Genomic DNA, 57,671 nt, shown 5'->3' with positions numbered 1-57,671 from the left:
ATTCGTGAAGTTCACCCGAAAGTGCTGGAGATTACCGGCCCGCACAGTTATGAGCAGGTACTCAACCATGTTCACCATTACGTGCCGAAACCAGAACATAACCCGTTTACCAGCCTGATTCCGGCCCAAGGCGTTAAGCTCACGCCTCGCCATTACGCTTATCTCAAGATTTCTGAAGGGTGCGATCACCGCTGTACGTTCTGCATTATTCCTTCCATGCGTGGTGATTTAGACAGCCGCCCTATCGGTTCGGTGCTGGATGAAGCCAAACGGCTTGCCGATGCCGGCGTTAAAGAACTGCTGGTGATTTCTCAGGACACCTCTGCCTACGGTGCCGACGTCAAACACCGTACCGGCTTTTGGAACGGCCAGCCGGTAAAAACCAGCATGGCGAGCCTGTGTGAGCAGCTATCAACGCTAGGTTTATGGGTGCGTCTGCACTACGTTTACCCCTATCCGCATGTTGATGACGTCATTCCGCTGATGGCGCAAGGAAAAATCCTGCCGTACCTGGATATTCCGCTACAGCATGCCAGCCCGAAAATCCTGAAACTGATGAAACGCCCAGGCGCGGTTGAGCGCACGCTCGAGCGCATCAAACGCTGGCGAGAAATCTGCCCGGATCTCACGTTGCGCTCGACCTTTATTGTCGGCTTCCCCGGCGAAACGGAAGAAGACTTCCAAATGCTGCTGGATTTCCTGCAAGAGGCCCAATTAGATCGCGTAGGCTGTTTCCGCTATAGCCCGGTAGAAGGCGCGCGGGCGAATGAACTCCCGAATCAAGTGCCGGAAGAGATAAAAGAAGATCGCTACCATCGCTTTATGCAGGTACAGCAACAGATCTCAAGCCAACGCTTGCAGGCAAAAATAGGACGGACACTGACGGTGCTCATCGATGAAGTCGATGAAGAAGGCGCTATTGGCCGCAGCGTAGCCGATGCCCCTGAAATCGACGGCGCGGTTTACTTAAATGGCGAAACCGGTGTGAAAGTGGGCGATTGGGTAACAGTTAAAATCGAACACGCCGATGAATATGACCTGTGGGGAACGCGCGTCTAACCGGCCGCTGCCCGCATCGGAAAAACCGGTTGGACGCTGTCCGACCGGTTAGCAACCGACCATCACGGCAATGCCGATGATGAAAAAAACACCAACACTCCCCACTTCCAGACACTTCACCTTGCGTCACTTCCACAGCTCAAGTAGCCTTGCCTGATGACATGGCATTTTATGATGACTCTCATCTTCAGGTGGACGAAGGCAGCAGCATGTGGAAGCGCCTGACATTCGGTTTTTTCACCACCCTACTGGTGGTAGCCTGTAGTGCTTTTCTGCTTGATCGCTGCATCAGTTGGCGTACTGCCCCCTACATTTATGAAGAGGTACAGGATTTACCGCCCCGTCAGGTGGGTGTCGTGTTGGGCACCGCCAAGTATTATCGTACCGGCGTGATAAACCAATATTATCTGTTTCGTATCCAGGGCGCGTTGAATGCCTATAACAGCGGTAAGGTCAGCTACTTGCTGTTAAGCGGCGACAATGCCCAGCAAAGCTACAATGAGCCGATGACGATGCGCCGCGATTTGATAGCAGCAGGGGTGCCCCCCGCCAGTATCGTGCTGGACTACGCCGGTTTTCGCACGCTCGATTCCATCGTTCGCACCCGCAAGGTGTTTGATACCAATGATTTCACTATCATTACGCAGCGTTTTCACTGTGAGCGCGCGCTGTTTATCGCACTGCACAAAGGCATTCAGGCACAGTGCTTTGCCGTTCCATCGCCAAAGGATATTTGGTCAGTACGCCTGCGGGAATTTGCCGCACGGCTGGCTACGCTGTTTGATCTGTACATTTTAAAACGCGAGCCGCGTTTTCTTGGGCCGCAAGTCCAAATCCCGACCGAGTATAAAATCTCCGATGATGAGCCAAGCTATCCAGCCGTTCCTCCTGAGTTCATCAACGACATCGCAGTTCCCTCCGCCAAACCACGCCCCAATTAATGTAGTGATGGCGACGGGCCTGCGATATAAGAGGTTAATCGGTGCCACAACCACTCAAGCGGCCCCTGTTGGAAATACCGCAGCCATATTGCAGCACATACCAGATTACATCCCCAAACCAGCGGCACCACGGCCAGTAGCTGCCAGCGTTCCAGATGCATAAACAGCCCGAGCCGATTAAATAACGTGGTACACACCAGCGTTTGCAACAAATAGCTGCTTAACGCCATACGGCCAACGGAGGCTATCCAGCCCGTCACGCGCCACGCAACAAGCGTTGACCAATACCCGTAGCACAACGCCAGATAAGCTATCGCTTGCAAAAGCGCACCGAGATCACGAGGGATTTGCAACAACAAAGCACTCCAGCGGTAATCCCACTGCAACTGCCATTGGAAAACGACGCCGATACCATTAATCAGCAAAGCCGGTACCAGAAGTACCCAGGCCACCAACCGATAATGGGACAGGCTAAACTGCCCGCGCAGCCAGCCGCTACGCATCAACGCCGCCCCGATGAGCATCGCGCCGCACAGCAGCCAGCCATACTGAATACCGAGCGATAATAAACTTTCATTTAATAGCGAAACGCGATTCAGCCACGCCTCAGGCCCGCCTTGAGTCACCCACCAGGTTTCATACATGACATCGGCTGAATCGGGCTGCCAAAAATGGCCGCCGTCTGGACTAAGTATTTGGCTTAACGCCCCTAACATCACCAGACCTATCAGGTACAGAACGATACCGGTACGTAGCAACATACGAGTACTGTGCGCATAGCGCAGCAGGCCATAGCTCACCAGCCCGGTCAGACCATAATCCAGCAGAATGTCGCCTTCCCAGAGAAAAATGCTATGCAGTAAGCCAAACAGCATAAGCCAGAATAATCGGGCATGAATCCAGCGGGTGCCGCGTTTTAACAAAAGGTGTAAACCCGCGCCAAACAATAAAGCGAATAGCGTTAAAAACTTACCCTGCGCAACTATATCGGTCAGCGCCCAGCTCCAGGCATCGGCCCGGGACGGTATGCCCTGCCATGCAGGATTTAAATAGGCCGCGCGCGGCAAACCAAAAGACACGATATTCATCAGCAGAATGCCGAGCATGGCAAGACCACGGACAAAATCGAGCATGGGAATACGCGAGGGTGATGACGGTGATGACGGTGATGACGGTGATGACGGTGATGACGGTGATGACGGTGATGACGGTAAAGGTGACATAAGCAATCAGCAGTGGCAGCAGAGACAGTGTTCACAGTGCGCGACACCACATCCCTATGTCACGACATTCTGGCGGCGGCACCACCGCCAGAAACAGACCAACCTGTGGTTGGTCATCTCCATAATTCATCCGTGTGGATGATGACGCACCGCACGCAGAAATTCCTGCCGGGTATTTTGACTGGATTTAAATAACCCACCCAGCGAGGTTGTGGTGGTCGCGCTGGTTGCATCACGGATGCCACGCGCCTTCACACAATAATGCACCGCATCAATCGACACTGCTACATTGTTAGTGCCCAGCAGTGTTTGCAACGCCACCAGGATTTGCTGCGTCAATCGCTCTTGTACCTGTGGGCGTTGCGAGAAGAATTGTACGATGCGATTGATTTTTGACAACCCAATCACACCCTCTTTCGGAATATAGGCAACGGTGGCTTTACCATCGATTGTCACAAAATGGTGTTCACACGTGCTGGTCAACGTGATGTCTCGCACCGTCACCATTTCGTCCACCTTCATTTTGTTTTCAATGATGGTGATTTTGGGGAAATTGGCATAATCCAGACCCGAGAAGATCTCTTCTACATACATTTTGGCAATGCGGCTCGGTGTTTCCGCCAGGCTATCATCGTCAAGATCCAGATTGAGCAGGTTCATGATCTCCGTCATATGCTCTGCAATCAGGCGCTTTCGGGTCTCACTATCCAGCATTTCACCGCGCAATGGGGTTTCCAGCCCCCGAGCCAGTAGCGCCTCATGAACCAGCGCCGCCTCTTTGCTTAATACAGCCGACATGTATGTTATTCTCCAGCAGGTGTCACTCTATGCGGTGCAGCCAGACGGCTTGCACCGGCACAACTGTAAAGGAGTGGCTGCTGATTATCCAGTGATTGTATGCCGTGGTCGGTGAATTGTATGCCGTGGCCGGTGAAAAGCCTGCGGCTTGCCCTGGCCGACTGCGTTGGCACCAATAGTCATCCTCCCCTGCCGCAAGCAACGATGAGCGTACACGCCAGCTGCTGGTGGCGTGTACACAATAAGGCGTATAGCGGTCAGAATTTCTCCCAGTTCTCCTGTGATGTGGCTTTTCTCGCCGCAGGCAACGCTGCGGTAGCGTCATTACGCAGCGTCGGGCGTTTTAACGCCATTGTCGTGCCCGGTTTCCCGCCAGAAGAACGCTGCCCATGTTCATCGCCAAGGTGGAAAACCTCCACCGCCTGCGTCAGTTGGCGTGCCTGCTCTTCCAGCGAAGAAATCGCTGCCAGCGCCTGTTCAACCAAGGTTGCATTCTGCTGGGTCACGCCGTCCATTTCATTCACCGCCTGGCCGATTTGTGCAATACCTCGGCTCTGCTCATCCGAGGCCGAGGCAATCTCACCGATGAGATCGCTGACATGGGCAACAGAGCTAATGATAGATTGCATCGCATCACCCGCCTGTTTGACTTGCGATGAGCCGATATCTACGCGTGACACTGACTCCGCAATCAGCCCCTCTATCTCTTTGGCAGCCTGCGCGCTTCGCTGCGCCAGACTGCGCACCTCACCTGCTACCACCGCAAAGCCGCGTCCTTGCTCACCGGCTCGCGCAGCCTCTACCGCCGCGTTCAAGGCTAATATATTGGTCTGAAATGCAATACCGTTAATCACAGAGGTAATATCGGCAATCTTGCGTGAGCTGGCAGTAATACTATCCATGGTTGCTACCACATTGCTGGTAATTTTACCTCCCTCTGTAGCGGCCTGAGAGGCTTCCTGCGCCAGTAACGTTGCCTGATGTACGTTTTCTGCGTTGTGCTGCACGGTAGAGCTCAGTTGCTCCATGCTGGCGGCTGTTTCCTGCAATGCCGACGCCTGCTGCTCAGTGCGGCCAGACAAATCATTATTCCCCTGACGAATCTCGGTCGCGCCCTGATAGATAGTCTCTGCCGTATCGCGAATCAACGAGACGGTCTCTCTCAAACTACGTTGCAGATGGTTAATATCTGGGATAATACGCCCGGCACAGTTTCGCCCAAACTCGGCTAACTGGCTGTCCAGTCGGCCTGCAATCAGTTTGCCAAGGTGTTTTTGAATCGACGAAACCGGGTTCACCATATAACGGGTCAGATAACGTTCGCTGATAAGGAAAATGACGATGCTTATTACTAACGCCATCATCAACACATTCTGCGTCCAGCTGTTATGCTGATTAACCGTTTCAATAAAATCGGAATTGGTAACGACCGCCGTATATTTTTGTGCAGCATCACCAAACGCCCAACTGGCTGGCGGATAGACCTTGCGAAAAACATTACGAAAACCATCCAGATCATTTTTTTGCAATGCGGCGTACATCGGATCAATGGCCGTCGTCAACAGTTCAGACCAACTGGCTACCATATCGGTCGTAATCTTCTTATCCACCCCCACATGCTGCGCCGATTTAAATTTTTCAAGCGCGCCTTTGGTGTTGGTTATTGCCGTTAATGCCATATCCAGCGTCTTTTTGGCATTTTCGCTATCATTAAACTGTAAGTAGTCCATAACCCGCGCCATGCGCGTCACGGAACGAAAATACTGATCATTACCATACGTCAGGTAGCTATATGTTTTTCCTTGCACAGAATTATCATGTAACAAGTACGTTACTTGTTTCAAAGAATAAAGGCTGAACCCTGACACCCCTCCCCATAACACCACGAATAATCCCATAATAAGCAACATCATCACTCTTATACTGATATTTCTTAGAAAGGTCATAATCACTCCCGATCGTTATTAACAGATTTCCAGGATTCATAAAAATACAAACCACTGTTCACAGTTTTATTCGGTGATTGTTCATTTGGCGGCGATGGCGAATGCCTGAATCACCCGCACGCCCGGCAGGGTCATCGTCAGCGTAAGCGTAAGAGCGGGCTGCTCTTATGCCGACGGAACAAAACATCCCTGAACACCGGGTGCTATTACTCAACCTTTACCATTACAGAAAAGAATACGAATGATTATCTTGTTGAACGGCATCGAATATTGTTCACCTCGCGTTGCCGATCATTTGCAATTATAGGCTGGGATATAAAAAAAACCGGGTGATAAGCCGGGATTGTAAAAAAATGATGAAAAATAGAGGGGTTGAAATAAAAATGCACCGCATAAGCGGTGCATCCAGAACAATACTAAGCGTTAAACCACTGACTGCTCACCCTGTTGCCCTTGTGCGAATGCGTAGCAACGGGCGCGGGTTTAAAAGGTTTCCCAGTCACCTTGCGAAGACGCGCCCTGCGAGGAAGACCTTGGCACACCCAACACCGGGCGTTTCAGCGCAGGCGTTGCTGCCGCACGCGGCGAATCAATCATCGGCTGGTGCCCACCTAAATCAAACACCGAAACGGCGGCTGCCAGATTCTGCGTCTGCTCTTCCAGTGAAGCGGCAGCAGCGCTGGCTTCCTGCACCAATGCGGCGTTTTGCTGGGTCACGCCATCCATTTCAGTAACCGCTTGACCAATCTGGGAAATACCACGGCTTTGTTCATCAGAAGCCGCTGAAATTTCCCCCATCAGGTCATGTACACGGGACACCGAGGTAATAATGCCGCCCATTGCACGACCCGCTTCTTGTACCAGGTCCGAACCGGTGCTCACCCGACCGACCGACTCATTGATCAGCGTTTCTATCTCTTTGGCAGCCTGCGCACTGCGTTGGGCAAGATTACGTACCTCACCGGCCACCACCGCAAACCCACGCCCCTGTTCACCGGCACGCGCCGCTTCCACCGCCGCATTCAGCGCCAGAATATTGGTCTGGAATGCGATACCGTTAATCACACTGGTAATATCGGCAATCTTACGAGAACTCTCGGCAATGCTTTGCATCGTCCCGACAACATTTTCCGTCACTTCGCCACCCTGACGCGCCATCTGCTGGGCTTCTTCGGAAATCTGCCGAGCCTGACGCACATTGTCAGCATTGTTTTTCACCGTCGAGGTCAACTCTTCCATGCTGGCCGCCGTTTGCTGCAATGCCGCCGCCTGCTGATCGGTACGGCGTGACAGTTCATCATTCCCTTGGCGGATTTCACTCGTCCCCGTATGGATCACCGATGTACTGCTATAGATTGTCAGCACGGTATCACGCAAACTTTTTTGCATATCTTTGATATAGGGGATTAATTGCCCTGGGCAGTTACGACCGAACTCTTCAATCTCTACGGATAACTTGCCGCTGGTTAACAGCGCTAAGTGCTGTTTAATCTGGCCGATAGGTTTCACCAGATAATTGATGAGGTAGCGATCGCTCAAGAACAGCACGATAATTCCGGCTAACAACGCAGCAATCAAGATGCTCTTGTTAACAGCAATACTCTGCCCAAGTTGAATAATGGTATCGTCTGACTGGATAGCAGAAGAGTATTTCTCCGCGATATTGCCAAACTCTACGCTCAAAGGTGGGTACTGTTTACGGAAAAGCTGGCGAAAATCCTCCATACGATTGTTATTAATCGCCGCCATCATCGGTGTTATGCCCGTTTGCAACAATCGCCCCCACACCTCAGCCATTTGTTGCACGACTTCTTTATCCACACCGATGTGTTCGCTGGTTTTAAATTGCGCCAGCGCGTCTTCGCTATTCTTTAACGCTAAAGCGGCGGAACTCAGCGTTTTCTGCGCATTCTCCGTATCACCGCTCTGTAAGTAGTCAACGGCTCTTAACATACGGGTGACAGAGCGAAAATATTGATCATTACCTTTTACCAGGATGGAGTAACTTTTCTTTTGCGATAAATTATCATTGAGCAAATCCCCCATACCGTTCAAAGAGCGTAGTGTGAAAATTGAAGCCACCCCCCAGATGACGGTAAACAGTGTCAAAATGATTAACAGCATTTTCCTGACGGTAATATTTTTTAAAAATTGCATAACAGGCTCCGAGTAATGAATCGTGCATAATGCACATATGTAGTCATAGTCACCTGCGTCAGGTTAATTCCGCGCTCAGGACAGAATCAGCCTTTACTGCCATTCACCCTCCTCGCATCGTGACAGGAACAGTTCAACCTTAATCAAACTATTCTTGGGTACTCGCTGTGCTGTGTTTTTATCTGTCTAACACACCGTCCCATTTGCCACTCCGTCACCATTGAAGCGGCCTGGAATACCGGTTGAAACACGCAGCACCTTAATACGGGAGATTATCTGATGAAAATTAAGCAAGCCTTAACGAGATAACTGCGTAGTGATGTGGCGATCACACACAGAGCACATTCTTATTCAGAATATCGGCCTTTTTTTCGTTAAACGGCCAGGGCCACAACCAGGATAATCCTAATAACAACATCGGCAACATCAGGCTCACTCTACACTCCGCTGGCGATTGTCCATGTCAAAAAGCCAGGAAAAAAAGAGAGGGTCAGCACGATGTTAACAACGTCGATGACGGGAAAATCCGTTGTCATTCTTGCACTCTGATGCCAGAGACTGTCAAGTTAAACAAATAAGAAACTGTGTTTAAAAACAAATGGCTGGTGTAAAGAATCGGCTTTATCACAAATAGCCCTATACCATTCTGTCAATAATTGAAAATATCAATATTATTGAATATGAAAAATTACAACATGTAATTATCACCACAAATTATAAATAAATATACCGCACCGCCGCTTGATGGATATTTCATCAGCGAATTCGCGGTGTGGCGCGCCATCTGGATAGCCTGGCCAAGACCGTATTCATCACGCTCGCCGACTGTATGGTTGTCAATGACGCTCACTCCCGCTACACTCAATATAATTAATCAACTTCATAAAAGCTATTCACGAAAAGAGAACAAATGGATCTCACTCAACTGCGCATGTTTTGCCTGGTGGCAGAAACCGGCTCGCTGGTTCGCGCCGCAGCCCAGCTCGGTCGTGTACCGTCAAACCTCACCACTCGCCTGCGCCAGTTAGAGCAGGAGTTACGGGTTGATCTGTTTATTCGTGAACGCCAACGCCTGCGCCTCTCCCCTGCCGGCCACAATTTTTTATGCTATGCCCAACGCATTCTGGCCCTTAGCGATGAGGCGCTGATGATGGCGCAAACCAGCGAACCGGCCGGTGTCTTTACCTTGGGGGCGATAGAAAGCCTGCTGCTTACCGCGCTACCGCCCTTGCTGTCTGCCTTTCATCATCGTTATCCGCAGGTTCAGGTGTCGCTACGCAGTGAGAGCTGCCGTCCGCTGCTGCAAGCCGTTGCCGCAGGCGAGCTGGCGGCTGCACTCATCACCGGGCCGGTCACTCATGATGCCATTCATAGCTGCCAGACCTTCTCGCAGCAATTGGTGTTAGTCACCGCGACAGGAGTAGCCCCTATCTCTCAGGCGCAGCACATTCACCACCTGCCATTACTCTCATTGCCGGCTGGATGCGGCTACCACCAGCGGCTGGAGGGGTGGATGCGGGCGCAAGGCGTTACTCCCTCTGCGTGTATAACCATGCCGTCATACGGCGCATTACTGGCTGCCGTGGCAAGCGGTGCAGGCGTCACACTGGTGCCGCAGGATGTATTAGCGGCGTTTCCCGCCGGTCAACATCTGCAACAACATACGCTGCCGCCAGATATCGCCTCGCTCACGACCGCTCTCATCTGGCGGCGAGATGCGTTCGGCCCTAATGTCGAAGCGTTAAAAAAACTAATGATTGAGCGCGGAGCATAAATGTGTCATGCCATCTGCGTAACGGCTGTTTATGCCGGTTCTGGCCAGCATTCACCGCCAATATCCCTGATAACGATTCAAACAAAACAACACCATTAAAAACAATGCTATTAAAAACAACGCCATTAAAGGAGTTTCACCATGTCAATGATTAAAACCCGAGCTGCCGTCGCCTGGGGACCAAACCAGCCGCTATCAATCGAAGAAGTGGAGTTGATGCCGCCACAAAAAGGTGAGGTGCTGGTACGTATTATTGCCAGCGGTGTTTGCCATACCGATGCTTACACCTTATCCGGCAAAGACCCGGAAGGGGTTTTTCCAGCAATTCTGGGCCACGAAGGGGCAGGAATTGTCGAAGCGGTTGGTGAGGGCGTCACCAGCGTTGCCGTCGGCGACCATGTTATCCCGCTTTACACCCCCGAGTGCGGTGAATGTAAATTCTGTCGTTCGGGCAAAACCAATCTCTGTCAGGCGATTCGATCAACCCAGGGCAAAGGTCTGATGCCGGATGGCACCACGCGCTTCTTTAAAGACGGCAAACCGATTTTCCATTACATGGGAACGTCAACATTCGCGGAGCATACGGTGGTTGCTGAGATTTCACTGGCAAAAATCAGTAAAGACGCGCCGCTTGAAGAGGTATGTCTGCTCGGTTGTGGCGTGACGACCGGCATGGGCGCGGTGGTGAATACGGCCAAGGTACAGCCAGGTGATACCGTCGCTATTTTTGGACTGGGCGGCATTGGCTTGTCAGCGATTATCGGTGCCAAAATGGCCGGTGCAGGCCGCATCATTGGTATTGATCTCAATACCAGCAAATTTGATCTGGCCCGCAAGCTAGGCGCAACTGACCTGATTAACCCGAAAGACTATGACAAACCGATTCAGGAAGTGATTGTTGAATTAACCGACGGCGGGGTGGATTTTTCATTTGAGTGTATCGGTAATGTCAACGTGATGCGCGCCGCGCTGGAATGCTGCCATAAAGGATGGGGTGAATCCGTCATTATTGGCGTCGCAGGCGCAGGGGAAGAAATTGCGACCCGCCCATTCCAGTTAGTCACAGGACGTGTCTGGCGCGGCTCTGCCTTCGGCGGCGTGAAAGGCCGTTCGCAATTACCGGGGATTGTACAACGGTATCTGGACGGCGAATTCCAGTTGAATGATTTCATTACCCACACCCTGCCGCTTGAAAACATCAACGAAGCCTTCGAGCTCATGCACGAAGGGAAGTCCATTCGCTCGGTTGTGCATTTCAACAGATAACGAGGAACGTTCATACCATGACAACGCCTCTGGAATTGCTGGAAGAGCACTGTCTGTTCGGCGGCTGGCAACGGCGCTATCGCCACTATGCCGAGAGTCTGCACTGTGACATGACCTTCAGTGTCTTTTACCCCCCGGTAAAACAGCACACCGTACCCCCGGTGGTATATTGGCTTTCAGGCCTAACCTGTACCGATGAAAATTTTACCCTCAAGGCCGGTGCCCAACGCACCGCAGCCGAGCTGGGGTTGGTACTGGTTATGCCGGATACCAGCCCGCGCGGTGAGGGTGTGCCTGATGACTCGCACTACGATTTAGGTCAAGGCGCGGGGTTTTATCTCAACGCCACCCAGTCCCCCTGGCAGCAACACTATCGCATGTTTGATTACCTGAGTGAGGAGTTGCCGGCACTCGTTCGCCAGCACGTCAGCGCCAGCGATCGCCTTGCCATCAGCGGCCACTCAATGGGAGGGCATGGCGCATTGATGCTGGCGCTGCGCCACCCCGGGCGTTTTTGTTCCGTGTCGGCTTTTGCCCCGATTGTGAACCCAACGCAAGTCCCCTGGGGGCGCAAAGCCTTGCGCGCCTATTTGGGCGACGATGAACAACAATGGCGGCAGTACGACAGTTGCCATCTGCTGGCAAGCAGTGAGACGCCGCTTCCCATCCTGATCGATCAGGGCGAGAGCGATAGTTTCTTGCCCGAGCAGTTGCAACCCGAGCAATTGGCCAGCATCGCCAATGCACGGCAATGGCCGTTTACCCTACGCTTTCAGCCGGGTTACGACCACAGTTACTACTTTATCGCTTCGTTTATTGACGATCATCTGCGCTTTCACGCCGGGCACTTACGCGCCCTCTGAGCAGACGGCGGCATCACCGTGCATATCCCATCAGGTGAGTATATGCATACAGGATGATGCTGCGGTTTCTCTTCTTGTCTGGGTTATTTTGGCAGGGGCCTCTCTGCCAAAAAATGCAATCTTCATCACAAAATGCGGCGATGATCCCCATCGTCGCCGCACGATGCGCGAAATCAGACTGTAACAATCACGTGGCCTGCCGATATGTTTTATGAGGTATGAGCAGGAAATAACCGCCATTTTCCGTTCACCTCGCGTCGCATTCTCGTTAGGGCGACAGCATTGACCGAAAAATAGACTGCAAGTAACATTATCGTTACATCGCAGCCATCAATAGGGAGCTCTTTGTTTTGCAACGCAAGCGTGTATCCTCCACAGAGCTGTTTTCCGTCGGTTATGATGCGCAAAACAGCACTCTTGAGGTGGAGTTACTTAACGGTAGCCTGTATCGATATAAAAACGTGGCACGGATGATCTATGAGGAACTGATGGCTTCTAATGCCAAAGCGCGCTATTACGCACGTTACATCAGAAACTCCTTCCCCTATGACAAGGTGCAATAGCGCCAGGGTTGCAAGAATTGTAAGAGTTGCAACGCAAAACGGCGGAGCGGTATAACTAACCGGCCCGCCGTTTTATTATGCTCACGCCAGACCGAGAGGCGGGTGGCGACATGCGCAACAGTGCCGACAGCACTGCCGACGCAGAAGACAAAGAAAACAAAGAACGCGAAGAAGACGAAAAGAGTGTGTACCGGTAACGCCCTACTCGCCTGCCACCTGCTCAACCAACCGTAACGCGGCCAGTAGCTGCGCTACCCCTATCTCCCCCGGCAAATAATGTATTGATTCGCCCGCCTGTAGCGTGCGAGTCGCCACAGCCAGTAGCGCCGCCTCATCATGAATATCCACGTTCAGTTCGGCCAGTGAGACCGGCAACCCCAAGGGTTTGAATGCCGTTTTTAGCTGACGCAACGTAGACACATCGACTAACAACGCTGATTGCACCAAAATACCGTAAGCCACTTTGGTGCCATGCAAAAATGCCGCCGTTTGCGGCAATACCGTCAGGCCATTATGTACTGCATGTGCCGCTGCTACGCGGGTGTAACGTTCACCGAGCCCCCCAACCATACCGCCCCCGGCAATAATCGCGTCCACCACATCAAGAAAGTCTTGATTCAGCGCGCCGCTGCGCATGGCCTCAAGTGCTGCGGCACTCTGCTCTAACAGCACATCACGAATATCACGCGCCGTCTGTAGCCCAAGGCGCACCGTTAACGGCAAAGTGTGTGGCTGTGGGCTGAGTACCACCGCCTCATACCACTTCGCTAACGTATCGCCAATGCCTGCCAGCAGGTACGCTGGCGGCGCGGCCAGTATTATGCGCGGCTCAACCAACACTAAATGATTGGCATCATCAAACATCTCAAAGCGTAATGCCTGACCGTGGTCGTTATACCATACTGACAGCGGCGTCCAGGCGGCGCAGGTTGCCGCGATAGTCGCTATCGCAACCAGCGGTACGCCAAGGCGACGTGCCACAACCTTAGCGGTATCCAGCACCGCCCCTCCACCCACACCGATGACCACCGTGCGATCGCGGCCAGCCTGTGCCACCAGGCGCGCGACTTCACTGTCGCTACAATGGGCGGAAAAACAAGCATGACGCGCCGTTGGCGCAGAGAACGCCTGCGGCAAATAAGGCTGTGCCGCCGCCAGCGCCCGCTCGCCATGAATCCAGAATGCCTTCGCCAGCGCCTCAGAAGAGTAGTGGTCATGCAGCCGGTCTATCGCACCCGGGTGCGCATAATAATTCGCAGGCCCCACCTGGACGCGAATATCGGTGGTGCTCATGGTTGTACGCATGGTCGTGCTCATGTTCGTGTTACACCCTGTTAAATAAGATTTCATCTCGCCAGGCAGTGGGAAATCAGACACCTGTACGATAAAAACATTATCAGGTGCCACTTTTCACGGCTTTAATAACTTTTTGGCTTAAGTTATGCTTTTTCGTTTCTTTATCAGGCCGCCCACCGCGTGGCCATGGCATTCCATTCTGTGCTCAATGTGATATTTTTCAAGCGGGTATCCCAGTCATTCTCACTGTTAAGAGCCAGTTGCTGTTCATTATGTCGATAAATTCGCGTTCGCGTCTGGAAATGCGCAATATTTCCATCTCTTTTGGCGGCTTCCCCGCACTCAGACAGGTCAACTTCACACTGGAAGGCGGGTCTATTCATGCGCTCACCGGGGCGAATGGCGCAGGCAAATCCACCTTGATGGCCATTCTGTCCGGCTGCCATAGCGATTATCACGGTGATATTCTGCTGGATGGTCAGCCGATTACGGTACGTTCACCGCGCGACGCCAAACGTCAGGGCATTTATCTGGTTCAGCAGGAAGTCGATGCGGCGTTGGTGCCAACGCTGACCGTGGCGGAAAATATCCTGCTTGACCAACTGGCCGAGCGTGGTCATTGGGTGAACTGGGCCGCGCTGTACCAGCAAGCCGCATCACTGCTAGAGCAATTGGGTGTCAGCATCAATGTGCAACAGCGACTGGAACGGTGCACTCTGGCGGAAAAACAACAAATCCTGTTGGCGCGGGCACTCTCACATCGCTGCCGCTTTTTGATCCTCGACGAACCCACCGCACCGCTCGACCAGGAAGAAAGCGAGCGGCTGTTTGCCGTGGTACGCCGCCTGCAACAAGACGGTATCGGTATTGTGTTTATCTCTCACCGCATTCACGAACTCAACGCCATTTGCGACACATTAACCGTGCTGCGGGACGGTCAATTTGTCAGTTGTGGAGCGATGCACGACCTCAGCGGCGAAGATATTGTGGAGCGCATGCTGGGCCATCGTCTGGATGATATTTTTCCACCGCGCCGCCCTCAACATCAGGCTTCTCCTTTGTTGCAGGTTGAGGGATTACACGATGACACCCTGCTGCATAATATTTCGCTGACGCTGCACAAAGGGGAAATTCTCGGGATTGCCGGTTTAGCGGGCGCAGGAAAAACCGAGCTATGCAAAGCCCTGTTTGGCGCCACGCGCAGTCGAATACGCGATGGACGCTATCAGGGCGCGCCCTGGCAACCCCGCTCACCCGCCTATTCGGTACAACAAGGCATCGCGCTGGTGCCAGAGGAGCGCCGCAAAGAAGGGGTTTTTATTGACGAATCCGTCACCATGAACCTCAGCATCAGCGCCAGCGACAGTTTCTCCCGCTACGGTGTCTTTCGCCACGTCCAGGCGTTGGCATGGGCAAAGCAGCTTATTGCGCGTCTGGCGATTCGCGTCAGCGGGCCGCAGCAACACGTGCGGCGTTTGTCTGGCGGTAATCAGCAAAAAGTGGCGATTGGTAAATGGCTGCGAAACGACACCGAGGTCTTGATTCTTGACGAACCCACCAAAGGGGTTGATATCAAAGCCAAACAGGATTTATTCACGTTGATAGATACGCTGGCGCGCCAGGGTAAAGGCATTATTTATGCCTCCGGTGAATTTTCCGAGCTGGTCGGGCTGTGCGATCGCATCTGTGTGTTGTGGGATGGGCGCATCGTGGCCGAACTCGATGGTGCCCGCGCCGATGAAGAAACCTTATTACTTTACTCAACCGGAGGAACGCCCTCGTGAGTCAGCCACGTGTATCCGACCGCCCCGCTAATCGGGCAATCCCTTTTCACCATCGTCTGTTTGAGTTGTTCTACAAGTGGGGCATGCTTATTACCGTGGTGGCGCTGATAGCGCTGTTCGGGCTGGCGTCAGACAATTTTCTCGACCCGAATAACATCATTAACATTTTACGTTCAATCGCGATTGTCACCGTCATCGCTATCGCGGTTTCGCTGTCGTTGTCCGTGGGCGGATTTGATTTGTCGGTCGGCTCGACGGCATCGCTGGCAAACGCACTGGTGATTTCCCTGTTTGTCTGGCACGGTATGGGGCCGTTCGGCGCCATCTCCCTGACGCTGTTACTCTGTTTGCTTGTCGGGTTGTTCAACGCCTTTCTGATTGTTGTATTACGTATTCCCGATATGCTCGCCACCCTCGCCAGCTTGTTTGTGATTCAGGGTGTCGCCATGACTTACAGTTACGGCGGCTCTATCACCCAAAATATGTTACTACCCAGTGGTGAGATGGCTGAAGGCGTGATTCCCGAGGTGTTCGCCACCCTCGGCCAGGTGCCGGTTATTGTGGTGATTATGCTGGTTGTCACACTCGTTGTGCAGCTCGGTATGTCGCTGACCCAACACGGCAGACGGATGTACGCCATCGGCGGCAACCCGGAGGCGGCAAGGCTTGCGGGTATTCGTACGGCGCGTTATCGGGTACTGGCTTATCTGCTCTCGTCACTGTTGGCAGGGCTTGGCGGGATTTTACTGGCCTCCCGTATCGGCTCGTCACAAGTCAATGCTGGCAGCGGCTATCTGATGGACGCCGTCGCCGCTGCTTACATCGGCTTTTCACTTGCCGGTTCCGGTAAACCCAATGCCCTTGGCACACTGGTCGGCGCGGTTATCCTTGGCGTACTGCAAAATGGGCTGGTCATGCTCTCTGTGCCCTACTACGCCATGGATATCATCAAAGGAATGGTATTGGCATTAGCACTGGCGATGACCTATTTCCACAAGCGCGGCTAGTCCGCGCTGACAACCCCCATGTAATACGCGCACATAATAGTCACGCGTGTCATCATAGGTGTGCGGCCTGTGGCGAAACAAACAGAGGCCGCTGTGATAACCTCGCCACGCGGGTATTGCCATCACACATACCGGGTAAACATCATCCACCCGCGCACAAAAAAACCGCGCTGCAAATGTGATCCGAATCGCATTATGACTCGCCATTGTCTACAATAAGGCGTTCGTTATTTGTCATATCTGACTGGAATCTGACCATGACTTCCGCTTCTCCCTCACGTACAACGGCCTGGTTGCGCGTGGTAACGCTGGCCGTCGCCGCGTTTATTTTTAACACGACCGAGTTTATCCCGGTTGGCCTGCTTAGTGACATCGCCGCCACGTTTACCATGAAAACCGAAGATGTCGGGCTGATGATCACCATTTATGCCTGGATAGTGGCGGTGGCGTCGCTGATTTGCATGTTGCTAACCAGCGCAATTGAGCGGCGCAAACTGTTAATCGGCTTATTTTGCCTGTTCATCGCCAGCCATTTGCTCTCTGCCGTGGCCTGGAATTTTAGTGTGCTGGTGCTCTCGCGGGCCGGCGTCGCGCTGGCCCATTCTGTGTTCTGGTCTATCACGGCATCACTGGCCATTCGCCTTGCGCCTCCCGGCAAACGGGCGCAAGCGCTGGGATTAATTGCCACCGGATCGTCACTGGCGATGGTGCTGGGTTTACCGTTAGGCCGCATAATCGGCCAATATCTGGGCTGGCGTATTACCTTTTTGACGATTGCCGCAGGCGCAACCGTCGCCCTGGTGTTACTTGCCCGGCTGTTACCGCGCTTACCCAGTGAGCACTCCGGCTCGCTCGCCAGTGTGCCGAAATTATTTCGCCGCCCGGCGCTGGTTGGCGCTTATCTGCTTACGGTTGTGGTGGTCAGCGCCCATTTTACCGCCTACAGCTATATTGAACCGTTTATTCAAACCGTCGCCAGGCTACCGGAAAACTTTACCACTCTTATTCTGCTGCTATTTGGCTGTGCCGGTATTGCCGGTAGCATGCTCTATAGCCGTTATAGCGAGCGTTTCCCTGTCGGCTTTCTGCTCATCGCACTGCTGTTGCTGTTTCTGTGCCTGACGCTGCTGATGCCGCTTGCGGCCTATCCGTTTGGCTTAACGCTATTGTGCCTGGTATGGGGCCTCGCCATGATGGCATTTGGGCTCGCGATGCAAGCCAAAGTGCTGTCACTGGCTCCTGATGCCAGTGATATCGCCATGTCGATTTTCTCCGGCCTGTTTAATCTCGGTATTGGCGCGGGCGCGCTGATGGGCAGCCAGATCAGCTTGCACTTAGGCATGGCGAATATCGGTTATGTCGGCGCGCCATTGGTGCTGTTGGCTCTGCTGGCCATGATGCTCACCGTTTATCGCAGCGCACGTCTGGTACATTCACGTATCTAACATTCACGTGTCTAACATTCGTGTGTCTAACACGCCACGGCTGAGATAAATGAGATAACGGAACCCCCAGCCTAACTGGGGGTTTTCTATAGGCAAAAAAGCCAGCGGCATTGCGCTGGCTTTTTCTTAGGCGTTGAAGCAGTTATTTGTGTTCAGGGAATGTCATCTGCTCGTAGCGCACAACACGCGAGCCCCTTACCAGACGATAGCCAAACCAGATAACCAAAAATAGCGGAATACCAATATACGTCGCCGTCACCGCGTACCAGTCTATTTTATCTGCCAGAAAAGCCTGATAGTTCTGCCCAAGGGTGATGATAAGACATAACACAAAAGCAAATATCGGCCCCAGCGGGAAAAAGCCGGAACGGTACGGTAGCGCGTTCAAATCATGACCATGTAAAACATAGCCACGACGGAAACGATAGTGGCTAATCGCAATGCCAAGCCAGGCGATGAAGCCGGTCATGCCGGACGTATTCAGCAGCCACATGTATACGGTTTGGTTGCCAAACATTGAGGTCAAAAAGCACAACCCGGCCACCACGGTAGTGGCATAAAGCGCATTACGCGGCACGCCCCCTTTGGAGAGTTTGCCAAACCAGGCCGGCGCTTTGCCCTCCTGTGCCAGCGTAAACAGCATACGCGTTGAGGCATACATGCCGGAGTTCCCGGCTGACAGCACCGCCGTCAGGATAACCGCATTCATCAATGCCGCCGCAGAAAGTAACCCGGCATTCTGGAATACCAGCGTAAATGGGCTGACGCTGATATCTTTGACTTCATTACGCAACAGGTTCGGGTCGGTATAAGGAATCAGCAGACTGATAATCAAAATCGCGAATATATAGAACAGCAGAATACGCCAGAACACCTGACGCACCGCACGTGGAATGGTGGTTTGCGGATCTTTAGACTCGCCCGCCGCCACCCCGATAAGCTCGGTGCCCTGAAACGAGAAGCCGACAATCATTGCCACCCCAATCATGGCCGAGAAGCCGCCCGCAAACGGCGCATCGCCAATTTGCCAGTTATGCCAACCCGCATGCTCGCCGCCGCGCAGAATGCCGGCAATCATCAGAACGCCAATTGCAATAAACAAAATTACGGTCGTGACCTTGATGAGAGAGAACCAATACTCTGCCTCACCAAAGCCTTTTACCGAAATATAGTTGAGTAAAAACATCAGCGACAGGAACAGGGCGCTCCATATCCAGCCCGGCACATCCGGGAACCAATATCCCATGACCAACTGTGCCGCCACCAGATCCACGGCGATAGTGACCGCCCAGTTGTACCAGTAATTCCAGCCGAGCGCGAAGCCAAACCCCTCCTCGACATACCGTGCGCCATAGGTCGCAAACGAGCCGGATACTGGCATAAACGCCGCCAGCTCACCCAGACTGGTCATCAGGAAATACACCATCAGGCCAATCAGCGCATATGACAACATCGCACCGCCCGGGCCGGCCTGGGAGACCGTTGCACCAGAGGCGACAAACAGGCCGGTGCCGATAGAGCCGCCGATCGCTATCATTGTCAGATGCCGTGCTTTTAATTCACGGCGCAGTGTCGGTTCCCGCGTATCAGCGGGACGCATATCATGTTGAGCCATTACTATCCATGCCCTTAAAAATTTGAGGGCGGATTGTAGGCAATCCATCGGCGGCTGAATAGCGTACTGCGCAGATTATAAGAGAGCTTCATAACTCACCGGGTATCATAAGTAATACCTCTGCCCCATCGCTGCTTTCCCGTACATTTCCTGCGCATTTCCCGCGCAACATGTTGCCATCATGTTATTGGTACGCTGACCCGGCCAGCTCAGGAAAGCGCGGCGCTATGTCCAGCCTGACAATAGCCCAGAAAGCATTGCAAAACACCGGAGAGATGCTTTTGACGATGGTGTACCAGATATAGTGGCCGAGAGAGAGGGGTAAACGGCACGGGCAATTCCACCAACGTCCCCGCCGCCAGCTGTTCCGCTATCACATGCCGTGACAGGCAACTGATCCCCATGCCGTGGCGCACCGCATGCTTAATCGCCTCTGAATTCCCCAGCTCCATCACTAACTGAAAATGCGGCAGGCGCGCTAACAACAGATGATCCAGCACTTCACGGGTACCCGAGCCATGCTCACGTAAAATCCAGGGGGCTTCAGCCAGTGTCTGCACCGAAATGCGGCTCTTGAGCAACGGGTTTCCCGGCGCGCAAAACACCACTAGCTCATCTTCCAGCCAAGGCAGAGTTATCAACTCTGGATGATGACAAGGCCCTTCTATCAGGCCCAGATCAACGCGAAACTCAGACACCGCATTCACCACATCCAGCGTGTTGCCAACGTACAGCTCTAGCGGAATGGCGGGAAAATCCTGCCGATAGCGGGCTATCATCTCAGGCATCAAATAATTACCGATAGTGCTACTGGTATAAATACGCAAGGCGCCATTATCGCGGCGAAACAGTTGTTCAATCTCTGCGGATTGTTCCAGCAACGCCAGCGCTTTAGGGTACAGCAGCCGACCATGTTCATTGACAACCAGCCGCTTGCCAACCCGGTCAAACAGCTGCACGCCCAGTTGATTTTCCAGATCAGACAGCGCCGCGCTCACCGCTGACTGAGATAACGACAGCACCACCGAGGCCTGTGTGGTGGAGCCGCTCTTAAGAACTTCGGCAAAGACTTCCAGTTGACGTAACGTAATATGCATAGAGGGCTCTTACCGTAAATATCTATAGGTTATAAATATATAATCAATTTCTATTTTAAACACGTTGATCATAGGCTGTGCCCACACCTGTTATGACTTCACACGGGGATTATGATGATCGTGTTTACCACCAGACTTCGACGTTTTTCGCTACCAACGCTAAACCTGCCTACGCTCGGCGGCATCCTGCTTACCGGGTTACTGGCATGCCTGACGTTACTGCTGGCGGCGCATCCAGCCATCGCCAGCCTGCGGTTAGGTTCGCTGACGCTGGCGATTTTACTGGGCATGGCGCTTGGCAATTCGCTCTATCCACACCTGCACCGTTACTGCGACGCAGGCGTGCAATGGTCAAAACACTATTTACTGCGCTGGGGCATTATTCTTTACGGGTTTCGACTCAGTATTCAGCAAATTACCTCCGTCGGCGTGGCAGGTTTGGTCATTGATTTGCTGATGTTGAGCTCCACATTCTTACTGGCCTGCTGGCTGGGACAACGCTGGTTTAAGCTTGACAGGCAGACCACCATGTTAATTGGCGCGGGCAGTAGTATTTGCGGTGCGGCAGCCGTCCTCGCCACCGCGCCGGTATTAAAAAGCCAGGCCGACCAGATTGCCGTCGCTATCGCCACCGTCGTCCTCTTTGGCACTGTTGCGATGTTTTTATATCCGTGGATGTATCCGTATCTGATTGAGTATAGCGGCCAGACTATTACCGCGCAGACTTTCGGGCTTTATCTGGGGTCATCGATTCACGAAGTCGCGCAGGTCGTCGCCGCAGGCCATGCTATCAGCCCGGAAACGGAAAGCATGGCGGTGATTGGCAAAATGCTGCGCGTCATGATGCTGGCACCTTTTTTATTTCTGTTGGGCGGATGGCTAAAGCAACGTCACACAACCCCGTTAGCGCACGACGACAGCCACGCGAATACGGCGTTTCCCTGGTTTGCCCTGGGTTTTGTGATGATGTCCGGTGTCAATTCGCTGCATTGGCTACCGACACCCGTTGTTGAAAAGATTATTGAGCTGGACAACATATTGCTCACCATGGCGATGATAGCCCTTGGTATCGCAACCCGTATCAGTATGCTGCGTCAGGCAGGTATCAAACCACTGCTGCTGGCAGGGCTGCTATTCCTGTGGTTGGTCGGCGGCGGCGCGTTAATTAACCTTGCTGTCCAACACCTGCTGGGCTAGACGAGTACAGATGACGCCCTGCGTTATCACAGCTGCCAGACAAATGCCCGGCAACGAGCCATCGCACATTAACCTTGTCGTGCATTAACCTTGTCGCGCATTAACATTGCGGAAACAGCGCAATCATTACCGCAACACGGCAAACATTACGGCAACACAGCAATGCAATCCCTCAGCGCAGGTATGACATAATGCATGGGTATGACAAGGAGAAACCCATGAAATATGTTGGAGCCCACGTCAGCGCCTCGGGTGGCGTTGATCAGGCGGTGGTTCGCGCCCATGAAATCGGCGCGAGCGCATTGGCGCTATTTACTAAAAATCAGCGCCAGTGGCAGGCCCCGGCGCTGAGTGCCGAGGTCATCGCGCGTTTTCAGGACGCCTGCGCCCGCTATCAGTTTAGTCCGGCGCAAATATTGCCCCATGACAGTTACTTAATTAACCTCGGCCATCCGCAGGAAGAGGCGTTACAAAAATCCCGCGAGGCGTTTATTGATGAAATGCAGCGTTGTCAGCAATTAGGGCTGACATTACTGAATTTTCATCCCGGCAGTCACTTACGCCAAATCGATGAACAGACCTGCCTGCGCCGCATTGCTGACTCCATCAATCTGGCATTAGAGGCCACCGACAGCGTGACCGCCGTGCTTGAAAATACCGCAGGCCAAGGCAGTAATCTCGGCTTTCGTTTTGAGCATCTGGCTGAAATTATCGACCAGGTTGACGATAAAAGCCGTGTGGGCGTCTGTATCGACACCTGTCATGCCTTTGCCGCAGGTTACGATCTGCGCACGCTCAATGATTGCCAGCGCACCTTTGCCGAGTTCGATCGTATTGTCGGCTGGCGCTACCTGCGCGCCATGCATTTAAATGACGCCAAAAGCGAATTCAATAGCCGTGTTGACCGCCATCACAGCCTCGGCGAAGGAAACATCGGGAAAACCGTGTTCAGCTACATCATGCACGACCCGCATTTTGATGGCATCCCGTTGATTCTTGAAACCGTCAAACCGGAAATCTGGCCAGAAGAAATCGCCTGGCTGAAGTCACAGCAGGGTTAAGTCACCACACACGGCCATTACGCCCACTCCTGGCGTCGCAGCTCTGCGGCTCGCTGAAACAGGACATCAGACACCGTGCGCGGCTGATGTCCCTGCCCGCTCGGTTGGATCACGCACTGGAAAGCCTCTCTCAGTGACATCGGCTCACCTTTGCTGTCACAGCCAATCGCGTACTTGCCGTGAAATGCGGAAATCGCCAGCGCCAGATTGTCTATCAGGCTGTCACGGCTGCCAAAGGCGCGTTTCTTGAGCGACAGCATCTGGTTGATAATAGCGCAATCAATCAGCGTCGCCGTCAGCCATTCCGTTTGCGCCGCATAACCGGCGCACCAGCGCAACTGATTACCACGCGTGAACATCTCCATCAAATCGGTGTTTGCGCCGACAAAACAGGCCCCTAACAACAAACCGGTAATAGAAAAACGGTGCGACAATTCACCAACCGGCAGGAACACATCGCGCAAATGTGTGCCGCCGAGTTTCTTGCCCTGCCCGTGCGCAGCAACATAAACAATGATGTTGTTAAACGGAATTTTACACAAACAGTGTAATGCGGTGTGGAAGCTGGTCTTGTCATAAAAGTTGGCGTGATAGACTTCGGTATCCCCGGCGACCTTGGCGACCCCCTCGATAAAAGGCAGCACGGAAGAACGGTTAGCATCATGATCATCCAGTTCCCAGGGGGATTCCAGCACCAATATTCCACGGCTGGCATGATGTCGCGGCATGACAGGCTCCTTTTGTTGTCTCAAAGCGTCGTTGTCTCAAAGCATCGTTGTATAACAGCATCGTTGTATAACAGCGTTTCTTATCCCATGTGCGCGTGACGTAACACAACTAAAGTCACGTAACTAAAGCAACGTAACGAACAACAACACAACTGCCGCTATCATAGCCGCTGACGGTATCAGACGCATAAAAAAACGCCGGTCATTAGACCGGCGTTACCGATAACCCATCGCTTATTGTCAGCCACCCCATAACAGGCGAGATAGCCGGTGAATTATCAATCAGGCTTTAGCCGCTTGCTCTTCCGGGCGTTTCAGCACGGCATACAGCACGCCAGCGACAACGGTTCCGGCAATGATAGAGAGCAGATAACCGACGACAGGCGTAATCGCACCTGGAATCAACAGCACGAACAGACCACCGTGCGGTGCCATCAGTTTAGCACCCACTGCCATCGACATGGCGCCGGTCAGTGCACCGCCCAGAATACAGCACGGCAACACACGCATTGGATCACGCGCGGCATAAGGGATGGCGCCTTCAGAAATAAAGCACAGTCCCAGCACAACCGCCGCTTTACCCCCTTCACGCTCACCGGCGGTGAATTTTTTCGCCGCGATAAACGTAGCCAGACCCATGGCCAGCGGTGGCACCATACCTGCCGCCATAACCGCAGCCATCGGTGCATACACCTGGCTACTGAGCAGCGTAGTACCAAACACGTAGGCCACTTTGTTCACCGGGCCACCCATATCGGTACACATCATACCGCCCAGAATCGCCCCCAGAATCACGGCATTGGCGGTGCCCATCGATTGCAGCCAGTTGGTTAATCCGGTCAGGATTTTCGCGACAGGCGTACCCACGATGTAAATCATGATGAGGCCGGTAATCAGTGTGGCGAACAGCGGAATAATCAAGATAGGCTTCAACGCCGACATGCTCTGCGGCAAGCTGACATGATTACTGATGGCGCGCGCCAGATAACCGGCCAGAAAACCAGCGATGATACCGCCAAGGAAACCGGCCCCGGTGCTCACCGCCAGCATACCGCCCACTAAACCCGGCGTCAGGCCCGGACGATCCGCAATCGAGAACGCGATATAACCGGCCAACACCGGCACCATCAGCGCAAAGGCCGACCCACCGCCGATCTTCATCAGCGCGGCCGCCAGTGTGCCCTCTTCTTTAAACGCCGTAATACCAAACACAAATGACAGCGCGATACACAAACCACCGGCCACCACCATCGGCAGCATGTAAGACACGCCGGTCAGCAGGTGACGATAAGGCCCGGCACCGCCTTTCTGCGACGAAGAATCGCCCGCAGCGCTTGTATTGCCACTCTGTGCCGCCGGTTGATAAACCGTTGCCTCAGACACGGCCTTATCAAACTCTTGTGCCGTTTTCTTCAGCGCCAGTCCGGTTGAGGTACGGTACATCTTTTTACCGGCAAACTTGCTGAGATCCACTTCAATATCTGCCGCCACAATCACCAAATCAGCCTGGGTGACCTCTTCGGCACTGATAGGATTACCGGCACCAACGGAACCACGGGTTTCAACTTTTACCCACCAGCCGCGTTTTTTGGCTTCACTCTCGATAGCTTCTGCTGCCATGAAGGTGTGAGCCACACCGGTCGGGCATGCGGTCACTGCGACAATCCGTTTCGCCGCACCTGACGATGCGCCAGCCGCCTGAGTAGCAACCGGAGCCTGATAAACCTGAGCGCTCGCCAGCGCGTTAGCAAAAAAGTCGGCGGGTTGAGTGAGTGCCAGTTCAATATCACCCGCAAACACTTTCTTGCCATTGAGCGCGCTATCTGCCTGCACCGACGCACCCAGCACGATAGCCAGTTCAGCGTCAGCCAGTTGCTCAGTGAGGGTAACGCCTGCGTGAGTAGCCGCAGCACCGAGTGCATTTTTCACCAGACGGCTTTTGGCCAGACCCAGTGATTTATCAAGTATCAGCAGCGTTTTCATTGTTTATCTCCTGCTGTCATCAGTTAAAGGGTTGGAGAGAGACACGCGCCATCATCGCAGCCAGCTGCGGACGATCGCTAATGCCAACGTTGCTCTGGCTAACGGCTAACGCCGCCACCGCAGTGGCCAAACGCAACGTGTGTTCACTGGACTCACGCATCAACAAGCCATAGATCAATCCCCCTACCATGGAGTCACCCGCACCGACCGTGCTCACCACGTCACATGCTGGTGGTAACGCCCGCCAGGCACCGGATGCATTGACCCATAACGCACCTTCCGCACCCAGCGAAATCACGACATGGGCAATACCCTGTTCACGCAGCGCATGGGCTGCATCTACCACATCTTCCAGCGTCGGCAACTTGCGCCCTGCCCAGATTTCCAGCTCACGGCGATTGGGTTTAACCAACCAGGGTGAGGCTTTCAACCCAGCCACCAACGCTTCACGGCTACTGTCAAAAATAATGCAAGGACACTGGCTGCGCAGGCGCGACATCCAATCGGTAAACGCATCAGGGTCAACGCCGCTTGGCAAACTGCCACTGACCGCCACCATGTCAAATTGCCCAAGCCAGCTTAAAGAATCATTGACGAAGCGATGCCAGTCCTGCTGCGTCACCTCAAAGCCGGAGAAGTTAAGGTCGGTCACATCGCCGCTTTGCTCAGTCAACTTAACGTTGATGCGAGTACGCCCCGGCACCACCTGAAAACGGTTGGCGATCCCTAACTCGCTGAACAGTTGCTGAAAGCCATCCTGATTGTCTTTACCAAGGAAGCCACCGACCGTGACATCAATCCCGAGATCTTTGAGCACTTTGGCAACATTGATGCCCTTACCTGCGGCATGCAGGCCCGTGGTCTGCACCAGGTTAACCTCGCCCCGTTCAATTTCCGGGCAGTACCCTACCAGATCATAAGCAGGATTCAGGGTAATGGTGGCAACGCGTCTGCTCATGCTGCGCCCTCCCCAAGACCCGACTGGATAGCCTCACCAATAGCGGCCAACGCCGCTTCAGCATCATCCCCTTTCGCGGTAAAACGCAGGCGATGACCACTTTTCACCCCAAGCGCCACCACCTTCATCAGGCTGCGGCCATTGGCCGGTTTACCGGTGCCATCAAGGTTTGCCACCGTGATTTCACTGGAGAACTGTTTTACAACGTTGACCAGCATGGCACCCGGACGGGCATGCAGGCCGTGCTCATTGCGAACGGTAAACTCGCCCACCAAGGCTTCGCTTTCTTGCGGCTCTTCTTCTTCGCCACTCAGCAATGCCAGCAACGTCTCCTCATCAGCGGATAACAGACGCTCTGCTTTACCGGCAATCAACAGCGCGCTCAACGCATCCAGCGGGCCAAACACTTGTTCATCTGCAGCTGACGCCGTCAGCAACAATGCCACAGGGTTATTGTCAACGAGGAAAGACTGTGCCGGACGGCTAACGGCCAGTGCGCTCGACAGGTTGCCTTTGACACTGTCGCTCAACCAAATGCCCTGTCCCAAATGCAGCGGCTTGTTAGCCACCGCATGGCTGACAAAATCCGCATCTACCGCGCCAATCTGCTGTAGACGACCGGCGTTCAGCGCCTGTAACGTCACCAGATTATCGGTCGCCACATTGAGATTCAGCAACGACGTATCAAAGCGCAGCGCGCCGGAGAGTTGTTCCCCCATCAGCAAACCACGTAATTCGTCAGCAGAGGTGGTGCTGGCAAGACGCGCGGCAACGCGATCATCACTCAGTACGTGCGTCAGTTGACGCAACAACGCCAAATGTTCATCTGAACGGGCGGCAATGCCTAATACCACGTAGGCAGTCTGATCTTCGCCCCAGGCGATACCTTGCGGAAATTGAAATACCTGCACACCGGTTTTCTGCACCAGGCCACGGGTATCTGTCGTGCCATGCGGAATAGCAATGCCGCTGCCAAGGTACGTCGAGGTTTGCTGCTCGCGCTGAAGCATACCGTCAACATACCCCTCGCTTACGCAACCGGCTTTCGCCAGCGCTGCCGCTACCTGACGAATCGCCTCTTCTTTACTGCTGGCGGTAGCGCCTAAATGAATGTCGTGCTGTGACAACTGGAACATAACTCTCCTCTCCTGCTGAACTTGAATCGTTTCAGCTTTTACGAGAAACAATTCGCTGACTCTTTTCAGGGGCTTCAGCAAAACCTCGCTGAAACGTTTCAAAAATTCTGCGTTTTTCGCTATGACGATGCAAGCACCGCACGTCGATAAAATTACAGATATTAGAGGTCACGCACATTTTCATCGTTTGCCGCGCCCATTTCCTGGGGTTCAGCCTTAATTGCTGAACGCTTGCTGACGAAAAAAAACCGAAACACCCTGTTGTTTCGACAGCATCAGCGTAAGATAGCGCGCTCAGTTTCCTCCCCAGCTGCCATGACGTTAAATTCAGTATGACAACTTCTGCTTTTCGCGCCACCCGACGCCTGCCGGACATCACATCTTTGGCATTTTTATTTATCGCCTTTCTCAGCGGCATCGCAGGCGCTTTACAACTTCCGACTCTGAGCCTGTTTCTCTCCACCGAAGTGCATGCGCGGCCATTTATGGTGGGGCTGTATTACAGTGGTAGTGCCATCATTGGCATTGTCGTCAGCCAGCTACTGGCCAGCTATTCAGACCGACGGGGCGATCGTAAAACGCTGATTTTGCAATGCTGCCTGTTAGGTGCGCTGGCCTGTCTGCTGTATGCCTGGAACCGCGATTACTTCGTGCTGCTGTTCGTGGGGGTGCTGTTGTCAAGTTTTGGCTCAACCGCCAACCCGCAACTGTTTGCGCTGGCGCGGGAGTATGCCGACCAGCAAGGGCGAGCGATCGCGATGTTCAGTTCGGTGATGCGAGCGCAGATTTCGCTGTCATGGGTTATCGGGCCGCCAGTCGCCTTTGCACTGGCGCTCGGCTTCGGTTTCCCGGTGATGTACCTGACCGCCGCTGGCGTGTTTCTTTTTTGCGGCCTATTGGTATGGCGCTTTTTGCCTTCGATGCCAAAATCTCAGTTGCGCACTGCGAACAGCGCCGCATCACCAAGGCAACATCGCCGCGATACGCTACTGCTGTTTATTGCCTGTACTTTAATGTGGACGTGCAACGGAATTTATCTCATCAATATGCCGCTCTATCTGGTGCATGAACGCCATCTGCCGGAAAAGCTGGCAGGTATCATGATGGGCACCGCCGCCGGGCTGGAAATTCCGGTGATGCTACTGGCAGGCTGGCTGGCAAGCCGCCTGGGTAAGCGTTTATTAATGCGGATAGCGGTAGTGGCCGGGTTGCTCTTTTATGCCGGGCTGACGTGGCTGAACGCGCCAGTCGCCTTGCTGATGTTGCAACTGCTTAACGCTGTCTTCATCGGCATTCTCGCGGGTATGGGCATGTTGTATTTTCAGGATTTAATGCCCGGCCAGGCGGGGGCGGCAACAACATTATTCACCAACACAACCCGCGTTGGCTGGATAATTTCCGGCTCGTTAGCAGGCATGGTCGCTGAAATATGGAGCTATCACGCTGGGTTTATTATCGCAGTCGGCATGCTGGTTGGCGCCGTGCTCTGTATGTGGCGTATTCATGATGCCTAAGCCTTTAGGGTGCGGTGGCCGCCTCAAGGCGTAATAAATAGGTCATCGCGTCATCACGGTTCTGGCAACACATCTCAGCGTTAGGCTGAAGCCCGGCGCACACTGCGGGGCGCAGCGGCGAAGTAAACAGCTGACAACGCTGCTGCTCATCAAGCTGCACACAGGGCGTATTGGCCGGTTTGCCCTGCGGCATGCCAGGGATCGGGCTGGAAATAGACGGGGCGGTACAACAGGCACCACAGTCAGAACGGCACTGCATAGGTGTAGCTCTCAACATTGATGAAGGTTGCGCTAAAGCCTATCAGCCCTGTCAGGCGATAGCTATCTGTCCTTAACTATCTGTCCTGAACTATCTGCCTTTTTCTTTTCGTCGCTGCGTCTGCCACATCACCACACAACGCATAAGAACGCGCAGGCACAGAGAGACGCTAAATCCCGCTTGCCTGATGCCGCCCTGACGAGTAACGTGACGCCACAAAAATTTCTCTCCTTATATAAAGGTATGTTTTCATGGCAAGAGCGAATGAGATCAAACGCGGCATGGCCGTCAACTACAATGGCAAGTTGCTGCTGGTAAAAGATATCGATATTCAAAGCCCGAGCGCCCGTGGTGCCAGCACCCTGTATAAAATGCGCTTTTCCGATGTGCGCACCGGCCTGAAAGTCGAAGAGCGTTTCAAAGGCGATGACATCCTCGATACCATCACCCTCACCCGCCGTTCTGTCACTTTTTCGTACATCGATGGTGATGAGTACATTTTTATGGATGAAGAGGACTACACGCCCTATACCTTCAAAAAAGAACAAATCGAAGATGAACTGCTGTTCATCCCTGAAGGCGGCATGCCGGGTATTCAGGTGCTGACGATGGATGGACAGCTGTTGGCGCTGGAATTGCCGCAAACCGTCGATTTGGAGATTGTAGAAACCGCCCCCGGCATCAAAGGCGCCTCAGCCAGCGCACGCAACAAACCGGCGACCCTGAGCACCGGACTGGTAATCCAAGTTCCAGAGTACCTGAGCGCGGGTGAAAAAATCCGCATTCACATTGCTGAACGTCGTTATATGGGCCGCGCAGACTGACGCTGCGCTGCTTATGATGTCCCTGTCTGGCAAAACTGCCAGACAGTCCCACCAGCCGATTCAAGGAGCCACTTGTGTTAACAAAAGTCAACCTGATAACCGGTTTTCTCGGTAGCGGTAAAACCACCACCATCAAGCACCTCTTATCGCAAAAACCCGATGATGAAATCTGGGCGGTGCTGGTCAACGAATTTGGTGAGATAGGTATCGATGGCGCATTATTGACTGACGCCGGTGCGCTGATTAAAGAGATCCCTGGCGGGTGTATGTGTTGTGTTAACGGCTTGCCAATGCAAGTTGGCCTCAACATGCTATTACAGAAAAAGCCCCACCGTTTGTTGATTGAACCAACCGGCCTTGGCCACCCCAAACAGATTCTCTCACTGCTCACAGCGGCGGCCTACCAGCCCTGGTTACAATTGCAGGCCACACTGTGTTTGCTCGATCCACGCCAGCTTAACGATAGCCGCTGTACCGAAAACGAGAACTTTCGTGACCAACTCGCCGCCGCCGATGTGATTGTTGCTAACAAAGAGGACACCTGGCAGCAGAGCGATCGCGATGCCCTGAATCAGTGGTATCAGCAGTATGGGCAAGCGCGACGCGTGTTAAACCTGACCCAAGGTCAACTTGACCCCGCAATATTAGATCTCGCACGTGAAAACCATGCGCAGCTACCTGATGGGCAGCATCACCACGGTGACAGTGCCGCAAAAACCGGCCTGGCGGCGCTGAAGTTGCAGGGACAGGAGCGCTGGCGGCGTGCGCTAAATCAGGGGCAAGGGTATTTTGCCTGCGGCTGGGTTTTTGACAGTGAGACACAATTCGATACCGTCAAAGTGCTGGAATGGGTCAGACTGGCCCCGGTCAATCGGGTAAAAGGGGTGATGCGCATTGCCGAGGGCACGCTGGTCGTCAATCGTCAGGGCTTTGATTTACATATTGAAACACGTCAAGCGCCGCCTCCTGATAGCCGCATTGAAGTGATTCATGAAGAGCAAGGGCCATGGAATACCTTGCAAAAACAACTGCTGGACGCCCGCCTCGTCTAATTTTTTGAATAAGCGTCACCATCCGTTATCTCTCATCCTCTTTGTTTTGCTTGTTTGGATGAGAGATGGCAGGGTTTTATAGGGCCAGACTGAAAGATTTCATCACGAAATCGTATAAACAAACCGAACAAAAAAACTCGCAATCTGGTTTTTGTTAAGGTAATGTCGTCCCTGTCTCGCATTTTGGTGAAGACATCCGGCCAGTGATTTTATTGTTGCAGAAATAATAATGTGCGTCATTGCACATTTTAGCTGACCGGGAATTGTCCCATTAAGTGCGGTACTTTAGTCTGACACTCGTTTTGGTTTGGTAGCGAAATCTCTTTGTTTGGCATAGAAACATCTGTCATCAATGCAACGATAGCAATTACATCGTTAAGGACATCAAGGGAACATAACAACAATGGTCAAATCTCAACCGATTATGAGATACATCTGGCGGGCAGTGCCTGCCGTTGCGGTCGCAGTGATGCTTTCCGCCTGTACTAACAATACAGCGAATCTTAACAATCAGACTGATAGGCGTGTGGTTAACGGTGGCGACCCTTCACTACAAGCCTCTCAGGATGAATTCGAAGCGATGGTGCGCAACGTGGAAGTCAAATCCAAGTTGCTGGCACAATACGCTAACTGGAAGGGTGTACGTTATCGTCTTGGCGGTGATAGCCGCAAAGGGATTGACTGTTCAGGCTTTGTCCAACGCACCTTCCGCGAGCAGTTTGGCCTGGATTTACCGCGTTCAAGCTATGAACAGCAAGACATCGGTGTGCAAATCCAGCGCGGTAAGTTACGCCCCGGCGACCTCGTGGTGTTCCACGCAGGCTCTACTGGCCGCCATATGGGTATTTATATCGGTAATCAGCAGTTCGTGCACGCCTCCACCAGCATTGGCGTCACCATCTCCAGTATGGATGATAATTACTGGAAACCGCGCTATCGCGAAGCGCGTCGCGTACTTCAGCAGGAGCCGCATAGCTGATTACGCTGTTCTTTTGATGTTCACCAACCAAACCTTATTGTTGAAAACGCCGCTCGTCAGACAGCGGCGTTTTTTTATCGCTCGTCATATCCCCATTCAGATAATAGTGCGTCAGCCATTAACGCGCGTCAGCTATTAACAGTAGGTGCGCAGTCCGGTTTCATGGTAAAACACCACCGGGTCTCAAACGGGGTGATTATCAGCCATTTCAGACACTTCCCTATGGCAAGGCAGCTATCCTGCCGTGTCGTTATACCGTCACATTAAGGTTATCAGGAGCGCATCAATTCGATGTTTACACGTGTTCTTAGCGCCATCGCGCTGCTCTCAAGCGTCTGGTTGGCCCACGCAGACCCGATAACGCATCAAACCTATGCGTTCGCCACACTGGGCACGCCAAAGTACAGCGAAGGATTCGAGCACTATGATTACGCCAATCCATCGGCCCCCAAAGGCGGCAGCATCACGCTGAGTGCGCTTGGCACATTTGATAACTTCAACCGCTATGCACTGCGTGGGCTGGCGGCCGCGCGTTCGGAAAGTCTGTATGACTCGCTATATGTCAGTTCCGAAGATGAGCCCGGCAGTTATTATCCCCTCATTGCGCAGCGCGCGCGCTATGCCAGTGATTACAGTTGGGTCGAAGTGGACATGAACCCGCAGGCGCGTTTTCATGATGGCACGCCGATTACCGCAGCGGATGTGGCTTTCACCTTTAATTTGTTTATGACGCAAGGCGTACCGCAATTTCGCGTGTACTACAAAGGCACGCAAGCCACGGCAACTGCCGCACTGACCGTGCGCTTTAGTTTTGTCGAGCCGGATAAAGAGAAAATGCTCGGCATCCTGACGCTCCCCGTAATGCCTGAAAAATTCTGGCGTAACCATCAACTGAGCGACCCTCTCAGCACCCCGCCGCTGGCGAGCGGCCCCTACCGTATCAGCGACTACCGTATGGGCCAATATGTGGTTTACCGCCGCCAGACGGATTATTGGGCAGCGGATTTACCGGTCAATCGCGGGCGTTATAACTTTGATCAGATTCGCTACGATTACTATCTCGATGACAGTGTCGCGCTGGAGGCATTTAAAGCAGGTGCCTTTGATATGCGTACCGAAGGCTCCCCTAAGCACTGGGCCACGCAATATGACGGCGGCAATATCGCCCGGGGGTATATTGTCAAACGCGATGAGCTCAATCAGGCGGCGCAAGATACCCGTTGGCTGGTGTTCAACATCCAGCGGCCGCTGTTTAGCGATAGTCGGGTGCGCCAGGCGATTGCGCTGGCATTTGATTTCGACTGGATGAATAAAGCGCTGTTTTTCAACAGTTATCAGCGCCCCAGCAGCTTTTTCCAAAACACGGAATATGCCGCAAAAGGTGAGCCTTCTGAGGAAGAATTACACTGGCTAACGCCGTTAAAAGATAAACTTCCTGCCGCAGTCTTTGGCCCCGCCTACCAACCGGCAACCACCGATGGCAGCGGTTATGACCGCACATATCGACAGCAGGCGTTAGCGCTGTTGCAACAGGCCGGTTGGGTATTGAAAGATAAAGTGTTGGTCAACAAACAAACCGGCCAGCCGTTTCGTTTCGAGTTATTACTGCCTGGTGCGGCCAATGCTATCTACGTGCTGCCATTCCAGCGCAGTCTGGCGCGGCTTGGCATCCGTATGGAGGTACGCAGCGTCGATAGTCCGCAATTTAACAACCGTTTTCGCAAACGCGACTTCGATATGATCCCAAAACTTTATCCTGCCATGCCCTACCCTAGCGCCGATCTGGCGATTAGCTGGAGCTCGGCCTACATCAATTCATCTTATAACTCTCCCGGCGTACAGGACGCCGCGATTGATAAACTGATTGATGAAATTGTTCGCCATCAAGGGGATAAACCCGCCTTGCAGGCTCTTGGGCCAGCGCTTGATCGCGTACTGACCTGGCATCAGTTTGCTATTCCAATGTGGTACTCCGGGCACGAGCGCTTTGCCTACTGGAATAAATTTGCCATGCCTGCCGTGCGCCCTGCGTATTCGCTTGGGCTGGACAGTTGGTGGTACGACAGCGAGAACGCTGCCCGCCTGCCTGCGGCACGTCGCTAAGGAGAGAATATGGCAGCTTATCTATTACGACGTCTCTTGTTGGTGATTCCGACCCTGTGGGCGATTATCACCATTAATTTCTTCATTGTGCAAATTGCCCCCGGCGGGCCGGTTGATCAGGCGATTGCGGCAATAGAAATGGGTCAGGGCAGCGGATTCGGCGCAGGCGCTGATGGCGGCGGGGGCCTGGCTCACGGGCCGGGGGGCGGTAAGCCTTCAGTTGAGAATACCTATCGCGGCGCTCGCGGGCTTGACCCGGAAGTGATTGCCGAGATCACTAAACGCTACGGCTTTGATAAACCCTTACACGAGCGCTACCTGAAACTGCTGTGGGATTATGCCCGTTTTGACTTTGGCAACAGCCTGTTTCGCGGTGCTTCGGTTATCTCTCTCATCAAAGACAGCCTGCCGGTTTCCGCCTCTCTTGGCCTTTGGAGTACGCTCATCATTTATTTGGTGTCGATTCCGCTTGGTATCAAGAAAGCGGTGCGTAACGGCAGCGCGTTTGATATCTGGAGCAGCACGCTGATCATCATCGGCTATGCTATCCCCGCCTTTTTGTTCGCTATTTTATTAATTGTACTCTTCGCCGGAGGCAGTTATCTGGACTGGTTCCCATTACGCGGTTTGGTCTCCCCCCATTTTGACAGCCTCTCTCTGAGCGGCAAAATCACCGACTATTTATGGCATATCGCGCTGCCGGTGCTGGCGACGGTGATCGGTGGTTTTGCGACCCTGACGATGCTGACTAAAAACGCCTTTTTAGATGAAATCCGCAAACAGTATGTCGTCACTGCGCGAGCCAAAGGCTTAAACGAGAACCGCATTCTTTATCGCCACGTTTTTCGCAATGCCATGTTACTGGTTATTGCCGGGTTTCCGGCCACCTTCATCAGCATGTTTTTTACCGGTTCGTTACTGATTGAGGTGATGTTTTCATTAAACGGGCTCGGCTTGCTCGGTTATGACGCAACATTACAACGCGACTACCCGGTGATGTTCGGCACGCTCTATATTTTCACGCTGATAGGCCTGCTGCTGAATATTGTCAGCGATATTACCTACACGCTGGTCGATCCGCGTATTGATTTCGAGGAGCGCCAATGAGCCGTTTAAGCCCCATCAATCAGGCGCGCTGGGCGCGTTTTCGAACTCATCGCCGGGGGTACTGGTCGCTATGGCTATTTTTAGTGCTCTTTATCGCCTCGCTGGGCGCAGAGCTGATTGCCAACGACAAACCGCTATTGGTGCGCTATGAACAGCGGTGGTTCGTCCCGTTTTTAGTCAACTACAGCGAAACGGATTTCGGCGGCGAGTTTGACACCGAAGCCGACTACCGTGACCCGTGGCTTGCCCAGCGGATTACGGCGCGTGGCTGGGCAGTATGGCCCCCCATCCGTTACCACTACGACACCATTAATTTCGCGACACCACAGGCGTTTCCGTCACCACCGGGCGAGCAAAACTGGTTGGGTACAGATAGCCAGGGACGAGATGTGCTGGCACAGGTGCTGTATGGGTTTCGCGTGTCTATTCTGTTTGGCCTGGCTTTAACGCTGTTCTCCAGTTTGATAGGCATTGTGGTTGGCGCCAGCCAGGGCTATTACGGTGGCCGGTTCGATTTATGGGGGCAGCGCTTTATCGAAGTCTGGGCCGGTATGCCAACGCTCTTTCTGATTATTCTGCTCTCAAGCGTTATTCAGCCTAATTTCTGGTGGTTACTGGGCATTACGGTACTGTTTGGCTGGATGACGCTGGTCAGCGTGGTGCGCGCGGAATTTTTACGTACCCGTAATTTTGATTACATTCGCGCCGCTCAGGCCATGGGGGTCAGTGATATCGCTATCATGTTTCGCTGCATGTTACCCAATGCCATGGTCGCCACGTTGACCTACCTGCCATTCATTCTTTGTGGTGCGATAACGACCCTCACCTCGCTCGATTTTCTCGGCTTCGGCCTGCCGATGGGGTCAGCTTCTCTGGGCGCACTCTTGCTGGAGGGGAAAAATAATCTTCAGGCACCCTGGCTTGGTATAACGGTGTTTGTGGTGCTGGCGATGGTGTTATCACTGCTTATTTTTATCGGCGAAGCGGTTCGCGACGCTTTTGATCCCAGCAAAGCGCACTAAGGCGGATGCATGATGAGTACACAACCTCTACTTGAAATTCGCGATCTCAGCATTGCCTTTCGCCAGGGCGGGCAGCAACGGCTGGTGGTCGATAACCTGTCGCTCACGGTGGGTGCCGGAGAGACGCTGGCGCTGGTGGGAGAGTCAGGGTCTGGCAAAAGTGTCACGGCGCTATCGGTACTGCGCCTGTTGCCGACACCACCGGTTATTTATCCGCAGGGGGATATTCTGTTTGCCGGGGAGTCGCTGCTGCATGCTAACGAATCACGCCTGCGCGAGGTGAGAGGCAACCGCATCGCCATGATTTTTCAGGAGCCCATGGTGTCGCTCAACCCGCTGCACCACATCGAAAAACAGCTTGCCGAAGTATTGTCACTGCACCGGGGGATGTCCCCCGAAGCCGCCCGACGTGAGATTATCACCTGCCTTGAGCGCGTCGGTATTCGTCAGGCAGCACAGCGGCTGGCCGATTTTCCGCATCAACTCTCCGGCGGCGAGCGCCAGCGCGTCATGATAGCGATGGCGTTACTCACCCAGCCAGACGTGTTAATTGCCGATGAGCCGACCACCGCACTGGATGTTACCGTTCAGGCCCAGATTTTATCGCTGCTCAATGAGCTCAAACATGAGCTCGGCATGAGCCTGCTGTTTATCACCCACAATTTGAATATTGTGCGAAAACTGGCGGACAGGGTCGCGGTGATGCAAGCCGGGCGCTGTGTTGAGCAAAACCGGTGCGATACCCTCTTTCTTGCGCCACAGCACCCCTATACGCGTCAACTATTGAACGCGGAACCGGCGGGGGAAGCGCCCGCGCTGGATGAAAACGCCGCACCGTTGCTGGAAGTGCGCAACCTGTCCGTCAGCTTTGCGATAAGGCGCGGCTTGCTGCGCCGCGTCGTGGCAGAAAAGCCGGTGTTACGGAGCCTGAGCTTTACGTTGCGGCGCGGCGAAAGCCTTGGACTGGTTGGCGAATCCGGTTCGGGTAAAAGCACTGCCGCACTGGCATTGCTGCGTCTGTTATGCAGCCATGGCGAGGTCTGGTTTGATGGCGCACCGCTACACGCGTTAAACCGCAAGCAATTGCTGCCGTTGCGTCGGCGTATTCAGGTCGTCTTTCAAGACCCGAACAGCGCGCTCAACCCACGTCTGAACGTCGAGCAAATTATTGCAGAAGGACTACGGGTGCATCAGCGTTTATCTCACCAGGAGCAAACCGCTCGGGTCATCGCTGCCATGCAAGAGGTCGGCCTCGACCCAGACAGCCGCTGGCGCTACCCGGCCGAATTCTCCGGTGGGCAACGTCAGCGTATCGCTATCGCCAGGGCGCTGATTTTACAGCCGGAATTACTGATTCTGGACGAACCCACGTCATCGCTTGACCGCACCGTGCAGGCGCAAATCCTGACGTTGCTGCAAACGCTACAGCGTACCCGCCAGTTGACTTACGTGTTTATCAGCCACGATCTTGCCGTGGTGCGAGCGTTATGCCATCAGGTCATGGTGTTGCGCCACGGCGAAGTTATCGAGTATGGCGAATGCCAACGTGTTTTTGAACAGCCGCAACAGGCGTACACGCAACAATTACTGTACGGCGCCCTTCCCTATTCAGCACAGGAATACCCCAAATAACAAAGGCGGCCTGAGGGCTCGCCTTTCGCTACATCAGAAGAGGTTGCCGCGTGATAAACCGGGCAAGATAGGGGTATCGCGGGATGCGCGGCGGATACCGGGCTTAAAAAGGATAGTGCGCGCAGACCGACTCGGCTATCGCCACACCGACATCCTTCAGGCGGCACATCGCAGCGCTTTCATCCTCACGATGCAAGAACAGGCAGGGTTCGCCTTCCCATTCCACGACCGCACACTGGAGCTGAATCTCATCGAGTGATTGATTTAAATGCCGCATAATCTGGCGCGCTTGTTCACCATCATGACTGAGAAGCTTAAAACCGATCAGATGGCTGTCATCCTCGTGATTGCACAGCGGAATTGGCTCAACTTTCACGCCAGCAAACCCGGATAACCAGCGGTAACTTTGCGGCAAGCGGTGAACTACCGAAAGTTGGAGATTATTCACAGTGGTCTTCCTCAGCTAGGCTGCCCATAAATTTCACAAAATTATAACATAAAACCACAAAAAAATTTCCGGCCACGTGATTTTTACTACTCCAAAGCCACAAAAAAGCAACAAATATTCACCGTCAGATGGAGTTTTGCGACATTCTCGCCTTATCACCGTTCAAAATGTTAGCAAGATCACGATTCTGAGCAACTTGGCGCTATTTTTAACCTTTTATTCTCTATATCTCAACTTATTTCTGCAAACCATTCACTTTTGGTTCAAAATTTTCACAACCCGCGCTTTTCACACCCCGTACTTTTTACATCCCGTAATTTTTACACCCCGCACGACAATGGCGGCGCGGATAGAGTCTGGGCGCATCAATAGCCCGTCGGTCATAAGCCGTACTCGTGCTGTCATAGCATCAGCGCTGTTATAGCATCAGCGCTGTTATGCCGGGCGATGCGGCACTCGGCTGGCCAACAGAAACAGCAGTATTGCCCCTGTCGCACACAACGCCATGATGCCGACCATCGGCCAGGCGCTATGAAAGGTCAGCTGCGACAATAGTGCTCCAACAAGCGATCCGAGACCGAAGCGAAAGGTGCCTGCCAGCGACGATGCCGTGCCCGCCATGTGCGGGAAATCATCGAGAATCACCGCCATCGCGTTCGATGCGACCGTCGCCACACAACCCACAAACACCGCCACACCGAACACTAACGGCAGAAACCCTAAATGAAAACTGCTGACCGCTATCAACCACAGCCCCATGATGAATTGAATAATCAGCCCCAGCCGAAACATAAACATCGCCCCCATACGCGAGACAATACGGCTGTTTAGCAACGTCATCAGGAACAAAAACACGATATTAAGCGCGAAATAGTAACCAAAATGCTGGGGAGAGACGCCATTGAGGTCGATATAAACAAATGGCCCGGCACTTAAAAAGGCGAACATGCCAGCGAAAGACAATCCACTGGCGAACATGTAACTAAAGGCTCGCCGATGGCGTAATAACTGAAAGAAATTGCCGATAGTGGTACGTAAATGAAAACGCTGACGCCGTGCCGCTGGTAACGATTCTCGAATAAACACCCACACCAGCACCGTTGCCACTAACGAAGCGGCGGCAATCGTCCAGAAAATCGCGTGCCAACTCAGCCAAAACAGCAGCGCACCGCCGATAATCGGCGCCAGTAACGGCGCGACGGTCATCACGAGAATGACGAATGACATCATGCGCGAGAACTCCTCTTTCGAGAACATATCGCGCATGAGCGCATTGATCACCACGCTGGCGGACGCTGCCGATAAGCCGTGCAAAAAACGCATGTTGATCAATTGCTCAACCGTTTGCGACAACGCACACGCGGCGGCCGCCAGCGTGAAAATCAACACACCGGCAAAAATAACCGGCTTGCGGCCAATACTGTCTGACATCGGGCCATAAAAAATCTGCCCGATAGCGAACCCCAACACATACGAACTGAGCGTCATCTGCACCCGCCCAGGGTCAACCGAGAACTCTTTCGCTATCACCGGTAACGCAGGCAAATACATGTCGATGGCAATCGGCATCAACATCGAAATCAACCCTAGAATAAAAATCAGTCCGATACGCGAAGGGGGATGTGGCTGCACGAAAAACTCTCCTGGTTAAAGCCACCGCTGCGGCGGCTTATTCAGTGCCAGGCAACTCGCCCGGCAACGTATTTGGCTAACAAACGGTGCTGTTAATCAGCACACTGACTGAGCGAAACTCGCCACTTCCTGCGGCGTTAATGACCGGTATTCTCCGGGCTCTAGCGTGTCGTCCAGCGTCACCGCGCCAATGCGCTCACGGTGCAGCGCCACCACATGATTACCGACAGCCGCAAACATGCGTTTTACCTGATGATAGCGCCCTTCTGCTATCGTCAACCGCACCTCATAAGGCGATATCACCTCAAGCGTGGCCGGACGAGTCAGGCTTTTCTCGCCATGCAATTGCACGCCGCTGGCAAATTGTGCGGCGGTCTCTGCGGCCAACGGTTGCTCCAGCGTCACCCGATAGGTTTTCTCACAATGATGGCGCGGCGACGTAATACGGTGAGACCATTGTCCGTCGTCAGTGAGCAGCACCAGCCCGGTCGTATCAATATCCAGCCGACCCGCCGCATGCAGTTTATGCGCCACGGGCTCATCGATGAAATAGAGGATAGTCGGGTGATCCGGGTCTTCGGTCGAGCAGACATAACCTTGCGGCTTATTCAACATGAAATAGCGCGGGCCGTTCTGCTGCACCAATACGTTGCCATCAAATGCCACTTCGTGTTCAGGCAACAGTTTAAAGGCGCCGCTTTTAACGACCTCGCCATCCACCGTAACCCGTTGAGCGCGCAACTCGCGTACTATCAAAGAACGACTTATTCCCAACTGCTGAGAAAGAAATTTATCCAATCGCATGAGTGAATGACTGCCTATTGAAGAAGATGGATGATCTAATGCGCCAGAGTCATCCAAAGAGGAAAATACAGGCGACGGCCTAAAAGCATACGCTCTCTTGATTTCGCGCCTGAAACACATCGCTAAAAACACACATAATAAAAGCAACTTTAACCATCCAACCGTCGGCACGCACACAGACGATCGCTGGATAATAATGAGGAGCCCTATTATGTCATCAATTCATGGCCATGAAGTATTACATATGATGATTAACGCCGACAGACCCTTTACTACCGAGACGCTGATTGCCGCCATTGATTCCCGCTTTGGTGCTGATGCCCGTTTTCACACTTGTTCAGCTCATGACATGAGTGCCGCCGAACTGGTGCAATTTTTGGCTGACAAAGGCAAATTCATTGCGCAAGATAGCGGGTTTACCACTCACGAAAGCAAAGTCTGTCGCCATTAATGTCCTTTACTCTGCGCCCCTATCAGCAAGAAGCGGTTGATGCCACGCTCGCCTACTTTCGAAACCACACGACGCCAGCGGTCATTGTCTTACCCACCGGTGCCGGTAAAAGCCTGGTGATCGCCGAACTGGCGCGGCTGGCACGTGGACGCGTGCTGGTACTGGCGCATGTAAAAGAACTGGTTGAACAGAATCATGCCAAGTATTGCGCCCTTGGCGGGCAGGCCGATATTTTTGCCGCCGGTCTCAAGCAGCGCGACAGCGCCAGTAAAGTCGTATTTGGCAGCGTGCAATCGGTCGCACGCCATCTGGCGGCCTTTGATGATGCATTTTCACTGTTGATCATTGATGAATGCCATCGCATTAGCGACGCCGAAGACAGCCAATACCACCTCATCATTCGCCACTTGCAGCAGCGTCAAGCACATCTGCGGCTGTTAGGATTAACCGCCACCCCCTATCGGCTTGGTAAGGGGTGGATTTACCGCTATCACTATCATGGGATGATCCGAGGCGAAGAGCATTGCCTGTTTCGTGACTGTATTTATGAATTACCGTTGCGCTATATGATTCGTCACGGCTTTCTGGTGCCGCCGGAGCGACTGGACATGCCGGTAGTGCAATATGACTTTAGTCAGCTAAACACGCAGGCTAACGGGCTATTTAATGAAACCGAGTTAAACCGCGAACTCAAACGCCAGCAGCGCGTAACGCCGCTGATTGTGCGCCAGATAACCGAATACGCCATCCATCGCCGGGGCGTCATGATTTTTGCCGCCACCGTCGAACACGCGCGTGAAATTACCGGCCTGCTGCCTGCGGGAGAAGCTGCCCTTGTCAGCGCCGACACGCCCGCCGCCCAGCGAGATACGCTGATTCACGCCTTCAAACAGCAACAGCTGCGCTATCTGGTGAATGTTTCGGTGCTCACCACCGGATTCGACGCCCCACATGTCGATGTCATTGCAATATTGCGCCCCACCGAGTCGGTGAGTTTGTATCAGCAAATTATCGGGCGCGGGCTGCGCCTGTTTACGGGCAAAACCGACTGCCTGATTCTTGATTATGCTGGCAACCCGTTTGATCTCTATACGCCAGAGGTCGGTGAGCAAAGGCCCGGGCGCGATAATCAACCGGTTCAGGTGTTTTGCCCACAGTGCGGGTTTGCCAACCAATTCTGGGGTAAATGCACGGATGACGGCACGCTCATTGAGCATTATGGGCGGCGCTGCCAGGGATTTCATGAGGATGAAACAGGACACCGCCAGCAATGTGACTATCGCTTTCGCTTTAAAAGCTGCCCACATTGCGGTGCCGAAAATGATATTGCCGCCCGGCGCTGCCAGCAGTGCCAGAGCATCCTGGTTGACCCGGATGACATGCTAAAAGCCGCGTTAAAGCTCAAAGATGCGCGGGTACTACGCTGTTGTGGTATGGCATTGCTCGCCGGTGCCGATGCCAAAGGTGAATGGCTTAAAATCACCTATCATGATGAAGATGGTGCCGAGGTCAGCGAACGTTTCCGGCTGCATACCCCCGCGCAACGTCAGGCGTTTTATCACCTGTTTTTACGCGTACATCAGCGCGCGCCAGGTACGCCGTTCGACTGGCTACGGGCCGATGATGTGATAGCCCAGCAAGCTCGCCTGAGAGCGCCAGACTTCGTGGTGGCACGTCAGCACGGCCAATTTTGGCAGGTGCGCGAAAAGATTTTCGACTATCAGGGCCGTTATCGCCGCGCCTATGAACTGCGGGGTTAGCCGCCGGTTTTATTGCGTTAATCGGCCTGCGCCAAGGGATTTATTTGCCCACACCGCCATATTCCGCTAGAATCTAGCCCGCTTTTGTTTTTCTGCTAACCAGAATGACGACAGCACCGTTAATTCACCTGTTGCTGGGTCGCCTGTAGCAGGTTCACTTATCAAAAAGAGAAAGCAATGCTTACTATCAACGCAGAAGTACGTAAAGAGCAGGGTAAGGGTGCGAGCCGCCGCCTGCGCACTACCGGTAAATTCCCCGCCATCGTTTACGGCGGCAGCGAAGCACCGGTATCGGTTGAACTGCATCATGACACAGTAAAAAACCTGGAAGAGCGTAACAGCGAAGCGCTGTATGGCGAACTGACTCTGGTTATCGACGGTAAAGAAACCAAAGTAAAAATCCAGGCTGTTCAGCGTCACCCGTTCAAGCCGAAACTGACTCACATCGATTTCGTTCGCGTGTAATTACGCTAAACGTTCTCATGAGCCAGCAAAACGCCGCACTTGTGCGGCGTTTTTGTTTCCTGAGCTCACCCCACCCTACGCCCCGACGCCCCCCAATAAAAAACGCCACCGGCAAGATGACAGTGGCGCGAGAGGATAAGCGAAGCGTCAATTTAGTGAAGCATCAATTTAGTGAAGCATCAATGTTCAGGCATGGCTGCCCTGTGCGACCAGTGGGACGTCGTGTTCGCGTGGCGTTTTCGGCGGCTGAATGAACAGGGTTATCACCAGGGAGATAGCGGACAACAGCGCAATAGCGACAAAGGTGCTGTGGAACCCGCCTAACGCCGCTGCGATAAACGACCCCGCCAACGGCCCCAAACCAAAGCCTTGATAAATCAGCCCATAATTTTTGCTGTGGTGTTTCAACCCAAAAAAATCGGCCACAATTGCCGGATACACAGTGATATTACCGCCGAAGCAGAAGGCTACCGCCCCGGTGCACAGGAAGAACGTCATCGCATTGAGTGGCAAGAATGCCATCACTGTGACGGCCAGTGCCGTGACCAGCAGCGTGAAGTTCAGCACCCGTAAACGACCGACTTTATCAGACAGATACCCCAGAATCAGGCGACCGGCTGTGTTGCAAATGGCAATCGCTGATACGGCGCTGGCAGCCGTGACCACATCCAGCCCAGCCATTTTGACGCCGATATCCTTCACGATGCCGATCAGGTACAACCCACTCATGCAGGAGGTGAAAAACACCACAAATAGCAACCAGGCTTCTTTGCGACGCAGCATTTCACTGACGGTGAAGTTAACGTTGCCGCCCTGAGCCGCCGTCTGGACCGGCTGTACCGGTGCGTCTTTCAGCAGCATCGCGCCGCCGGTGATCATCACTAACGCCATAGCTCCCCACCAGAAAAACGTCTGGGACACACCAACATGCATCAGCAACGCGCTATTGACGTATTTAAACACCAGACTCCCGGTGCCATACGCGCCGACGGACACCCCGGCAATCACACCTTTGCGATTCGGGAACCACTTGATCAGATTGGATAACGTGGTGATGTATGCCGTACCGTCGGCAAACCCGACCACGAGCCCGACCAGTAACCACAGCATCGGCAGTGACGACACCATGGATGTCGCCATCAACGCCACACCCAACACCAGACCCGCAATCAATGTCAGCTTGCGGATACCGATACGCTCCTGAATGCGGCCAGCAAACAAGGTTGCGAAGGCCAGGAAAAAGCTGGTAAGGGAAAACGTTGTGGCAACCGAACTGAGCGGCCAGTGAAATTTATCAACCAGTGGTTGGTTGTAAAGACTCCAGGTATAGATGGTTCCCAGCCCCATTTGAGACAGGATGGTTCCGGCAACAATAACGCCGCGATTTACTGGTTTTCCGTTCATAACGGTAGCCTCGATTTTTCTGGTGTAACGACAATGCGGGCAAAACGGCCTGCGAATGGCACCAGTATAAGGAGGGGTTACAACCACGGATTAAAGAACGGCATGAACGGCATGAATCAGGGAATGAAATGCATCCAGAGCGGTATTAATGACAGTAAATCTATCTTCTCATGTCTGACGTCTGACCTCCTGACCACTACAGACGCATCAGTTGACGGAATTCCCGCACTTTGCTGCGGCTCACCGGCACCTGAAAATCCAGATCGCTCAGTTTGAGGATATAGGTATTGTTGAACCAAGGCTCTATCTCGCGGATCTTGCTCAAATTTACGCAATACGAACGGTGGCAGCGAAAGAAGTAGGCCTCCGGCAAGCGGCTGCAAAACTCGGTAATGTTCATCGACATGACGAACTCATCACGCCGGGTGTACACAAAGGTCAGTTTTTCGTGGGACTCGGCGTAATAGATATCGTGGATGTTGGTGACGATAATCCGCTTATCTTTGACCAGATTGATGGTCATCGGTGCCGGACGGGTGCTGTCGCTGCTGGGATGCGCAGGTAATTGCTGTTGCTGCCACGCCGCTTCAAGTTTTTGCAGCATGCCGACTATGCGGGTTTCATGATAGGGCTTGAGAATATAATCAAACGCTTCCAGCTCAAACGCCTCTACCGCATGATTTTTATAAGCGGTAATGAAAGCAATCAGCGGTTTATGCGCAAACTGGCTGATGTTTTTCGCCAGCATCACCCCATCGAGCGAAGGGATGTTGATATCAAGGAAGATGACATCCACTCGATTATCCTGCAGGTATTTCAGCACATCAAGGCCATCATCAAACACCGCATCCACGTCGATCTGGCTGTGCTGTTTGATAAGCCAGCTCAACTCCTGCTGTGCCAGAAATTCATCTTCGACAATGATCGCCTTCACGTTATTCTCCTGTCACCGGCCCTGCTCTGAGGGAAACGCCACCGCGTTATCCACTCGCTCAGTGTTGTCACGGGTAATAAAAAATTCGATTTCCGTCCCAGGGTTAAGGCGACTGATGTGCAGCCCCTCCCCATACAGCAGTCTGATCCGATGATGTACATTGAGCAGACCAATCTTATTACCCGGTAATTCATTGCGCTCCACGCGGGCAATCACCTCATCGCTGATGCCAATACCGGTATCACGCACCGCCACCCGGATACGATCGCCCTGCTCCCGGATACTCAACGTCACCACCCCTTTGCCTTTGCAAGAACGGATACCGTGCACAATCGCATTTTCAACCAACGGTTGAATCAGCAAACCGGGAATCAGGCAACTGACGTCTTCATCAATCTCGTAAATCACCGTCAGCTTATCGCCAAAGCGCGCCTGCTCAATAGCGATGTAATCTTTTATCTGATAAAGCTCGCTTTTTATATCAATCAGTTCCTCGTCATTGCGCTCCAGGTTGTAACGCAGATAACGCGACAAATTGATAATAAGCTGGCGCGCGGTATCCGGATTAAGCCGGATAGAGGTGGAAATGGCATTCAGCGCGTTAAACAAGAAATGTGGATTGATCTTGCTTTGCAGCGCCCGCAGCTCCGCACGGTTTGCCATATCACGCAGTTGCTCAGCGCGTGACACCTCAAGCTGGGTAGAGATGATTTGCGACAACCCGACAGCCATCTCTTTGAGCGACCAGGTGATGCGGTGCGCCCGCTGGTAATAGATTTTTAGCGCGCCAGTCACTTCGCCTTTTTCCCACAGCGGGATGACGATCATCGAATGGATTTCCGGGGTACGGTAGGCCTCATCATTGTTTTTGATGATAATCTTTCCGCTCTTGAGCGCCAGTTGCGTCGTCGGGCTCAGGTCACGATCACCGCTGTGGTAGTTCTCTTCCCCTACCCCCACGTAGGCCAGCACCTGCGAGGTGTTAGTGATCGCCACCGCGTCGGCATCGATATCGCGACGGATAATATCGCAGATCGTACTGAGCGACTGGCTATTGATATGGCGAAACAACGGCAGCGTTTTATTGGCGATATCCAGCGCCAGCTTGGCCTGCCGCGCGGCAACCGCCTCTTTTTCCCCTTCCACGCTACGCACCAGCAGCACGATCAACCCGATACTGACCGCCCCCAAAATCATCGGAATTGCGATATGCGCGACAATGTCCAGCCCCAGTGAAAATGGCCGAGCCCACAGTACCACCAGCAACATGGTCAACGACTCGCACAACATGCCGCCGACAATCCCCACACTCCAGTGGCGATCGCGCGGGATACGGTGGTGAATCCAGGCAGACATAAACCCGGCAACAATGCTGGTGATAAGGCAAGGGACCGAGGTAATGCCGTGCATATCGATCAGGTAGCGATGCACCCCGGCGATCACCCCTGTGGTAATGCCCACCCACGGCCCAAACAGGATACCGCCAGACATCACCGCGACCACCCGCACATTCACCAGTGACCCTTCCACATTGATGCCGGACCAGGTACTGAATAACGCAAATAGTGAAAAGATGGCTGTGACCACCGCCAGGTCAAAGCGTGAATGCTCATCCTGCTGAAGTAGCTGACGAAAATGTCGTGTTCGGGTCAGGAAAAACAGGCAAATAAGCATCAGCGCCGCACGGTCATATACCGCCAGCACCATGTCAAAGATAGAACGCACGGGAATCTCACCCCCTATACAGCCGAATACCCATCATAAAACAAGGGGCAAGCACTGCCAAACCCGTTTGCCATCAGAGATATTTCTGCCTGAACAGGCCCCCACGGTGGGAGGCCTGCGAAGAATGCGAAGGAAAGGGAAAAATCAGCGATTGCTGCCGCCGAACCGACGCTGCAACTGGTCGCGCAGATTAGGTGGTGTACCTTTGATGGTCAACGTATCGGTAGCGGGGTCCCAGAAGATACGCTCACCGAGCAACAAGGCATCAAAATTAATACTCAGTCCGCCGCCGCTACCGGAAAACTTGGTTAGCTGGCGCAACGTGCTGCGATCGGCAGGAAAACTCTCTTCCAGCTCATACCCCTGTTCGGCGGTAAACGCCTGGAAGGTTTTGTCGCCCAAGGGCGGTAACTCGTTTGACAGCGCATCCAGCGCAATCTCTTCGCCGGCCTGCAATTGCTCATTGCAGTAGCTGTAGACTTGCTGGCGGTACTGCTGACGCTCGCTTTTATCCAATTGCGCATCGGCGCAATAGTCATCCACCGCTTTGAGCAAGCCTTTGTTTTGCGCCTTGGTATCCAGCCCTTCCGCCGCAGCCAGAAAATCCATAAAGAAATCTGACACCTTGCGCCCGACCCGGCCTTTGAGAAACGTCAGATAACGGGTAGATTCCGGGTTGGTTTCCCACTCGGTCAGATCAATACGCGCCACGATATCGGCGCGGTGAATATCCAGATAATGGGTGTTGCTGATATCCAGTTGCTCATTAACCCGCAGGCTGTTGCAACTGTTTAACACCGCAATCAGCAGGTATTCCACCGCCAGATAGCGATACTGCGCAAACAGCACCACCCCACCCTCTGCAAACGGGTACTTGGCCAGCTCATCACGTAACCGACCGGTCGCCGCTCGGGAAAAAGCCAGAAAATCATCTTCCCCCTTACGACAGGCGCGCAATGCGGCGGCCAATTCACTGCCGTCATTAAACAGGCCGTAAGCTTTACTCTTGGCGCTGTACACACGGTGTAGCTCCGCCATCATCTCACCGACGGCCCCGTTCACACTCAGCAACGATTCACGCAACACCATGTCCAGCGTCTGCTCATCGCGCTTGACCAACTGATGCAGGGCAATCTGGTCGATATCCAGACTCATGGTAAACTCTCCTTCTAGTAAGGCGCGTATTCAAGCACTAGGTGTTCCGGCATGCAACTCAAAAGCACCTCGATTCTCGCGGGCGGTATTGATAAAAGTGCGGAAAACCACGCCCCTATACGGTAATATATTTGCCTTTCACCACCAGAGATACACGATTTTATGCCGCAATCATCCCGTTATAGTGACGAACAAATCGAACAATTGCTGACTGATCTGGTCAATGTATTGGAAAAGCACCACACTCCGACCGATCTTGCACTGATGGTGCTCGGCAACATGGTCACCAATCTGCTCAATACCAGCATCGCGAATCCGAAACAGCGTGAAGCGTTGGCGGGTTCTTTTGCCGACGCGTTGCAAGCGTCTATAAAAACTAACGACATCCATTGATACCGGCCCGTTTATGGTAACCAACCGTCCGCGCTACCGTGAAAAAGTCTCCCAGATGATAAGCTGGGGGCACTGGTTCGCCCTGTTCAACATTCTACTCGCACTGGGGTTGGGTAGCCGTTATCTGTTCGTTGCCGACTGGCCATCGTCACTGCCTGGACGGCTGTATTCGCTGGTAAGCTGGCTGGGGCATTTCAGCTTTATCGGTTTCTCCACCTATCTGCTGATCATTTTCCCGCTGACATTTATTGTGATGTCGCAGCGATTGCTGCGCTTCCTGTCGGCGGCGCTCGCCACCGCCGGTCAGACACTGCTGATCGTTGATGCCTCGGTATTCAGTCGTTTTCATCTCCACCTGAACATGACGGTCTGGGACTTGGTGACCAACCCGGACCAAAGCGAAATGGTGCGCGACTGGCAGCTACTGTTCATCAGTGTGCCGGTCATTTTCATGGTGGAGATGCTATTCGGCACCTGGTGCTGGCAAAAGCTACGCAGCCTTAACCGGCGTCATTTCGCCAGACCGATGGCGGCCGTCTTCATTGTGGCGTTTTGCCTGTCTCACCTGATGTACATCTGGGCGGATGCCAATTTCTACCGCCCGATCACCATGCAGCGCGCCAACCTGCCACTCTCCTACCCGATGACGGCCCGCCGTTTTCTGGAGAAACATGGCCTGCTCAATGCGCAAGAATATGAGCGCCGTCTGGCATTGCAGGGCAACCCGGACGCGGTCTCGGTAGAATACCCGCTCAGCGACATCAGTTTCCGCGACGCAGGCAGCGGCTATAATCTGTTGTTGGTGGTGATGGATAGCGTGCCGGATCAGGACACACCACATTCCATGCCCAACCTGGCGCGCTTCGCTGAAGAGAACGTACGCTTCAGCAACTATTTCAGCGCCGGTACTCAGCAAGATGGCGGTCTGTTTAATCTGTTTTATGGCATCTCCACCACCTACATGGACGGCATACTCGGCAGCAGCAAACCGTCTGCGCTGATCGATGCCCTGAGTCAGCAGGGTTACCAGTTTGGTCTGTTCTCCTCCAGCGGATTTAGCAGTCCATTGTACCGTCAGGCCCTGCTATCCGACTTCTCGCTGCCACCGCCCCAACCGCAAAGCGATGACGCTATCACCACGCAGTGGGTCAAGTGGCTGGACAACAATACCGGTACCCGCTCGCCCTGGTTCTCGTTCATCGAGTTTAACCACGCGACCACAGGCAGCAATGGCCGCCCGCTTGCCCCTGGCGAACAGCAGCGTCGTTACCGTCAGGATACCGCCAGTATTGATGAGCAAATCGACCGCATCATCACCACGCTGCGGGAGAAAAACCTGCTCGACAAAACGGTGGTGGTGATTACCGCCGAGCAAAGCAGTGCCGAACGCCTCAAAGACGACGACCCGTCGCCAATGAACCGTGAGCACCGACAGGTGCCACTGGTCGTTCACTGGCCGGAAACCCCGGCACAGACCATCAGCAAAATGACTGACCCGAAAGATGTGATGACCACGCTGATGCAACGCTTGCTGCATGTGAAAACCGCAGCGGAAGATTACTCGCAGGGAGAGGACTTGTTCAGCGCTGAACGGCGGGCCAACTGGTTACTCAACGGCGACAGTAATTCACTGACCATCATCACACCGCAGCAGGTCATTCAGTTAGGTCGCAACGGCAGTTACCGGGCTTACGACGCCAATGGTCGCTTATTACCGGATGAAAAACCGCAGTTAGGGTTGCTCTTGCAGGTGCTGACGACTGAACGGCGATTTATTGCTAACTAACTGCCTAAATCTAAAGCAGTCGTTTAGGGCGGCTATTGCAATCGGGTCAGGAAACGGTAGTATAGCGGCCCATAGCATCGGCACGTAGCGCAGCCTGGTAGCGCACCGTCATGGGGTGTCGGGGGTCGGAGGTTCAAATCCTCTCGTGCCGACCAAATACTACTTCCGTAAGTACCGGTTACTGACGGAAACCCCACAGAAACCCGCATCCTCTCTGAGTTTGCGGGTTTTTTGTTGCCTGTTATCTGCCGGGATACCCCGTTTACAGCCGGAAACTTTGGGACTACATTTGGGACTAACTCGGCATAGTCCCATAAAACCGTAGTCCCAAAGGAAACGATCATGGCAATTCAGGCAAAGCCCCTCACCAACACGGAAGTCAAAGCCGCCAGAGCGACGGATAAAGAATTGTCATTGCATGACGGCGGCGGGCTGCTGCTGTTCGTCAAACCATCTGGTACAAAAACCTGGCGCTTTCGCTATTACCATCCACAGACCAAAAAGCGGACTACGCTCACCTTTGGCAGTTATCCAGCGCTCTCTTTGGCCGACGCCCGCCAAATGCGCGAAGCAGCCAAAGCACTTTTAGAAAAAGGCATCGATCCGCAATTCCACCAGCAACAGCAGCGCGAACAAGAGCAGGCAATCAGCCTGAACACGTTCGCCAAAGTCGCCGCCGACTGGTATGAAGTGAAAAAATCTCAACCTCTGGCCGAGAACACCATCAAAGATATCTGGCGCTCATTGGAAAAATACGTGTTCCCGTTCATCGGAAACCAGCCTATCAGCCAGCTTACCGCCCGCCATTTCATCACCGCGCTGGAGCCGATACAGGCCAGTGGCAAACTGGAAACCGTTAAACGGGTTAGCCAGCGCATCAACGAAGTGATGGACTATGCCGTTAACTCCGGCCTGATACCGGCTAACCCGGCGGCGAAGATCCGCAAAGCGTTTCAGACACCGGTGAAAACCCATATGCCGACCATCCGGCCAGAGGCATTGCCTGGCCTGATGAAAACGCTATCGGTCGCCAGCATTGAGCTACAAACCCGGTTATTGATTGAATGGCAATTGCTGACCGTTGCTCGCCCGGCTGAAGCCGCAGAAACCCGCTGGAGCGAGATAGACCTTACGGAGAACACCTGGACAATCCCGGCTGGCCGCATGAAGATGCGCCGCGAGCACGTCATTCCCCTGCCCCCACAAGCGTTAGCCATTCTGGACGCCATGAAGCCAATCAGCGGCCACCGGGAATATCTGTTCCCTTCCGCTAAAGACCCCAAACAGCCGATGAACAGCCAAACCGCTAACGCCGCATTGCGTCGCATGGGTTACAAAGGCGTGCTGGTGTCCCACGGTTTGCGCGCTATCTTCAGTACCGCCGCCAACGAAGCAGGCTTCCCGCCGGACGTCATCGAAGCCGCGCTAGCTCACGTTGACACCAATGAAGTGCGCCGCGCTTACAACCGCTCCACCTATCTGGAGCAACGCAAGGTACTGATGTGCTGGTGGGGTGAGTTTGTTGAAACCGCCGCCACCGGTAAGGCGATGGCCGCAGACGGCGCAAAAGGGCTACGAGTGATTAACGCCTAATACTGTTTATTTATACAGTTATTTGTTGATTCCTGTTACAGCACTTCCTAAAATGGCGCTATCCGGTGAAAACCGATAGAAACCAGTACATTGCACTGGCCCTATCACCACGGGCCTTTGCATTCGACACTCTAGCCGAGGGAATATGCTGAAAATACCCAGACACATGCGGGGACTGATCGAGGTCACAGCACAACAGGTTGCTAGCGTTATGGCATCGCAAGGTAACGAAGATGCGCCTGTCTCTTACTGCGTTGATGACTTCCTGCCTGACTCCGTTCCCTATTACCACCATGAAGCTGAAACCGAAAACTATCTACAAACCATTTTTCAGGCGGTCAGATTTGGCGTAATAAAACCGATCCGCGCCTCAGCGACACACGCATGGGGCGACACCACCAACATATGGACAACCAAGATTGACATAGACACTATCAATCAACACACGGAAATTCACGATGCCACCTTCCTGGCTACCGAGATTTGGCCGTGGGCTAACCAATTACTTTCTGATGATTCACCCTGGTATGGCTTTTCCGATCCCAAAAAAGACACGCCATTACCAGAAAATTGGGGTGAATTCGCCAATCGTGATACCGCATTACTTCTTATCGCGGGTTTGGCAAAGGCGCTTGAAGGTAAAAGCGGTGGTGTTTATAAGTGGGGCAACAAGCTGAATCAGAAAAAACTGGCAGAAGATGCAGCGCTTGCGGTGAGTTGCGCACTTGGCACCGGTGAACCCGACAAAACAGAATCTTTTCGTAAGTTAATTGGCGAAGCGCTGGCAGCCATGTCGCTTAACTCAGACGCATAATTGACGATCACAGACAGAGTAACGGCCAGATCAGATTCTGGCCGTTACCAAACCGGCACCACTCATTACCTAACTCTATTTCTGACCCAGCCAACTATTTCCCCCGACTTACCACACTTTGACCGGTAATCCCGGTTAACTATTCGTACCGAACGGATAGCATCGGTTTTACTGGAGATCCTTGTTTATGAGTCTGTTAGAAAGAAAAATCCTGCTGAAAAAAGAAGTGAAAGCTATTTTGCGTGTCAGCTCTGACAGCAGCTTTCAGGAAATGATCAACGCCGGGGAATTCCCGAAAGGCTTTCGTATTGGCCTGCGCCGCGTAGGTTGGTTTGAAGATGAGGTTAACACCTGGCTGTCACAACGGATTGCTGAACGCGATCAGCAATCCGGGAATTAACCCGTCAGGCACAGGCGCGGAGGCTGAATAACACCGCCGTCGCCACCGTTTTGATCTTATTTCGATTCAATTACCGACCAACCGGAGTTTGACTCATGATGTCATCGCCATTCATGGCCGTTCGCGGTCAGGGGCTGAATTACGCCCAAAACAGAGCAACGCCCTATTCTGCCAGCCACACCAGCGGTGCTTATTTTTTTGATTTATCGCGCTTTTCAGCGTCCAGCTTACGCCCGCAGGCATCCAGCACCCAGGCGGAAAAATTGGCGTTCGGGTTATCGGCTTTCTCCCGCTCTACGCTGGCGTCGATCTCGTCGATAAGTTCATGCGGAAAGCGGATGCCCTTATATATTGATTTGTTGTTTTTGTGGCCTGTCGGCATATTTCCTATCCGCTCCATTCATTTTGATATTGATAACCATACGATACGACCTGGACACAATAAAGTGTTTAAACAAAAAACCGTTGACGTGTTTAAACACTTAGAGTTATGTTGTTTAAACACCTTGTATGAAGGTGTGCAACAAATAGCGAAGCCCGGCAGTGCTGCAACACATACCGGGCCTCTAACCGCAACGTTAAAAGGAGTAACGTCATGGCTGGTTCACAGTCTACCCAAACTCGCCCCAAATTTCAGTATCGCTTCCTGGCGCTGCGGCGTCACTCGCCAAATACAGCTCCCCGCCCGCTTGCCGTTGAAGCCCACAGCGAAGCAGAAGCACGCCGCCATCTGGAGCCGGATTTTATTCTGGTCTTTGCCGGTCGCCTGCCAGTTCAGGAGGTGCGCCATGTTTGATAACACCCCGCTGGAGCTGGATGAAATTATCGACCAGTGCCGGGCGCTGGCGTATGCCATCGTCGAACTGGAGCAGCCAGAAGCCAAAGAGATCCTGATGTTTATCCTGTGGGAGCGCCTTGATTGCCTTTACCGCACCCATTTGCAGGAGCAACAGACCCCGCTGATGCTGGAGGAGCGGGCCGATGCGTAATATCGACCTTATCCGTGACACCGCCAGTGCGGCGCAAGGGCGCTGGCGGGCGGTACTGGCCCAATTGGGGATTACGGTTCCCGATAATGCCCGTCAGCACGCCCCCTGCCCGGCGTGCGGGGGTAAAGACCGCTTCCGTTTTGATGATGACGGGCGCGGGGCGCATTTCTGTAATCAGTGCGGGGCCGGTGACGGCCTTGAACTGGTGCAGAAAGTCAGGCAGTGCGATATCACCGCTGCCGCACGGCTGGTGGCGGAGGTGGTCGGCACGCTGCCTGCGTCTTCTGTCGCTGCGCCAGCAGACACCCCCGCCGCCAAACGCCAGCGCTTTCTGCAACGCTATCAGGCACTGACGCGTCAGGCCGTGCCGGGCGTATCGGCCTATCTGGCTGGGAAAGGGCTGGCAGCCACGTACCCGCTGCTGCCGGATGGCCGCCTGTTGCTGGCGTTACAGACAGCGGAGGGCACCATCACGGCAGCGCAAACCCTCGCCCCGGATGGCAAAAAGCGGTTGCTGACCGACTCGGCCAAAACCGGCGCGTATCACCCGGTCACTACGCCCACCCACCCCGACACGGTTATTTTGGCGGAAGGGCTGGCAACCGCGCTGAGTGTCAGCCAGATGAACCCAACGGCCATGACGGTGGCCGCCATCGACGCCGGAAATCTGCTGCCGGTGGCCCGCGCCTTGCGCGCGCGCTTTCCCACTGCCCGGCTGATAGTGGCGGCGGATAACGACACCGCACCGGGCAAGGCCAACACTGGCAAACAGTGGGCGGAGAAAGCCGCCCGCGAAGTGAACGGCTGGGTGGCGCTGCCGCCGACCGATGAAAAGGCCGACTGGGACGATTACCGCCAGCAGGCCGGTATCGAGGCGGCAACTCGCGCCTTTCAGGCATCGCTGTATCAACCGACCGACGACACTCCACCGGCCAGACGCGAGCCGCTGGCCCCGTTTGTGGACAGCCGCGCCACCGGGGTGTACTGGGTGACGCCCAAAGCCGACCGAGACAGCGGCGACATCATCCAGCACGAGCAGTGGTTATGTTCCCCGCTGGCGGTGGTGGGGGTCGGGCGTGATGACGCCGAGCAATACCTTATCCTGCGCTGGCAGCCTGCCGGGGCGACACAGGCCGTGACCGCTGCCCTGCCGCTGGCAGACGTGGGCGAGCGCGAAGGCTGGCGCACGCTCAAGGCGGGCGGCGTGACCGTCACCACCCGGCCCTACCTGCGCGCCATTCTGGCCGACTGGCTACAGCGCCAGCACAGCGGCGAGGTCTGGCATATCGCTCACAGCACCGGCTGGCAGTGCGGCGCGTACCTGATGCCGGATGGCGAAGTCATCGGCACCCCGTCGCGCCCGGTACTGTTCCGGGGCCGCAGCGCTACCGCCTCCGGTTACGGCATCAGTGGCACGGCGGAAAGCTGGCGCGAGTCGGTGGCCCGGCTGGCATCCGGCAACCCGTCGATGATGACCGCCATTGCCGCCGCTCTGGCCGCGCCGCTGATTGGCCTGTCCGGTTCGGACGGCTTTGGGCTGCATTTCTATGAACAGTCGAGCGCCGGGAAAACCACCACCGCCAACGTCGCCACCAGCCTGTACGGTGACCCGCAGGCACTGAAGCTGACCTGGTACGGCACCGCGCTCGGTATTGCCAACGAAGCCGAAGCCCATAACGATGGTCTGCTGCCGCTGGATGAAGTCGGCCAGGGAAGTGATGCACGGTCGGTGTCCACCTCGGCCTACACGCTGTTTAACGGTGTCGGCAAATTGCAGGGGGCGCGGGAAGGCGGCAACCGGGAGCTGAAGCGCTGGCGCACGGTGGCGATTAGCACCGGGGAAATGGACATGGAAACCTTTCTCGCCAGCGCAGGCATTCCCCCCAAAGCCGGGCAACTGGTGCGCCTGCTCAATCTGCCGCTGGAGAAGGCCCAGCAATTCCACGGCTACCCGGACGGCAAGGCGCACGCCGATGCGCTGAAAGCGGCGTATCGCACCCATTACGGCGCAGCCGGTCGGGCATGGATACGCTATCTGGCCGAACACCGCGAGGACGCCATACAGGCAGTGAGCGAGGCGGAAACCCGCTGGCGCAGCCTCATTCCTACTGATTACGGCGAGCAGGTTCACCGGGTGGCGGAGCGCTTCGCCATTCTGGAAGCGGCGCTACTGGTGGGGCGGGCCGTCACCGGCTGGGAGCCGCAAGCGTGCCGGGATGCGATACAGCACAGCTTCAATGCCTGGATTAAGGAATTCGGCACCGGCAACAAGGAGCACCAGCAAATCACCGCCCAGGCGGAAGCCTTTCTGAATACTTACGGCCTCAGCCGCTATGCGCCGGTGGGGTATGACCCGCGTGATTTACCCATTCGGGAGCTGGCGGGTTACCGCGACAAGGGTAAACACGACGATGAACCGATGGTGTTCTACACCTTCCCGGCCACCTTTGAAGCGGAAATCGCCAGAGGGTTTAACGTGCGCCATTTTGCCCGCGTGCTGGCACAAAGCGGAATGCTGAAGCCCGGCGC

At 53.9% G+C, this 57,671-nt stretch carries 51 protein-coding genes and 1 tRNA gene (2 of these 52 cut by a window edge); 31 read left to right on the top strand and 21 right to left on the bottom strand.

Translation table 11 applies throughout. The features are described 5' to 3' along the window. Positions 1-1,059: the 3' portion of a 30S ribosomal protein S12 methylthiotransferase RimO gene (rimO, locus tag O1Q98_RS00510; RefSeq protein WP_125259726.1), read on the top strand. It extends 345 nt beyond the left edge of the window; only the last 1,059 of its 1,404 coding nucleotides appear in the window; its start codon lies off the left edge, out of view; the stop codon is at positions 1,057-1,059. Between the two features lie 209 nt (positions 1,060-1,268). Further along, positions 1,269-2,000: an outer membrane permeability protein SanA gene (sanA, locus tag O1Q98_RS00505; protein WP_125259769.1), complete on the top strand. Its 732-nt coding sequence runs from the start codon at positions 1,269-1,271 to the stop codon at positions 1,998-2,000. Here the strand turns inward: sanA and yeiB are convergent. From yeiB to O1Q98_RS00480, 5 genes are all read right to left on the bottom strand, one after another. After that, positions 1,997-3,133, bottom strand: coding sequence for a DUF418 domain-containing protein YeiB (gene yeiB / locus O1Q98_RS00500; RefSeq protein WP_125259727.1), 1,137 nt, complete (start codon positions 3,131-3,133; stop codon positions 1,997-1,999). The genes sanA and yeiB overlap by 4 nt on opposite strands. A gap of 216 nt (positions 3,134-3,349) precedes the next feature. After that, on the bottom strand, positions 3,350-4,021 hold the full coding sequence (folE, locus tag O1Q98_RS00495; RefSeq protein WP_125259729.1) for a GTP cyclohydrolase I FolE: 672 nt from the start codon (positions 4,019-4,021) through the stop codon (positions 3,350-3,352). 257 nt (positions 4,022-4,278) lie between these two features. Then, positions 4,279-5,967 carry a methyl-accepting chemotaxis protein gene (locus O1Q98_RS00490; protein ID WP_125259730.1) on the bottom strand — a complete coding sequence of 563 codons (1,689 nt, stop codon included), beginning with the start codon at positions 5,965-5,967 and terminating at the stop codon, positions 4,279-4,281. A gap of 483 nt (positions 5,968-6,450) precedes the next feature. After that, positions 6,451-8,124, bottom strand: a complete 1,674-nt coding sequence (locus tag O1Q98_RS00485; RefSeq protein WP_125259731.1) for a methyl-accepting chemotaxis protein — start codon at positions 8,122-8,124, stop codon at positions 6,451-6,453. A gap of 688 nt (positions 8,125-8,812) precedes the next feature. Beyond that, on the bottom strand, positions 8,813-8,974 hold the full coding sequence (locus tag O1Q98_RS00480; RefSeq protein ID WP_278142546.1) for a hypothetical protein: 162 nt from the start codon (positions 8,972-8,974) through the stop codon (positions 8,813-8,815). Positions 8,975-9,034: 60 nt separating this feature from the next. Between O1Q98_RS00480 and O1Q98_RS00475 the strand changes: the two genes are divergently transcribed. The 4 genes from O1Q98_RS00475 to O1Q98_RS00460 all read left to right on the top strand — a co-directional run bounded on the left by O1Q98_RS00475 (position 9,035) and on the right by O1Q98_RS00460 (position 12,590). Continuing rightward, positions 9,035-9,898, top strand: a complete 864-nt coding sequence (locus O1Q98_RS00475) for a LysR substrate-binding domain-containing protein (protein WP_125259732.1) — start codon at positions 9,035-9,037, stop codon at positions 9,896-9,898. A gap of 141 nt (positions 9,899-10,039) precedes the next feature. Beyond that, complete coding sequence (locus O1Q98_RS00470; protein ID WP_125259733.1) at positions 10,040-11,164, top strand: S-(hydroxymethyl)glutathione dehydrogenase/class III alcohol dehydrogenase; 1,125 nt, start codon at positions 10,040-10,042, stop codon at positions 11,162-11,164. A 17-nt stretch (positions 11,165-11,181) separates the two neighbouring features. Beyond that, positions 11,182-12,027, top strand: coding sequence for an S-formylglutathione hydrolase (fghA, locus tag O1Q98_RS00465; RefSeq protein WP_125259734.1), 846 nt, complete (start codon positions 11,182-11,184; stop codon positions 12,025-12,027). Positions 12,028-12,377: 350 nt separating this feature from the next. Continuing rightward, positions 12,378-12,590 carry a KTSC domain-containing protein gene (locus O1Q98_RS00460; protein ID WP_125259735.1) on the top strand — a complete coding sequence of 71 codons (213 nt, stop codon included), beginning with the start codon at positions 12,378-12,380 and terminating at the stop codon, positions 12,588-12,590. A gap of 201 nt (positions 12,591-12,791) precedes the next feature. On the opposite strand, the gene O1Q98_RS00455 is transcribed toward O1Q98_RS00460, so the two are convergent. Then, positions 12,792-13,883, bottom strand: a complete 1,092-nt coding sequence (locus O1Q98_RS00455; RefSeq protein ID WP_125259770.1) for an oxidoreductase — start codon at positions 13,881-13,883, stop codon at positions 12,792-12,794. A gap of 275 nt (positions 13,884-14,158) precedes the next feature. Between O1Q98_RS00455 and O1Q98_RS00450 the strand changes: the two genes are divergently transcribed. The 3 genes from O1Q98_RS00450 to O1Q98_RS00440 all read left to right on the top strand — a co-directional run bounded on the left by O1Q98_RS00450 (position 14,159) and on the right by O1Q98_RS00440 (position 18,122). Beyond that, the gene (locus O1Q98_RS00450; RefSeq protein WP_125259736.1) at positions 14,159-15,670 is read left to right on the top strand and encodes a sugar ABC transporter ATP-binding protein; all 1,512 of its coding nucleotides are present in this window, start codon (positions 14,159-14,161) and stop codon (positions 15,668-15,670) included. Between the two features lie 83 nt (positions 15,671-15,753). Next, the gene (locus O1Q98_RS00445; RefSeq protein WP_240632766.1) at positions 15,754-16,677 is read left to right on the top strand and encodes an ABC transporter permease; all 924 of its coding nucleotides are present in this window, start codon (positions 15,754-15,756) and stop codon (positions 16,675-16,677) included. Between the two features lie 257 nt (positions 16,678-16,934). After that, entirely contained in the window at positions 16,935-18,122 is a 1,188-nt protein-coding gene (locus tag O1Q98_RS00440) for a sugar transporter (protein WP_125259737.1), read from the top strand. A gap of 142 nt (positions 18,123-18,264) precedes the next feature. Here the strand turns inward: O1Q98_RS00440 and O1Q98_RS00435 are convergent, their stop codons facing one another. Then, positions 18,265-19,737, bottom strand: a complete 1,473-nt coding sequence (locus O1Q98_RS00435) for an amino acid permease (RefSeq protein WP_125259738.1) — start codon at positions 19,735-19,737, stop codon at positions 18,265-18,267. Positions 19,738-19,946: 209 nt separating this feature from the next. Beyond that, positions 19,947-20,834: a DNA-binding transcriptional regulator YeiE gene (gene yieE / locus O1Q98_RS00430; RefSeq protein ID WP_125259739.1), complete on the bottom strand. Its 888-nt coding sequence runs from the start codon at positions 20,832-20,834 to the stop codon at positions 19,947-19,949. A 114-nt stretch (positions 20,835-20,948) separates the two neighbouring features. On the opposite strand from yieE, the gene O1Q98_RS00425 reads away from it, so the two are divergent. Both O1Q98_RS00425 and nfo read left to right on the top strand, forming a co-directional pair. After that, a complete protein-coding gene (locus O1Q98_RS00425) occupies positions 20,949-22,031 on the top strand; it encodes a YeiH family protein (RefSeq protein ID WP_205744265.1) in 1,083 nt (360 codons plus the stop codon). Between the two features lie 218 nt (positions 22,032-22,249). Beyond that, on the top strand, positions 22,250-23,092 hold the full coding sequence (gene nfo / locus O1Q98_RS00420; protein ID WP_125259741.1) for a deoxyribonuclease IV: 843 nt from the start codon (positions 22,250-22,252) through the stop codon (positions 23,090-23,092). Positions 23,093-23,109: 17 nt separating this feature from the next. Here nfo and O1Q98_RS00415 read toward each other — a convergent pair whose 3' ends face one another. The 4 genes from O1Q98_RS00415 to fruB all read right to left on the bottom strand — a co-directional run bounded on the left by O1Q98_RS00415 (position 23,110) and on the right by fruB (position 27,897). After that, positions 23,110-23,820, bottom strand: coding sequence for a hypothetical protein (locus O1Q98_RS00415; RefSeq protein ID WP_125259742.1), 711 nt, complete (start codon positions 23,818-23,820; stop codon positions 23,110-23,112). Positions 23,821-24,102: 282 nt separating this feature from the next. After that, complete coding sequence (fruA, locus tag O1Q98_RS00410; protein ID WP_125259743.1) at positions 24,103-25,803, bottom strand: PTS fructose transporter subunit IIBC; 1,701 nt, start codon at positions 25,801-25,803, stop codon at positions 24,103-24,105. A 19-nt stretch (positions 25,804-25,822) separates the two neighbouring features. Continuing rightward, complete coding sequence (fruK, locus tag O1Q98_RS00405; protein WP_035342391.1) at positions 25,823-26,761, bottom strand: 1-phosphofructokinase; 939 nt, start codon at positions 26,759-26,761, stop codon at positions 25,823-25,825. Beyond that, positions 26,758-27,897 (bottom strand): fused PTS fructose transporter subunit IIA/HPr protein, encoded by a 1,140-nt coding sequence (gene fruB, locus O1Q98_RS00400; protein ID WP_125259744.1) that lies wholly within the window; start codon positions 27,895-27,897, stop codon positions 26,758-26,760. Before fruB ends, fruK begins: the two co-directional genes overlap by 4 nt. A gap of 332 nt (positions 27,898-28,229) precedes the next feature. Here fruB and O1Q98_RS00395 point away from each other — a divergent pair, with 332 nt between their 5' ends. After that, positions 28,230-29,411 (top strand): sugar efflux transporter, encoded by a 1,182-nt coding sequence (locus O1Q98_RS00395; RefSeq protein ID WP_125259745.1) that lies wholly within the window; start codon positions 28,230-28,232, stop codon positions 29,409-29,411. Between the two features lie 4 nt (positions 29,412-29,415). Here the strand turns inward: O1Q98_RS00395 and O1Q98_RS00390 are convergent, their stop codons facing one another. After that, positions 29,416-29,670: a YkgJ family cysteine cluster protein gene (locus O1Q98_RS00390; protein ID WP_125259746.1), complete on the bottom strand. Its 255-nt coding sequence runs from the start codon at positions 29,668-29,670 to the stop codon at positions 29,416-29,418. Between the two features lie 251 nt (positions 29,671-29,921). Between O1Q98_RS00390 and yeiP the strand changes: the two genes are divergently transcribed. The 7 genes from yeiP to yejF all read left to right on the top strand — a co-directional run bounded on the left by yeiP (position 29,922) and on the right by yejF (position 38,389). Then, entirely contained in the window at positions 29,922-30,494 is a 573-nt protein-coding gene (yeiP, locus tag O1Q98_RS00385; RefSeq protein WP_125259747.1) for an elongation factor P-like protein YeiP, read from the top strand. Between the two features lie 74 nt (positions 30,495-30,568). Next, positions 30,569-31,546, top strand: coding sequence for a CobW family GTP-binding protein (locus O1Q98_RS00380; RefSeq protein WP_125259748.1), 978 nt, complete (start codon positions 30,569-30,571; stop codon positions 31,544-31,546). 403 nt (positions 31,547-31,949) lie between these two features. After that, entirely contained in the window at positions 31,950-32,525 is a 576-nt protein-coding gene (gene mepS / locus O1Q98_RS00375; RefSeq protein ID WP_125259749.1) for a bifunctional murein DD-endopeptidase/murein LD-carboxypeptidase, read from the top strand. Between the two features lie 291 nt (positions 32,526-32,816). Beyond that, positions 32,817-34,628 carry an extracellular solute-binding protein gene (locus O1Q98_RS00370; protein WP_125259750.1) on the top strand — a complete coding sequence of 604 codons (1,812 nt, stop codon included), beginning with the start codon at positions 32,817-32,819 and terminating at the stop codon, positions 34,626-34,628. Positions 34,629-34,637: 9 nt separating this feature from the next. Beyond that, positions 34,638-35,735: a microcin C ABC transporter permease YejB gene (yejB, locus tag O1Q98_RS00365; protein ID WP_125259751.1), complete on the top strand. Its 1,098-nt coding sequence runs from the start codon at positions 34,638-34,640 to the stop codon at positions 35,733-35,735. Next, positions 35,732-36,757: an ABC transporter permease gene (locus tag O1Q98_RS00360; RefSeq protein ID WP_125259752.1), complete on the top strand. Its 1,026-nt coding sequence runs from the start codon at positions 35,732-35,734 to the stop codon at positions 36,755-36,757. Before yejB ends, O1Q98_RS00360 begins: the two co-directional genes overlap by 4 nt. Before the next feature lie 12 nt (positions 36,758-36,769). Next, positions 36,770-38,389 carry a microcin C ABC transporter ATP-binding protein YejF gene (gene yejF / locus O1Q98_RS00355; protein ID WP_125259753.1) on the top strand — a complete coding sequence of 540 codons (1,620 nt, stop codon included), beginning with the start codon at positions 36,770-36,772 and terminating at the stop codon, positions 38,387-38,389. Between the two features lie 103 nt (positions 38,390-38,492). Here the strand turns inward: yejF and O1Q98_RS00350 are convergent, their stop codons facing one another. From O1Q98_RS00350 to rsuA, 3 genes are all read right to left on the bottom strand, one after another. Continuing rightward, complete coding sequence (locus tag O1Q98_RS00350) at positions 38,493-38,837, bottom strand: YejG family protein (protein WP_125259754.1); 345 nt, start codon at positions 38,835-38,837, stop codon at positions 38,493-38,495. 435 nt (positions 38,838-39,272) lie between these two features. Next, entirely contained in the window at positions 39,273-40,412 is a 1,140-nt protein-coding gene (locus tag O1Q98_RS00345; RefSeq protein ID WP_423201728.1) for a Bcr/CflA family multidrug efflux MFS transporter, read from the bottom strand. 153 nt (positions 40,413-40,565) lie between these two features. Continuing rightward, positions 40,566-41,273 carry a 16S rRNA pseudouridine(516) synthase RsuA gene (rsuA, locus tag O1Q98_RS00340; RefSeq protein ID WP_125259756.1) on the bottom strand — a complete coding sequence of 236 codons (708 nt, stop codon included), beginning with the start codon at positions 41,271-41,273 and terminating at the stop codon, positions 40,566-40,568. Between the two features lie 211 nt (positions 41,274-41,484). On the opposite strand from rsuA, the gene O1Q98_RS00335 reads away from it, so the two are divergent. The 3 genes from O1Q98_RS00335 (at position 41,485) to rplY (ending at position 43,949) form a co-directional block, all read left to right on the top strand. Beyond that, complete coding sequence (locus O1Q98_RS00335) at positions 41,485-41,724, top strand: YecH family metal-binding protein (RefSeq protein WP_125259757.1); 240 nt, start codon at positions 41,485-41,487, stop codon at positions 41,722-41,724. After that, on the top strand, positions 41,724-43,484 hold the full coding sequence (radD, locus tag O1Q98_RS00330) for a DNA repair helicase RadD (protein WP_125259758.1): 1,761 nt from the start codon (positions 41,724-41,726) through the stop codon (positions 43,482-43,484). The genes O1Q98_RS00335 and radD overlap by 1 nt, the downstream gene beginning before the upstream one ends. 177 nt (positions 43,485-43,661) lie before the next feature. After that, a complete protein-coding gene (gene rplY / locus O1Q98_RS00325; RefSeq protein WP_125259759.1) occupies positions 43,662-43,949 on the top strand; it encodes a 50S ribosomal protein L25 in 288 nt (95 codons plus the stop codon). A 186-nt stretch (positions 43,950-44,135) separates the two neighbouring features. On the opposite strand, the gene O1Q98_RS00320 is transcribed toward rplY, so the two are convergent. From O1Q98_RS00320 to yejK, 4 genes are all read right to left on the bottom strand, one after another. After that, the gene (locus O1Q98_RS00320; protein ID WP_125259760.1) at positions 44,136-45,353 is read right to left on the bottom strand and encodes an L-lactate MFS transporter; all 1,218 of its coding nucleotides are present in this window, start codon (positions 45,351-45,353) and stop codon (positions 44,136-44,138) included. 196 nt (positions 45,354-45,549) lie between these two features. After that, complete coding sequence (locus O1Q98_RS00315) at positions 45,550-46,287, bottom strand: LytR/AlgR family response regulator transcription factor (RefSeq protein WP_125259761.1); 738 nt, start codon at positions 46,285-46,287, stop codon at positions 45,550-45,552. 12 nt (positions 46,288-46,299) lie between these two features. Next, positions 46,300-48,012: a sensor histidine kinase gene (locus tag O1Q98_RS00310; protein WP_023639897.1), complete on the bottom strand. Its 1,713-nt coding sequence runs from the start codon at positions 48,010-48,012 to the stop codon at positions 46,300-46,302. Between the two features lie 144 nt (positions 48,013-48,156). Then, positions 48,157-49,167 carry a nucleoid-associated protein YejK gene (gene yejK / locus O1Q98_RS00305; RefSeq protein WP_125259762.1) on the bottom strand — a complete coding sequence of 337 codons (1,011 nt, stop codon included), beginning with the start codon at positions 49,165-49,167 and terminating at the stop codon, positions 48,157-48,159. Between the two features lie 162 nt (positions 49,168-49,329). Here yejK and O1Q98_RS00300 point away from each other — a divergent pair, with 162 nt between their 5' ends. From O1Q98_RS00300 to O1Q98_RS00275, 6 genes are all read left to right on the top strand, one after another. Beyond that, entirely contained in the window at positions 49,330-49,560 is a 231-nt protein-coding gene (locus O1Q98_RS00300; RefSeq protein WP_012885051.1) for a YejL family protein, read from the top strand. A 13-nt stretch (positions 49,561-49,573) separates the two neighbouring features. Further along, on the top strand, positions 49,574-51,346 hold the full coding sequence (gene yejM, locus O1Q98_RS00295; RefSeq protein ID WP_125259763.1) for an LPS biosynthesis-modulating metalloenzyme YejM: 1,773 nt from the start codon (positions 49,574-49,576) through the stop codon (positions 51,344-51,346). Between the two features lie 78 nt (positions 51,347-51,424). After that, a tRNA-Pro gene (locus tag O1Q98_RS00290) sits at positions 51,425-51,501 on the top strand. Between the two features lie 187 nt (positions 51,502-51,688). Beyond that, positions 51,689-52,939, top strand: coding sequence for an integrase domain-containing protein (locus O1Q98_RS00285; protein ID WP_125259764.1), 1,251 nt, complete (start codon positions 51,689-51,691; stop codon positions 52,937-52,939). 145 nt (positions 52,940-53,084) lie between these two features. After that, a complete protein-coding gene (locus tag O1Q98_RS00280) occupies positions 53,085-53,753 on the top strand; it encodes a hypothetical protein (RefSeq protein WP_125259765.1) in 669 nt (222 codons plus the stop codon). A gap of 187 nt (positions 53,754-53,940) precedes the next feature. Next, on the top strand, positions 53,941-54,153 hold the full coding sequence (locus tag O1Q98_RS00275) for a helix-turn-helix transcriptional regulator (protein ID WP_015854054.1): 213 nt from the start codon (positions 53,941-53,943) through the stop codon (positions 54,151-54,153). Between the two features lie 190 nt (positions 54,154-54,343). On the opposite strand, the gene O1Q98_RS00270 is transcribed toward O1Q98_RS00275, so the two are convergent. Beyond that, a complete protein-coding gene (locus tag O1Q98_RS00270; RefSeq protein WP_024109876.1) occupies positions 54,344-54,535 on the bottom strand; it encodes a YlcI/YnfO family protein in 192 nt (63 codons plus the stop codon). 213 nt (positions 54,536-54,748) lie between these two features. On the opposite strand from O1Q98_RS00270, the gene O1Q98_RS00265 reads away from it, so the two are divergent. The 3 genes in view from O1Q98_RS00265 to O1Q98_RS00255 are tightly spaced (each overlapping or abutting the next) and all read left to right on the top strand, a layout consistent with a single transcriptional unit that may run on beyond the window. Further along, positions 54,749-54,949 carry a host cell division inhibitor Icd-like protein gene (locus tag O1Q98_RS00265; RefSeq protein WP_027712313.1) on the top strand — a complete coding sequence of 67 codons (201 nt, stop codon included), beginning with the start codon at positions 54,749-54,751 and terminating at the stop codon, positions 54,947-54,949. Continuing rightward, on the top strand, positions 54,942-55,142 hold the full coding sequence (locus O1Q98_RS00260) for a hypothetical protein (protein WP_027712314.1): 201 nt from the start codon (positions 54,942-54,944) through the stop codon (positions 55,140-55,142). Before O1Q98_RS00265 ends, O1Q98_RS00260 begins: the two co-directional genes overlap by 8 nt. Further along, on the top strand, positions 55,135-57,671 hold the 5' portion of the coding sequence (locus O1Q98_RS00255; protein ID WP_278142514.1) for a TOPRIM and DUF927 domain-containing protein. Its footprint extends 100 nt past the window's final position; the window shows 2,537 of its 2,637 coding nt (coding positions 1-2,537); its start codon is at positions 55,135-55,137; its stop codon lies off the right edge, out of view. Before O1Q98_RS00260 ends, O1Q98_RS00255 begins: the two co-directional genes overlap by 8 nt.

It is taken from the genome of Dickeya lacustris (genome assembly GCF_029635795.1).
Taxonomy (GTDB): Bacteria; Pseudomonadota; Gammaproteobacteria; order Enterobacterales; family Enterobacteriaceae; genus Dickeya; species Dickeya lacustris.
Note: the sequence above shows the minus strand (reverse complement) of the source record. Positions and strands in the feature narration are given on the sequence as shown.

Excerpts from the sequence above, each read along its gene's own strand:
- O1Q98_RS00470 (WP_125259733.1), top strand. The coding sequence starts at position 10,040 with ATGTCAATGATTAAAACCCGAGCTGCCGTCGCCTGGGGACCAAACCAG.
- O1Q98_RS00425 (WP_205744265.1), top strand. The coding sequence starts at position 20,949 with ATGATCGTGTTTACCACCAGACTTCGACGTTTTTCGCTACCAACGCTA.
- O1Q98_RS00490 (WP_125259730.1), bottom strand. The coding sequence starts at position 5,967 with ATGACCTTTCTAAGAAATATCAGTATAAGAGTGATGATGTTGCTTATT.
- O1Q98_RS00475 (WP_125259732.1), top strand. The coding sequence starts at position 9,035 with ATGGATCTCACTCAACTGCGCATGTTTTGCCTGGTGGCAGAAACCGGC.
- O1Q98_RS00435 (WP_125259738.1), bottom strand. The coding sequence starts at position 19,737 with ATGGCTCAACATGATATGCGTCCCGCTGATACGCGGGAACCGACACTG.
- yejM (WP_125259763.1), top strand. The coding sequence starts at position 49,574 with ATGGTAACCAACCGTCCGCGCTACCGTGAAAAAGTCTCCCAGATGATA.
- O1Q98_RS00440 (WP_125259737.1), top strand. The coding sequence starts at position 16,935 with ATGACTTCCGCTTCTCCCTCACGTACAACGGCCTGGTTGCGCGTGGTA.
- mepS (WP_125259749.1), top strand. The coding sequence starts at position 31,950 with ATGGTCAAATCTCAACCGATTATGAGATACATCTGGCGGGCAGTGCCT.
- O1Q98_RS00360 (WP_125259752.1), top strand. The coding sequence starts at position 35,732 with ATGAGCCGTTTAAGCCCCATCAATCAGGCGCGCTGGGCGCGTTTTCGA.
- sanA (WP_125259769.1), top strand. The coding sequence starts at position 1,269 with ATGTGGAAGCGCCTGACATTCGGTTTTTTCACCACCCTACTGGTGGTA.
- O1Q98_RS00285 (WP_125259764.1), top strand. The coding sequence starts at position 51,689 with ATGGCAATTCAGGCAAAGCCCCTCACCAACACGGAAGTCAAAGCCGCC.
- fghA (WP_125259734.1), top strand. The coding sequence starts at position 11,182 with ATGACAACGCCTCTGGAATTGCTGGAAGAGCACTGTCTGTTCGGCGGC.
- O1Q98_RS00390 (WP_125259746.1), bottom strand. The coding sequence starts at position 29,670 with ATGCAGTGCCGTTCTGACTGTGGTGCCTGTTGTACCGCCCCGTCTATT.
- O1Q98_RS00445 (WP_240632766.1), top strand. The coding sequence starts at position 15,754 with ATGCTTATTACCGTGGTGGCGCTGATAGCGCTGTTCGGGCTGGCGTCA.
- O1Q98_RS00335 (WP_125259757.1), top strand. The coding sequence starts at position 41,485 with ATGTCATCAATTCATGGCCATGAAGTATTACATATGATGATTAACGCC.
- fruB (WP_125259744.1), bottom strand. The coding sequence starts at position 27,897 with ATGTTCCAGTTGTCACAGCACGACATTCATTTAGGCGCTACCGCCAGC.
- O1Q98_RS00275 (WP_015854054.1), top strand. The coding sequence starts at position 53,941 with ATGAGTCTGTTAGAAAGAAAAATCCTGCTGAAAAAAGAAGTGAAAGCT.
- O1Q98_RS00485 (WP_125259731.1), bottom strand. The coding sequence starts at position 8,124 with ATGCAATTTTTAAAAAATATTACCGTCAGGAAAATGCTGTTAATCATT.
- radD (WP_125259758.1), top strand. The coding sequence starts at position 41,724 with ATGTCCTTTACTCTGCGCCCCTATCAGCAAGAAGCGGTTGATGCCACG.
- yeiB (WP_125259727.1), bottom strand. The coding sequence starts at position 3,133 with ATGCTCGATTTTGTCCGTGGTCTTGCCATGCTCGGCATTCTGCTGATG.
- O1Q98_RS00450 (WP_125259736.1), top strand. The coding sequence starts at position 14,159 with ATGTCGATAAATTCGCGTTCGCGTCTGGAAATGCGCAATATTTCCATC.
- yeiP (WP_125259747.1), top strand. The coding sequence starts at position 29,922 with ATGGCAAGAGCGAATGAGATCAAACGCGGCATGGCCGTCAACTACAAT.
- O1Q98_RS00265 (WP_027712313.1), top strand. The coding sequence starts at position 54,749 with ATGGCTGGTTCACAGTCTACCCAAACTCGCCCCAAATTTCAGTATCGC.
- O1Q98_RS00370 (WP_125259750.1), top strand. The coding sequence starts at position 32,817 with ATGTTTACACGTGTTCTTAGCGCCATCGCGCTGCTCTCAAGCGTCTGG.
- O1Q98_RS00260 (WP_027712314.1), top strand. The coding sequence starts at position 54,942 with ATGTTTGATAACACCCCGCTGGAGCTGGATGAAATTATCGACCAGTGC.
- O1Q98_RS00270 (WP_024109876.1), bottom strand. The coding sequence starts at position 54,535 with ATGCCGACAGGCCACAAAAACAACAAATCAATATATAAGGGCATCCGC.
- nfo (WP_125259741.1), top strand. The coding sequence starts at position 22,250 with ATGAAATATGTTGGAGCCCACGTCAGCGCCTCGGGTGGCGTTGATCAG.
- rplY (WP_125259759.1), top strand. The coding sequence starts at position 43,662 with ATGCTTACTATCAACGCAGAAGTACGTAAAGAGCAGGGTAAGGGTGCG.
- yejF (WP_125259753.1), top strand. The coding sequence starts at position 36,770 with ATGAGTACACAACCTCTACTTGAAATTCGCGATCTCAGCATTGCCTTT.
- O1Q98_RS00300 (WP_012885051.1), top strand. The coding sequence starts at position 49,330 with ATGCCGCAATCATCCCGTTATAGTGACGAACAAATCGAACAATTGCTG.
- yejB (WP_125259751.1), top strand. The coding sequence starts at position 34,638 with ATGGCAGCTTATCTATTACGACGTCTCTTGTTGGTGATTCCGACCCTG.
- O1Q98_RS00395 (WP_125259745.1), top strand. The coding sequence starts at position 28,230 with ATGACAACTTCTGCTTTTCGCGCCACCCGACGCCTGCCGGACATCACA.
- rsuA (WP_125259756.1), bottom strand. The coding sequence starts at position 41,273 with ATGCGATTGGATAAATTTCTTTCTCAGCAGTTGGGAATAAGTCGTTCT.
- O1Q98_RS00280 (WP_125259765.1), top strand. The coding sequence starts at position 53,085 with ATGCTGAAAATACCCAGACACATGCGGGGACTGATCGAGGTCACAGCA.
- yieE (WP_125259739.1), bottom strand. The coding sequence starts at position 20,834 with ATGCATATTACGTTACGTCAACTGGAAGTCTTTGCCGAAGTTCTTAAG.
- yejK (WP_125259762.1), bottom strand. The coding sequence starts at position 49,167 with ATGAGTCTGGATATCGACCAGATTGCCCTGCATCAGTTGGTCAAGCGC.
- fruA (WP_125259743.1), bottom strand. The coding sequence starts at position 25,803 with ATGAAAACGCTGCTGATACTTGATAAATCACTGGGTCTGGCCAAAAGC.
- O1Q98_RS00415 (WP_125259742.1), bottom strand. The coding sequence starts at position 23,820 with ATGCCGCGACATCATGCCAGCCGTGGAATATTGGTGCTGGAATCCCCC.
- O1Q98_RS00455 (WP_125259770.1), bottom strand. The coding sequence starts at position 13,883 with ATGAGCACCACCGATATTCGCGTCCAGGTGGGGCCTGCGAATTATTAT.
- O1Q98_RS00345 (WP_423201728.1), bottom strand. The coding sequence starts at position 40,412 with ATGTTGATGCCGATTGCCATCGACATGTATTTGCCTGCGTTACCGGTG.
- fruK (WP_035342391.1), bottom strand. The coding sequence starts at position 26,761 with ATGAGCAGACGCGTTGCCACCATTACCCTGAATCCTGCTTATGATCTG.
- O1Q98_RS00320 (WP_125259760.1), bottom strand. The coding sequence starts at position 45,353 with ATGAACGGAAAACCAGTAAATCGCGGCGTTATTGTTGCCGGAACCATC.
- folE (WP_125259729.1), bottom strand. The coding sequence starts at position 4,021 with ATGTCGGCTGTATTAAGCAAAGAGGCGGCGCTGGTTCATGAGGCGCTA.